This is a genomic window from Tardiphaga sp. 862_B3_N4_1, from assembly GCF_051811085.1.
Taxonomy (GTDB): Bacteria; Pseudomonadota; Alphaproteobacteria; order Rhizobiales; family Xanthobacteraceae; genus Tardiphaga; species Tardiphaga robiniae.
The window spans coordinates 2,704,379-2,760,321 of record NZ_JBPWQB010000002.1 but is presented as its reverse complement, the minus strand read 5'-3'; the positions used below and the strand labels follow the sequence as shown (position 1 = coordinate 2,760,321).

At 61.7% G+C, this 55,943-nt stretch carries 58 protein-coding genes (1 of these 58 cut by a window edge); 32 read left to right on the top strand and 26 right to left on the bottom strand.

The features are described 5' to 3' along the window. Positions 1 to 84: 84 nt before the first annotated feature. Positions 85 to 894 (bottom strand): phosphonate ABC transporter ATP-binding protein, encoded by an 810-nt coding sequence (gene phnC, locus AB8B02_RS30350; protein WP_120288521.1) that lies wholly within the window; start codon positions 892 to 894, stop codon positions 85 to 87. 224 nt (positions 895 to 1,118) lie between these two features. On the opposite strand from phnC, the gene AB8B02_RS30345 reads away from it, so the two are divergent. Genes AB8B02_RS30345 through AB8B02_RS30335 form a run of 3 tightly spaced genes read left to right on the top strand, consistent with a single transcriptional unit; the run spans position 1,119 to position 3,675 of the window. Next, positions 1,119 to 1,769: a chloramphenicol acetyltransferase gene (locus tag AB8B02_RS30345; RefSeq protein WP_120288520.1), complete on the top strand. Its 651-nt coding sequence runs from the start codon at positions 1,119 to 1,121 to the stop codon at positions 1,767 to 1,769. Continuing rightward, positions 1,766 to 2,953, top strand: a complete 1,188-nt coding sequence (locus tag AB8B02_RS30340) for an alpha-D-ribose 1-methylphosphonate 5-triphosphate diphosphatase (protein ID WP_120288519.1) — start codon at positions 1,766 to 1,768, stop codon at positions 2,951 to 2,953. Before AB8B02_RS30345 ends, AB8B02_RS30340 begins: the two co-directional genes overlap by 4 nt. Positions 2,954 to 2,973: 20 nt before the next feature. Beyond that, the gene (locus AB8B02_RS30335; RefSeq protein ID WP_120288518.1) at positions 2,974 to 3,675 is read left to right on the top strand and encodes a DUF1045 domain-containing protein; all 702 of its coding nucleotides are present in this window, start codon (positions 2,974 to 2,976) and stop codon (positions 3,673 to 3,675) included. Between the two features lie 4 nt (positions 3,676 to 3,679). Here AB8B02_RS30335 and zigA read toward each other — a convergent pair whose 3' ends face one another. From zigA to AB8B02_RS30315, 4 genes are all read right to left on the bottom strand, one after another. After that, entirely contained in the window at positions 3,680 to 4,891 is a 1,212-nt protein-coding gene (zigA, locus tag AB8B02_RS30330; RefSeq protein ID WP_120288517.1) for a zinc metallochaperone GTPase ZigA, read from the bottom strand. Positions 4,892 to 5,072: 181 nt separating this feature from the next. After that, the gene (locus tag AB8B02_RS30325; RefSeq protein WP_089262027.1) at positions 5,073 to 6,221 is read right to left on the bottom strand and encodes a GGDEF domain-containing protein; all 1,149 of its coding nucleotides are present in this window, start codon (positions 6,219 to 6,221) and stop codon (positions 5,073 to 5,075) included. 237 nt (positions 6,222 to 6,458) lie between these two features. Continuing rightward, entirely contained in the window at positions 6,459 to 8,036 is a 1,578-nt protein-coding gene (locus tag AB8B02_RS30320; protein WP_120288516.1) for a gamma-glutamyltransferase family protein, read from the bottom strand. Between the two features lie 219 nt (positions 8,037 to 8,255). Then, positions 8,256 to 9,269, bottom strand: a complete 1,014-nt coding sequence (locus AB8B02_RS30315; RefSeq protein ID WP_439065884.1) for an NAD(P)H-dependent flavin oxidoreductase — start codon at positions 9,267 to 9,269, stop codon at positions 8,256 to 8,258. A 312-nt stretch (positions 9,270 to 9,581) separates the two neighbouring features. Here AB8B02_RS30315 and AB8B02_RS30310 point away from each other — a divergent pair, with 312 nt between their 5' ends. After that, a complete protein-coding gene (locus tag AB8B02_RS30310; RefSeq protein ID WP_116661170.1) occupies positions 9,582 to 10,004 on the top strand; it encodes a hypothetical protein in 423 nt (140 codons plus the stop codon). 10 nt (positions 10,005 to 10,014) lie between these two features. Here the strand turns inward: AB8B02_RS30310 and AB8B02_RS30305 are convergent, their stop codons facing one another. After that, a complete protein-coding gene (locus tag AB8B02_RS30305; RefSeq protein ID WP_089262037.1) occupies positions 10,015 to 11,226 on the bottom strand; it encodes a glycosyltransferase in 1,212 nt (403 codons plus the stop codon). A 264-nt stretch (positions 11,227 to 11,490) separates the two neighbouring features. Between AB8B02_RS30305 and AB8B02_RS30300 the strand changes: the two genes are divergently transcribed. From AB8B02_RS30300 to AB8B02_RS30265, 8 genes are all read left to right on the top strand, one after another. After that, positions 11,491 to 12,429 carry a LysR family transcriptional regulator gene (locus tag AB8B02_RS30300; RefSeq protein WP_120288514.1) on the top strand — a complete coding sequence of 313 codons (939 nt, stop codon included), beginning with the start codon at positions 11,491 to 11,493 and terminating at the stop codon, positions 12,427 to 12,429. A 104-nt stretch (positions 12,430 to 12,533) separates the two neighbouring features. Next, positions 12,534 to 13,424 (top strand): shikimate dehydrogenase, encoded by an 891-nt coding sequence (locus AB8B02_RS30295; protein WP_120289122.1) that lies wholly within the window; start codon positions 12,534 to 12,536, stop codon positions 13,422 to 13,424. Positions 13,425 to 13,484: 60 nt separating this feature from the next. Then, positions 13,485 to 14,627, top strand: a complete 1,143-nt coding sequence (locus AB8B02_RS30290) for an ABC transporter substrate-binding protein (protein ID WP_089262041.1) — start codon at positions 13,485 to 13,487, stop codon at positions 14,625 to 14,627. Positions 14,628 to 14,810: 183 nt separating this feature from the next. Further along, positions 14,811 to 15,686 carry a branched-chain amino acid ABC transporter permease gene (locus tag AB8B02_RS30285; protein WP_120288513.1) on the top strand — a complete coding sequence of 292 codons (876 nt, stop codon included), beginning with the start codon at positions 14,811 to 14,813 and terminating at the stop codon, positions 15,684 to 15,686. Beyond that, a complete protein-coding gene (locus AB8B02_RS30280) occupies positions 15,683 to 16,678 on the top strand; it encodes a branched-chain amino acid ABC transporter permease (protein ID WP_439065883.1) in 996 nt (331 codons plus the stop codon). The genes AB8B02_RS30285 and AB8B02_RS30280 overlap by 4 nt, the downstream gene beginning before the upstream one ends. Beyond that, the gene (locus AB8B02_RS30275) at positions 16,675 to 17,418 is read left to right on the top strand and encodes an ABC transporter ATP-binding protein (protein ID WP_089262045.1); all 744 of its coding nucleotides are present in this window, start codon (positions 16,675 to 16,677) and stop codon (positions 17,416 to 17,418) included. Before AB8B02_RS30280 ends, AB8B02_RS30275 begins: the two co-directional genes overlap by 4 nt. A 10-nt stretch (positions 17,419 to 17,428) precedes the next feature. After that, entirely contained in the window at positions 17,429 to 18,169 is a 741-nt protein-coding gene (locus tag AB8B02_RS30270) for an ABC transporter ATP-binding protein (RefSeq protein WP_120288511.1), read from the top strand. Further along, a complete protein-coding gene (locus AB8B02_RS30265; protein WP_120288510.1) occupies positions 18,166 to 20,025 on the top strand; it encodes a bifunctional sugar phosphate isomerase/epimerase/4-hydroxyphenylpyruvate dioxygenase family protein in 1,860 nt (619 codons plus the stop codon). Before AB8B02_RS30270 ends, AB8B02_RS30265 begins: the two co-directional genes overlap by 4 nt. A gap of 15 nt (positions 20,026 to 20,040) precedes the next feature. Here AB8B02_RS30265 and AB8B02_RS30260 read toward each other — a convergent pair whose 3' ends face one another. The 3 genes from AB8B02_RS30260 to mnmA are packed head-to-tail and all read right to left on the bottom strand — an operon-like array spanning position 20,041 to position 22,315. Continuing rightward, positions 20,041 to 20,412, bottom strand: a complete 372-nt coding sequence (locus AB8B02_RS30260) for a hypothetical protein (protein ID WP_120289121.1) — start codon at positions 20,410 to 20,412, stop codon at positions 20,041 to 20,043. A 50-nt stretch (positions 20,413 to 20,462) separates the two neighbouring features. After that, on the bottom strand, positions 20,463 to 21,101 hold the full coding sequence (locus AB8B02_RS30255) for a class I SAM-dependent methyltransferase (RefSeq protein ID WP_089262053.1): 639 nt from the start codon (positions 21,099 to 21,101) through the stop codon (positions 20,463 to 20,465). Positions 21,102 to 21,118: 17 nt separating this feature from the next. Beyond that, a complete protein-coding gene (gene mnmA / locus AB8B02_RS30250; RefSeq protein ID WP_120289120.1) occupies positions 21,119 to 22,315 on the bottom strand; it encodes a tRNA 2-thiouridine(34) synthase MnmA in 1,197 nt (398 codons plus the stop codon). 320 nt (positions 22,316 to 22,635) lie between these two features. Here mnmA and AB8B02_RS30245 point away from each other — a divergent pair, with 320 nt between their 5' ends. The 8 genes from AB8B02_RS30245 (at position 22,636) to flbD (ending at position 30,624) form a co-directional block, all read left to right on the top strand. Then, on the top strand, positions 22,636 to 24,159 hold the full coding sequence (locus tag AB8B02_RS30245) for a flagellar hook-length control protein FliK (RefSeq protein WP_158596756.1): 1,524 nt from the start codon (positions 22,636 to 22,638) through the stop codon (positions 24,157 to 24,159). A 10-nt stretch (positions 24,160 to 24,169) separates the two neighbouring features. Then, the gene (locus AB8B02_RS30240; protein WP_120288508.1) at positions 24,170 to 24,895 is read left to right on the top strand and encodes a flagellar hook capping FlgD N-terminal domain-containing protein; all 726 of its coding nucleotides are present in this window, start codon (positions 24,170 to 24,172) and stop codon (positions 24,893 to 24,895) included. A gap of 146 nt (positions 24,896 to 25,041) precedes the next feature. Then, on the top strand, positions 25,042 to 25,317 hold the full coding sequence (gene sciP / locus AB8B02_RS30235; protein WP_002714638.1) for a CtrA inhibitor SciP: 276 nt from the start codon (positions 25,042 to 25,044) through the stop codon (positions 25,315 to 25,317). 171 nt (positions 25,318 to 25,488) lie between these two features. After that, positions 25,489 to 27,102, top strand: a complete 1,614-nt coding sequence (gene fliF, locus AB8B02_RS30230) for a flagellar basal-body MS-ring/collar protein FliF (RefSeq protein ID WP_120289119.1) — start codon at positions 25,489 to 25,491, stop codon at positions 27,100 to 27,102. 5 nt (positions 27,103 to 27,107) lie between these two features. Then, positions 27,108 to 28,199: a flagellar motor switch protein FliG gene (gene fliG / locus AB8B02_RS30225; RefSeq protein ID WP_089262059.1), complete on the top strand. Its 1,092-nt coding sequence runs from the start codon at positions 27,108 to 27,110 to the stop codon at positions 28,197 to 28,199. Continuing rightward, on the top strand, positions 28,199 to 28,819 hold the full coding sequence (locus tag AB8B02_RS30220) for a FliH/SctL family protein (RefSeq protein ID WP_120288507.1): 621 nt from the start codon (positions 28,199 to 28,201) through the stop codon (positions 28,817 to 28,819). The genes fliG and AB8B02_RS30220 overlap by 1 nt, the downstream gene beginning before the upstream one ends. A 21-nt stretch (positions 28,820 to 28,840) precedes the next feature. Then, complete coding sequence (gene fliN, locus AB8B02_RS30215; protein ID WP_089262063.1) at positions 28,841 to 29,185, top strand: flagellar motor switch protein FliN; 345 nt, start codon at positions 28,841 to 28,843, stop codon at positions 29,183 to 29,185. Between the two features lie 53 nt (positions 29,186 to 29,238). Then, positions 29,239 to 30,624: a sigma-54-dependent transcriptional regulator FlbD gene (gene flbD / locus AB8B02_RS30210; RefSeq protein ID WP_068733445.1), complete on the top strand. Its 1,386-nt coding sequence runs from the start codon at positions 29,239 to 29,241 to the stop codon at positions 30,622 to 30,624. Here flbD and AB8B02_RS30205 read toward each other — a convergent pair whose 3' ends face one another. Both AB8B02_RS30205 and AB8B02_RS30200 read right to left on the bottom strand, forming a co-directional pair. Further along, positions 30,625 to 30,807, bottom strand: coding sequence for a hypothetical protein (locus AB8B02_RS30205; RefSeq protein WP_439065882.1), 183 nt, complete (start codon positions 30,805 to 30,807; stop codon positions 30,625 to 30,627). It lies immediately after the preceding gene. Next, entirely contained in the window at positions 30,804 to 31,190 is a 387-nt protein-coding gene (locus AB8B02_RS30200; protein ID WP_158596755.1) for a DUF4345 domain-containing protein, read from the bottom strand. Before AB8B02_RS30200 ends, AB8B02_RS30205 begins: the two co-directional genes overlap by 4 nt. 174 nt (positions 31,191 to 31,364) lie before the next feature. Between AB8B02_RS30200 and AB8B02_RS30195 the strand changes: the two genes are divergently transcribed. The 6 genes from AB8B02_RS30195 (at position 31,365) to AB8B02_RS30170 (ending at position 35,430) form a co-directional block, all read left to right on the top strand. Further along, positions 31,365 to 32,474: an ATP-dependent DNA helicase gene (locus AB8B02_RS30195; protein WP_068733440.1), complete on the top strand. Its 1,110-nt coding sequence runs from the start codon at positions 31,365 to 31,367 to the stop codon at positions 32,472 to 32,474. Between the two features lie 117 nt (positions 32,475 to 32,591). Next, complete coding sequence (locus AB8B02_RS30190; protein WP_120288506.1) at positions 32,592 to 32,981, top strand: BA14K family protein; 390 nt, start codon at positions 32,592 to 32,594, stop codon at positions 32,979 to 32,981. Positions 32,982 to 33,198: 217 nt separating this feature from the next. After that, positions 33,199 to 33,915 carry a peptide-methionine (S)-S-oxide reductase MsrA gene (gene msrA / locus AB8B02_RS30185; RefSeq protein ID WP_120288505.1) on the top strand — a complete coding sequence of 239 codons (717 nt, stop codon included), beginning with the start codon at positions 33,199 to 33,201 and terminating at the stop codon, positions 33,913 to 33,915. A gap of 41 nt (positions 33,916 to 33,956) precedes the next feature. Next, the gene (msrB, locus tag AB8B02_RS30180) at positions 33,957 to 34,370 is read left to right on the top strand and encodes a peptide-methionine (R)-S-oxide reductase MsrB (protein WP_120288504.1); all 414 of its coding nucleotides are present in this window, start codon (positions 33,957 to 33,959) and stop codon (positions 34,368 to 34,370) included. Positions 34,371 to 34,518: 148 nt separating this feature from the next. Further along, positions 34,519 to 34,899, top strand: coding sequence for a hypothetical protein (locus AB8B02_RS30175; RefSeq protein ID WP_139285870.1), 381 nt, complete (start codon positions 34,519 to 34,521; stop codon positions 34,897 to 34,899). A gap of 246 nt (positions 34,900 to 35,145) precedes the next feature. Beyond that, entirely contained in the window at positions 35,146 to 35,430 is a 285-nt protein-coding gene (locus AB8B02_RS30170; RefSeq protein ID WP_068733430.1) for a hypothetical protein, read from the top strand. Positions 35,431 to 35,468: 38 nt separating this feature from the next. Here AB8B02_RS30170 and AB8B02_RS30165 read toward each other — a convergent pair whose 3' ends face one another. Further along, positions 35,469 to 35,987 (bottom strand): DUF4112 domain-containing protein, encoded by a 519-nt coding sequence (locus AB8B02_RS30165; RefSeq protein WP_439065962.1) that lies wholly within the window; start codon positions 35,985 to 35,987, stop codon positions 35,469 to 35,471. 173 nt (positions 35,988 to 36,160) lie between these two features. Between AB8B02_RS30165 and AB8B02_RS30160 the strand changes: the two genes are divergently transcribed. Beyond that, entirely contained in the window at positions 36,161 to 36,673 is a 513-nt protein-coding gene (locus AB8B02_RS30160; RefSeq protein ID WP_089262075.1) for a PAS domain-containing protein, read from the top strand. 5 nt (positions 36,674 to 36,678) lie between these two features. On the opposite strand, the gene AB8B02_RS30155 is transcribed toward AB8B02_RS30160, so the two are convergent. Then, positions 36,679 to 37,908, bottom strand: a complete 1,230-nt coding sequence (locus AB8B02_RS30155; RefSeq protein WP_120288503.1) for a GGDEF domain-containing protein — start codon at positions 37,906 to 37,908, stop codon at positions 36,679 to 36,681. A 279-nt stretch (positions 37,909 to 38,187) separates the two neighbouring features. Further along, on the bottom strand, positions 38,188 to 39,015 hold the full coding sequence (locus AB8B02_RS30150) for a lytic murein transglycosylase (protein ID WP_199712023.1): 828 nt from the start codon (positions 39,013 to 39,015) through the stop codon (positions 38,188 to 38,190). A 787-nt stretch (positions 39,016 to 39,802) separates the two neighbouring features. Between AB8B02_RS30150 and AB8B02_RS30145 the strand changes: the two genes are divergently transcribed. After that, entirely contained in the window at positions 39,803 to 40,039 is a 237-nt protein-coding gene (locus AB8B02_RS30145) for a hypothetical protein (protein ID WP_068733419.1), read from the top strand. A gap of 274 nt (positions 40,040 to 40,313) precedes the next feature. Here the strand turns inward: AB8B02_RS30145 and AB8B02_RS30140 are convergent, their stop codons facing one another. Further along, positions 40,314 to 41,036, bottom strand: coding sequence for an Abi-alpha family protein (locus AB8B02_RS30140; protein ID WP_120288501.1), 723 nt, complete (start codon positions 41,034 to 41,036; stop codon positions 40,314 to 40,316). 385 nt (positions 41,037 to 41,421) lie between these two features. On the opposite strand from AB8B02_RS30140, the gene AB8B02_RS30135 reads away from it, so the two are divergent. Continuing rightward, the gene (locus tag AB8B02_RS30135) at positions 41,422 to 42,069 is read left to right on the top strand and encodes a hypothetical protein (RefSeq protein ID WP_147421603.1); all 648 of its coding nucleotides are present in this window, start codon (positions 41,422 to 41,424) and stop codon (positions 42,067 to 42,069) included. Between the two features lie 235 nt (positions 42,070 to 42,304). Here AB8B02_RS30135 and AB8B02_RS30130 read toward each other — a convergent pair whose 3' ends face one another. The 7 genes from AB8B02_RS30130 to AB8B02_RS30100 form a co-directional block, all read right to left on the bottom strand. Continuing rightward, entirely contained in the window at positions 42,305 to 43,129 is an 825-nt protein-coding gene (locus tag AB8B02_RS30130; protein ID WP_439065881.1) for a hypothetical protein, read from the bottom strand. 112 nt (positions 43,130 to 43,241) lie between these two features. Continuing rightward, positions 43,242 to 43,406 (bottom strand): hypothetical protein, encoded by a 165-nt coding sequence (locus AB8B02_RS30125; RefSeq protein WP_158596754.1) that lies wholly within the window; start codon positions 43,404 to 43,406, stop codon positions 43,242 to 43,244. A 14-nt stretch (positions 43,407 to 43,420) separates the two neighbouring features. Beyond that, the gene (locus AB8B02_RS30120) at positions 43,421 to 43,996 is read right to left on the bottom strand and encodes a hypothetical protein (protein ID WP_120288498.1); all 576 of its coding nucleotides are present in this window, start codon (positions 43,994 to 43,996) and stop codon (positions 43,421 to 43,423) included. A 121-nt stretch (positions 43,997 to 44,117) separates the two neighbouring features. Then, positions 44,118 to 44,528, bottom strand: coding sequence for a DUF4345 domain-containing protein (locus AB8B02_RS30115; protein WP_120288497.1), 411 nt, complete (start codon positions 44,526 to 44,528; stop codon positions 44,118 to 44,120). 383 nt (positions 44,529 to 44,911) lie between these two features. Continuing rightward, complete coding sequence (locus tag AB8B02_RS30110; protein ID WP_120288496.1) at positions 44,912 to 45,259, bottom strand: hypothetical protein; 348 nt, start codon at positions 45,257 to 45,259, stop codon at positions 44,912 to 44,914. Beyond that, the gene (locus tag AB8B02_RS30105; RefSeq protein ID WP_120288495.1) at positions 45,256 to 46,191 is read right to left on the bottom strand and encodes a non-homologous end joining protein Ku; all 936 of its coding nucleotides are present in this window, start codon (positions 46,189 to 46,191) and stop codon (positions 45,256 to 45,258) included. Before AB8B02_RS30105 ends, AB8B02_RS30110 begins: the two co-directional genes overlap by 4 nt. 192 nt (positions 46,192 to 46,383) lie before the next feature. Further along, on the bottom strand, positions 46,384 to 47,355 hold the full coding sequence (locus AB8B02_RS30100) for a prolyl oligopeptidase family serine peptidase (protein ID WP_120288494.1): 972 nt from the start codon (positions 47,353 to 47,355) through the stop codon (positions 46,384 to 46,386). Positions 47,356 to 47,475: 120 nt separating this feature from the next. Between AB8B02_RS30100 and AB8B02_RS30095 the strand changes: the two genes are divergently transcribed. Further along, the gene (locus AB8B02_RS30095) at positions 47,476 to 48,300 is read left to right on the top strand and encodes a LytTR family transcriptional regulator DNA-binding domain-containing protein (protein WP_120288493.1); all 825 of its coding nucleotides are present in this window, start codon (positions 47,476 to 47,478) and stop codon (positions 48,298 to 48,300) included. 190 nt (positions 48,301 to 48,490) lie between these two features. Here AB8B02_RS30095 and rpoD read toward each other — a convergent pair whose 3' ends face one another. Next, positions 48,491 to 50,620, bottom strand: coding sequence for an RNA polymerase sigma factor RpoD (gene rpoD, locus AB8B02_RS30090; RefSeq protein ID WP_089262093.1), 2,130 nt, complete (start codon positions 50,618 to 50,620; stop codon positions 48,491 to 48,493). Positions 50,621 to 50,900: 280 nt separating this feature from the next. Continuing rightward, the gene (gene dnaG / locus AB8B02_RS30085; RefSeq protein WP_089262095.1) at positions 50,901 to 52,931 is read right to left on the bottom strand and encodes a DNA primase; all 2,031 of its coding nucleotides are present in this window, start codon (positions 52,929 to 52,931) and stop codon (positions 50,901 to 50,903) included. Between the two features lie 309 nt (positions 52,932 to 53,240). Here dnaG and AB8B02_RS30080 point away from each other — a divergent pair, with 309 nt between their 5' ends. Then, positions 53,241 to 53,798, top strand: coding sequence for a chlorite dismutase family protein (locus AB8B02_RS30080; RefSeq protein ID WP_120288492.1), 558 nt, complete (start codon positions 53,241 to 53,243; stop codon positions 53,796 to 53,798). A 241-nt stretch (positions 53,799 to 54,039) separates the two neighbouring features. Next, entirely contained in the window at positions 54,040 to 55,257 is a 1,218-nt protein-coding gene (locus tag AB8B02_RS30075; RefSeq protein WP_120288491.1) for an MFS transporter, read from the top strand. Here the strand turns inward: AB8B02_RS30075 and AB8B02_RS30070 are convergent. Together AB8B02_RS30070 and AB8B02_RS30065 are read right to left on the bottom strand one after the other, a co-directional pair. Beyond that, positions 55,254 to 55,649: a gamma-glutamylcyclotransferase family protein gene (locus tag AB8B02_RS30070; protein ID WP_120288490.1), complete on the bottom strand. Its 396-nt coding sequence runs from the start codon at positions 55,647 to 55,649 to the stop codon at positions 55,254 to 55,256. The two genes, AB8B02_RS30075 and AB8B02_RS30070, sit on opposite strands and share 4 nt — an antisense overlap. Positions 55,650 to 55,657: 8 nt before the next feature. Continuing rightward, positions 55,658 to 55,943, bottom strand: the 3' portion of a protein-coding gene (locus AB8B02_RS30065) for a transglutaminase-like domain-containing protein (protein ID WP_120289116.1). The gene runs 623 nt beyond the window's last position; 286 of the gene's 909 nt are visible here — the last part of the coding sequence; the start codon falls outside the window, past its right edge; its stop codon occupies positions 55,658 to 55,660.

Genomic DNA, 55,943 nt, shown 5'->3' with positions numbered 1-55,943 from the left:
TAGAAGGCGCGTCTATCGCGGCGATGCCATCGTTACGATGACGTCACCGCGATACTTTCAACGCACGGCGATCACGCACTGCAATCACGCGACGGCGGCAACGCCGTATTCGGGAACGCGGGCGGGCGTCGGCATATGCGCCGATCCCATCACCTCGTCGGCTTCGAGATCGTAGAGTTCGCGGGCGATATGTTCGGTGAGCGCGGAAGGCGCGCCATCGAACACGACGCGGCCGGCGGACATCCCGATCAGGCGATCGCAATAGGTGCGCGCCAGATCGAGCGAATGCAGGTTGCACATCACGGTAATGCCGAAGTGCTTGTTGATACGCAGCAATGCATCCATGACGATGCGGGTGTTGCGCGGATCGAGCGAGGCGATCGGCTCATCGGCGAGGATAATGTCGGGCTGCTGCACCAAGGCGCGAGCGATGGCGACGCGTTGTTGCTGACCGCCGGAGAGCTGATCGGCGCGCTGCGAGGCATATTGCGCCATGTCGAACTGTTCCAGCGCCGACATCGCCAGCGCACGGTCGTCCTCAGGCCACATCTGGGTCAGCGAGCGCCACTGCGGCATCTCGGCCAGACGGCCCATCAGCACATTGGTCAGCACGTCGAGACGGCCGACGAGATTGAACTGCTGGAAGATCATCGCCGAGCGCGCGCGCCACTTGCGCAGATCGCGGCCCTTGAGTGCGGTAACATCGGTGCCATCAAATACGATACGGCCTTCGGTCGGCTCGCACAGGCGATTGATCATGCGCAGCATGGTCGACTTGCCGGCACCGGAACGACCGATCACGCCGACGAATGCGCCGGGCTTGATCTCGAACGACGCGTTATCGACGGCAGCCTTGGCGCCGAAACGGCACGTCAGCTTATCCACCACCAGCATGAGCCACTCCAATGACAATAGACATCGCCACCGGTAACGCCCGCGTTTAACAATGATGTGACATGTGCCCTGCGCATACGGGTTATCGTCGTTGCGGGAAAAGGACGCCCGAATTCATGTGAACGTCACGACGCCGTCACGAAACCGACCGAAGAGGTGCCCGCGCGCCAGCGCACACTCTAATATATCACCCACCGATTCCTCTTCCGTCGCACGAGCGTCACATGGCCGGAAAACAACTCTCGCTCACGCCAGCGGTCGATCCCACCGCGAAACTCGTCGATACCAAGCTCGGCGCCTATACCGAAGTCGGCGCGCGCACGATCCTCAATGAAGTGACGATGGGCGACTATTCATATGTCGTGAATGACGGCCAGATCACCTACACGACGATCGGAAAGTTCTGCTCGATTGCGGCGATGACGCGGATCAATCCCGGCAATCACCCGATGCACCGGGCGACGCAGGCCCACTTCACCTATCGCGCCAGTGCCTACTTCCCCGGCGAAAGCGACGACGCCGACTTCTTTGCCTGGCGACGCGAACATCATTGCACTATCGGCCACGATGTGTGGCTCGGCCATGGCGCCATCGTGCTGCCCGGCCGCAATATCGGCACCGGCGCGGTGATCGCCGCCGGGGCCATCGTGACCAAGGACGTCGCCCCCTATACGATCGTCGCCGGCAATCCGGCGCGGCCGGTGCGGCGACGATTTTCGGAAGCCGTGGAAGACGGGCTGATGGACCTCGCCTGGTGGAACTGGGACCACGAGATGCTACGACAGGCGCTACCGGATTTCCGCAAGCTCCCGGTCGAGGATTTCCTGAGCAAGTATAAAGGCGTCAAGGCGCCCAGACAGATGGCAGTGACATGACTGGACTTTTCATCGACGGCGGACGCACTTTGCTCGGCCAGGACATCGCCGAGACTTCGCTGCAGATTGGGGATGGCGTGATTGCGGACATCGGATCGGATGCGCCCCATGGCGTGCTCGGCCTCGATGCCTCCGATCTGCTGGTGCTGCCGGGGATCGTCGATCTGCATGGCGACGCCTTCGAGCGGCAGTTGATGCCGCGCCCCGGCGTCGACTTCCCGGTCGATGTCGCCTTGATCGACAGCGACCGGCAGGCCATCGCCAATGGCATCACCACAGTGTTTCACGGCACCACATGGTCCTGGGAGCCGGGCCTGCGCGGCGCGGAGAACGCCCGCAAGCTGCTGGATGCCATCGAGACGCTGCGGCCGAAGCTCGCCTCCGACACGCGCTTCCATCTGCGGCAGGAAACGTTCAATCTCGACGCCGAAGATGAGATCGTCGGCTGGCTGCAGGCCGGCCGCATCGATCTGCTCGCCTTCAACGATCATATGGACATCGCCGGAATCTCGAAGCCGGCGAAGCGCGAGCGGATGGTCGAACGCACCGGCCTCACGAGCGAGGCCTTCGATCAACTGGTCGAACGCGTGCTGTCGCGCACCGATGATGTGCCTGCCTCGATTGCCCGCCTCGCCAAAGCGGCGAACGCTGCCGGCGTGCCGACGCTCTCGCATGATGACGCAACCCCTGCGATGCGCGACGACTTCCGCAAGCTCGGCGTCAATATCGCCGAATTCCCGATCAACGTGGAAACCGCACAAGCCGCCGCCGATGCTGGCGACTTCATCGTGTTCGGCGCGCCCAATGTGGTGCGCGGCGGCAGCCATACCGGCTGGACCAAGGCGTCCGACATGATCGCCAAGGGCCTCTGCTCGGTGCTGGCGTCGGACTATTACTATCCCGCGCAATTGCTGGCCGCGTTCCGGCTGCTCCATGATGGCATTCTGTCGCTGCCGCAAGCTTGGGCGCTGATCTCGTCCGCACCGGCCAAGGCTGCCGGGCTCACCGACCGCGGCGAGATCGCGGGCGGGCGCCGCGCTGATTTGCTGCTCGTCGATGACAGCATCGCAATGCGTCCCCGCATCGTCGCCGTGATCGCACAGGGCAAGCTCGTGCATCTCACCGATGCCACGCGCCTGCAGCCGGCGCGTGCCATGCAACGCAAAGCTATTGCCGCGGCGTAACGCGGCTTTATGGTGCGGCCATGAGTGAATTCCCGCGTTACGCGATCTATTACGCCCCCGATGCCGACAGCGCCCTCTCCCGCTTCGGCGCTAAAATCCTCGGCTACGATCCCTTCACCGGCAATGACGTGCTGGTTCCCGGCGACCTCATCATGCAGGCGCCGGACTGGCCGGCTGTCATCAAGGATCCGCGCAAATACGGCTTTCACGCCACGCTGAAGGCACCATTTTCGCTGGCGGCGGAAGCCACCGAAGCCGACCTGATCGCAGCCTTCGATGACTTCGCGCGAATGCCCCGCGCCATCTCAGAAATCTCGCCTGTGGTTCGTATCATCAGCGGCTTCACGGCTGTGGTGCCGGATGCCCCCTCTGCTGAACTTTCCACACTGGCTCAGGCCTGCGTTGAGGGATTCGAGGTGTTCCGCGCACCGATGACGCCCAACGATCGCGCGCGCCGCAAACCGGAGAACCTGACGCCGCGGCAGGTCGAGCAGCTGGATCGTTTCGGCTATCCCTATGTGCGCGACGACTTCCGCTTTCACATGACGCTGACCGGACGGCTTGCACCCGAGCGCAGCGCCGCGGTACTGGCGATGCTGCAGCAGCGGTTCGCGACACTTGATCTCACCTCACTGCGGATCGACCGCATCGGCCTGTTCCACCAGACATCTGCGACGTCGCGCTTCCAGGTGCTGCGTCACGCGCCGCTGACGGCGACTTGACGCGTCACGAGGATGCCATCTCGTCGGCCCGTTTCCAGGCCGGAAACGGATCGGCGAGCTTGGCCCAACCGGCGATATCCATGCCGGGCTTGCCAGGCACGAGACAGGCATCGAGCCGACGACGGATATCGCTTTCATCCATGTCGGAACCGATGAAGACGATCTCCTGACGCCGGTCGCCATAGATCTCGTTCCAGTTCTTCTTCAGGGACTGCCGCCAATACGGATCGTCCGGCCAGCGATCAACGGGGACATTGGCCCACCAGAATCCCATGCCTTCGGTACGCACGATGGCGCCCGCCTGGCTGAGTTCGCCGACCCATTGTGGCCGCGTTGCCAGCCAGAAATGCCCCTTGCTACGGATCACGCCGGCCCAGCTCTCGCGCAGAAAGGCCTGAAACTTCTCGGGATCGAACGGCCGCCGCGCGCGATAGACGAAATTCGTCACGCCGTATTCTTCGGTCTCCGGCACGTGATCGGCGAAGCCATAGAGCTCCTTGTGCCAGAGCGGATGCTGCTGCGCCTTTTCAAAATCAAAACGGCCGGTATCGAGCACGCGGTCGAACGGCACGTTGGCAAAATTCGCCTCGATGATATCGGCATCGGGATTGAGCGCGCAGATGATCTTGCGCGCGCTGTTGCATTGCTCAAGCGTGGCGTCATTGACCTTGTTGAGCACGACGACATCCGCGAATTCGATCTGCTCCACCAGCAGATCCACCAGCGTGCGTTTGTCGCCGTCGAGTGCCTCGCCGCGGTCCTGCAGAAAGTCGGTGGAGGAATAGTCCTTCAGCAGGTTCACCGCATCGACGACGGTCACCATGGTATCGAGCTGCGCCACGTCGGAGAGGCTGTCGCCGTTCTCGTCGCGGAAATCGAAGGTCGCGGCCACCGGCAGCGGCTCTGCAATTCCGGTGGATTCGATCAGCAGGTAATCGAACCGCCTGCTCTCGGCGAGCGCACGCACCTCCTTCAGCAGATCGTCGCGCAGCGTGCAGCAGATGCAGCCATTGGTCATCTCGACCAGCTTCTCATCCGTCCGCGACAGGTTGGCACCGCCATCGCGAACCAGGGCCGCATCGATGTTCACCTCGCTCATGTCGTTCACAATCACCGCCACTTTCAGGCCGTGACGGTTGTTCAGCACATGGTTTAGCAAAGTTGTCTTTCCAGCCCCGAGGAAGCCGGACAAGACTGTGACGGGGAGTTTTTGCATCGAGATCGAACAGTCTTTTGAGGGTGCGGGACATTGGGCTCTTCTTATTTGTAATGTTATAACATTACAATCTTCATGCCTGTCAACCCCGCGCCAACCGATCCCGTCGGTGCGTTGTCAGCTTTTCTGATCTGCCGGAAATTCATCTGGCGCGGGTCAGCCCACGCTCAATGCCTCGACGTTAGCCTGCCCGCGCGATTGTCTCGGCATCCACCGGCTTGGCAAAGGTCACGCGGTTTCGGCCGCTGGCTTTCGAGGCGTAAAGTGCCCTGTCGGCAGCAGGTGTGAGATCGCAGGGATCGTCACCCTCGCGGCCGATGGCTATACCGACGCTGGCGCCAACGGTCAGTTCCAAGCCATCGATGATGAACGGCTCCGAGAGCGTCCGAATGATGCGGCGGCCCAGCAACATTGCCTCCTCGCGATTGCCGACGACGGATTGCACCACGACGAATTCGTCACCGCCCATGCGCACCGCGAAGTCGCCGTCGCGCAAAATTCCGCTGAGCCGGCTCGCGACCGCCTGCAGCAACGCATCGCCTACCGGATGGCCATGCACGTCGTTGACCTCCTTGAACCGATCGAGGTCGACGCTGTGAACGGCAATGAGACAGCCCACCGCCCTGGCGCGCGCGGCGATGATCGCGAGGCGTTCCTGAAAGCCAAGCCGATTGGCCAGGCCCGTCAGCGCATCGTGCCGCGCGAGGGTCGAGAATTCGTGCTTGAGCGAGATCTGCTCGATATTCTGCCGATAGATGAAACGCACGGTCTCGAAGCTGCCGAGCAGGAACGCGATCAGGATCACTGCATAGAAAGCCAGATTGCTATCGACGCGGGCGAGCGCCGCGAACGCCGTCGGCAAGGCGACCAGCATCAAGGCAGGCAATGCGATCCCCGGCCGGACGGAAATCCGACAGACGATGCCGGCCGCATAGCCGAACACCAACGCGGTCGCCAGGAGTTGATGCGCAGGATTCTTCGCCCAGAAAGTCGCTGCGCCAAGCAGGCCGATCAATCCTGCAAAGACGTAGCTGCTCCACGCGTAAAGCCGCTCCCATCGCTCGGCCGCGGCGATGGTGAAGCTGCGTTGACCTTTGCTGCGATGATAGACGCCCTCGGTGGCCACGCGGAAGATCGTGACGATCACTCCGGCTGCACTCAACCCGTAGAACCATGGATTTGCAGAACTAATGGCGACGTGACACGAGACGATGGCCAGTGTGAAGCCGGCGATCGAGAGCGGCACACGCGTCTGGAAGAGCATGTCGATGAGTTCGATCCGGACATGGTCCGGAACGCCTACGAAAATTGATCTCCAGAATTTGACCACGTCGCTTCTCCCCGAAGCACCCGATACCGCCAAAGTCTGAAATTTTCATCGGCGAACTCGCTCAAAATCTAACTGAGTTAACCGGCAGTTACCAATCGCACGCTTGTCCGTCAGGCGCGGAGCGTCTTCCTCTGGATGCAGAGAATTCGAGTTTATCCGGGTAGAAGACTGGCGAACTCCGGACCAGTCATGGCGCGACGGGGCCTGAAGCTCGCCATCGCGCCTTGTCCTGATCGATCAGAAACCGAGTGCGAGGCCGTCCTTGCGGTGGTCCGAGGCGCCGAGCAGCACGCCGCGCTCGTAATCGATCTGGATCGCCTGGCAACCGCCGATGCCGGTATCCATCATCTGCAGCGTATGGCCGCGGCCGGCCAGATCGTTGCGCACCGCTTCCGGGATGGTCTTTTCAAGCTGCAGCAGGTTGTTGGTCGCGAACGAGCGCGGCGCCTCGGCAGCGGCCTGGATGTCCATCTTGCGGTCGATCACATCGGATATGAACTGGGCATGGCCGGTGGCCTGATAGTGGCCACCCATTACGCCGAACGGCATGACCGCGCGACCGTTTTTCATCAGCATACCCGGGATGATCGTGTGCATCGGACGCTTGCGCGGGCCGAGTGAATTCACATGGCCGGGCTTAGCGCGGAAACTCCAGCCGCGGTGATGCAGCAGCACGCCGGACTTCTTTGCATAGATGCCGCTGCCGAACGGGCCGAACAGCGAATTGATCAGGGACACGGCGTTGAGATCGCGGTCGACCACGGTCAGATAGACGGTGTCCTTGTGGATGACCGAGTCCCAATGCTCTTCCGGCGAAGCGTGCTTCATGTCGATCTTGGCGCGGAGGTCGCCGATGAACTTGTCCGACAGAAAGCGCTCGACATCGACCTGCCCGTAAGCAGGATCGCAGAAATAGGCATCGCGCGTGCGATAGGCCGCCTTGGTCGCCTCGGCGAGCACATGGATACGGTCGGCCTCGCTTAGATTGGCCATGTCGTAGCCGGCCAGCACGCGCAGGATCATCAGTGCGGCGAGTCCCTGGCCGTTTGGCGGGCATTCGGCGACATCATAGCCGTGATGATTGGCCGAGATCGGCGTCACATAGTCGGAGCGCTGCTCATTGAAATCATCGGCCTCGTGCACGCCGCCAACGGCACGCAACGTGGTGATGATGTCGTCGGCCACCTGGCCTTGGTAGAAGCCGTTACGGCCCTCGCGCGCGACCCGGCGCAGCGTGGCAGCGAGCGCCGGCTGGACACGCTTGTCGCCGATCGCGGGGGCATGGCCGCCCGGCAGGTACTGCGCGGTCGCGTCGGGATGCAGTTCCAGCTTGCGGCGCCATTTGGCCCAATCGGCGGACACGCGCGGCGTGATGAGGAAGCCATTCTCGGCGGCGTCGATGGCGGCGGCAAACACGTCGGCCAGCGGCTTCGAGCCGTGATCCTTGCTCAGCGTGCACCAGGCATCGATGGCGCCGGGCACGGTGACGGTCTCGACGCAGGTCTCGGGAATGTCGCGGACGCCGGACGCCGCATATTTCTCGGAATCGATCTTGGCCGGCGTACGGCCGGAGCCGTTCAGCGCGATCGGCGCGCCGCCCTTCGGCGAATAGAGGGCAAAACAGTCGCCGCCAATGCCGGTCATCGCCGGATCGGCCACGCATTGCACGGCGACTGCCGCCAGCGCCGCATCGATGGCATTGCCGCCCGACTTCAGCATCTCCACAGCAGCCAGCGTCGCCAACGGATGCGAGGTTGCGGCCATCCCGTGCTCGGCAACGGCGACGGAACGGGCAACGGCCATGAAATCACGCATGAGAGTCCTCTATCGGTACGAAGCCGCCTGGCGCAGATCGCGCGACGAGGCGGGAGAGATGCGGTCGAGCGCCGAGCAGATCGGCCCCCAGGCGCGCGGGGATGGCGTGTGGTTTAGCGTGTGAATCGGCAGTGCGGTAGCCGTTATGACAACAATGAGACTGGCAGCCGCTACCGCGAATACGATATCGCGCCGCAACCCAGCCGTGCATCTGACTAGCTAGCTCCCGACTGAACGGCGCGGCGCTGAGCGCGCAGTCTCATATTCATCGCGCGTGCGGGCGACCAGCGTCGCTACGGGCTCGATTGCAGCAACACCAGAGACAGAGTGGCCTGCGCTCCAGACGTCGCGCCATCGCTTGACCCCGGACGTCGCCTGCCGGCCATAGAGCGCATCGGCGCGTTCTTTGGTCATGTCCGTCGGCAGATCTTTCGGATCAAGGCCCGCGGCGACAATCGAGGGAACCAGCGTATTGGTTTCCAGGCCGGTGAAAGCCCGTGACAGCAGGACATCGTCGAGCTCGGACGTGACGAGCATCCGCTTGTACTCGTCCACCGCCATGCTCTCCTTGGTGGCAATGAACTTGGTGCCCATATAGCTGAGATCACAGCCGAGCACCTCGGCGGCAAACACCGCCTGCCCGTCCGACACACCGCCGGCCAGCACGACCGGCCCCTCCCAGAACGAGCGAACCGCACGCACAAACGAAAAACCGTTGACCCAGCCGGTCTGCCCGCCGGCACCCGCCGTTAGCAAGACGAGCCCATCGACTCCCGCTGCAATGGCTTTCTTCGCATGCCGGATCGAAGCTACATCGGCAAACACCATACAGCCTGCCTCATGCAGCGGACCGACGACCGCATCCGGCGGTCCGACGCTGGTGATCACCATCTCGCAGCCATGCCGGATCACCGTCGCCAGATCATCCTGCAAGCTCTCGCGACGAATGATGAGATTCGGACAGAACGGCGCGTCGTCCGGCCCGAGCGCGCCGAGAATGCGCGCTATCCAGCCATCGAGTTCATCATCGGTTCGACAATTGGCCGTCGGAAACGAACCGATCACGCCAGCCCTGCACGCGGCAATGACGAGTTCCGGGCCTGACACGCGAAACATCGGCGCTGCGACCAAAGGCACCGACAGCCGCGGCCGAATTGTTTCCGTAAACCGCGCGGCACTCGCTTTGCCGCTGAGGTCGTCGATCCCGTGGCGGTCGCCCGAAGACAGCAGCATTTGTTCCCATCCCTCTCATTTTTCGGGAGGATAGCCGGAATTCCCTGGCGACCGCTATAAGCCGGACGGAATGTCCGGCATGATGCGGCTACTGCCCGGCATGGTGTTCGCCAATGATCACTTCAGGCTGATGGCGGATAACAGCTATCGCCTCAACCGGCGCATGCTCAACACGCGGATCGAGTTGGCGATCGCGATGTTCTGCAGGCCTGCCTGTTTACGTATCCGATTTCTTAACCGATTGATCACCATAATCGGCCAAGCTGCGCCATTGCGCGGCATACCGCCGCGCGCGCTTGGACCGGATACGGCATGTTCCAGATGTTCCTGCGGGCTCGTGCCCAGAACTATCTTCGCAGCCTTGTCGGTGAGCGTGAGTTCAGGGCGCGTTCGGCTGAGCGCGATGCCGAAACTGATCGCGAGCGGCTGGATTACGTCCTTTCGGCCCTCGATAGCGCACTCAGCAATGCCGAAGCCGAGCAGGCCGGCCTCACCCGTCGCGTTGACGATGTGCTGGCGCGCGCGGCTGTAACCTTCGGCAATGGGGACGATGAGTATCTGACCCGGGAGAAGCTCGACAGCGATCACCTGGACCTGTTCGAGACCGAAATTTCAAACGGCCAGCGCCGGTTGCGTGACCTTGCTGTCAGCATCTCGCACTTCAAGTTCCTGAAGACCGCCATGTTGTCGCGGTTTCCGGATTACAAAGGGCCGGGGTCGCGGGCATCATCGTAACGGCAGACGCCTATTCGCTTCGAGCGGAATCCTTGGCATCGCTCCAGCGCCGCTTGAAGCCTGCCGCATCCGGCGAACTGCCATCGCGATTGCGCCGCCGCTCACCGCTGAATGTCCGCATGTGGTCGTTCACAAATGACATCAGTTCGTTGCGGAAACGCTCAGCCGAGAATTTCTCGGCTTGCATCCGGCAGTCAGCACGCGAAAATGAGCTTTCATTCGCCACGAAGGCACGGACGCATTCCGCAATCGCTTTCGGCTCGTTGGAATCGAAGAACATGCCGGTGCGCAATTCGGGAGAGGCCGAAACCGTCTCGCGCGCGCCGCCGCGGCCGAACGCCAGAACCGGCGCCCCCTCGGATTCCGCTTCGACAACGATGATCCCGAAGTCCTCCTCGGCGGCAAAGACGAAGGCACGCGCCGTTGCCATCAATTCGCGCAGCTTCTCATCACTGACGAAGCCGACAAATGTCACGTTCGGGCCAGCGATTGCCTTCAGCCGTTCCGCATCCGGGCCGTCGCCTGCAACGATCAGCTTCTGATCCGGCAGTTCGGCAAAGGCTTGGATCACGGCCTCGATCTTCTTGTAGGGCACCAGGCGACTTGCCGCGAGGAAGTGGTCCCCGACCGGCAGATCGGGCGGCAGCTTCGACATGGTCACCGGCGGATAGATGACCTTGGCGTCGCGGCCATAGACCTTCTTGATCCGCTTGGCGACGAAATTGGAGTTCGCCAGCATGGCGTCCGGACCGTGGGCCGTGCGCACGTCCCAGATCCGGATGCGGTGCAGCAGTGCCCGCGCCAACGCGCTCTTGATGCCGGCGGTGTAGCCGCTTTCATTCAGATAAGCGTGCTGCAGATCCCACGCATAACGCATCGGCGAATGCACATAGGACACGTGGAGCTGGTTCGGACCGGTAATCACGCCCTTGGCCACCGCATAACTGCTGGAAATAACCAGGTCGTAGCCCGACAGATCGAACTGCTCGATCGCGATCGGCATGAGTGGCAAATATGACCGATGACGTTTGCGGATGAACGGCATCTTCTGCAGGAAGCTGGTACGCGCCTTCTTGAAGCCGATCTTGGCGCGATCTTCCGGCGTCAGCACATCGAACAGCGTGAACACGTCCGCTTCCGGATAGCACTGCAATATCTCGCGCAGCACCTGCTCGGCACCGCCCAGCGTGTAGAGCCAATCGTGGACGACAGCGACGCGCATAGGACCTCAACGGCGGAAACGACGAATGTGGGCTGACCTGAAAATAGACCAATGCGCCCCTTCTACAATCCACTCCTACAACTTGCGTTAATTCGATTGCGAACTGTCGGTAAAAATTGAATCAATTCAGATGTGTTCTGATAATCTCTGGGGAAGATGCTACTCGGTTCGTCGGACGCGGTCGGCACCATATCCATCCAGGGCAGAAGAGCGCGCATTCTGGCGCACCATCCGCGCCGTTCAGCATAACGAGAGTTTTTGCGCATGATGACGTTACGCCAGGTTGAAGTGATCCGCGCCGTCATGGTGACGGGCACCATTGGCGGCGCTGCCAAACTCCTGAATGTGTCCGCGCCCGGCATCAGCCGCCTGGTCAAATACACCGAGAAGTCGCTCGGCATCCGCTTCTTCCAGCGCCAGAACGGACGCTACTTCCCGACGCCTGAAGCGCAGAATATTTTCGAGCAGATCAACGGTGTCTACAAGAAAGTCGACGATCTCACCGAGATCATCTCGAAGATCGGCCACGGAACACTGTCGGAATTGCGCATTGGATCGGTTCCCAGTATCTCGCAGGTGATGGTGCCACGCGCCATCGAGCAGGTGCGGCGGCGTTATCCAGGCCTGCGGATTGACATCAACATTCTCAAGCTTGAGGAGGCGATCGACTATCTGCTGCTCGGTCGCGGCGACTGCGTCGCCATGAGCTATCGGCTCGAACATCCCGGGCTCGACTTTATGCCGCTGGCATCCGGCGAATTGTTCTGCATCGTGCCAGAGGGACACGAACTCGCAGGTCGCAAACAGGTCTCGGCCAAGGAGATCATTCGGTATCCCCTCATCGGCATCGATCCCAACGATCCCTACGGTCGGATCATGGCGGAGATCTTCGCCCGCAATAAACTCAAATACGACATCACCATCCGGGCGAGATTTGGCACCACGGTCTGTGCCCTGGTGAAGGCAGGATTGGGCATCGCGGTCATCGACCAGTTCACGGTGGCCCATGGCGGCTATCCCGGCGTCGAGGTGATCCGCATCGTCGAGCCGACCCGGTTCGATACCTATGTCGCCGTGAAACGCGGCGCGCCGCTGTCACTGCATATCGAGCATTTCATCGACTGCCTGCGCACCGAGATGCGCGCAGTCGGCTCTCACAAAATTGCCGCTGCAAAGCCAGTCTCGCGCGTCCGTAAAAAATAACATCATGTTATGTTTGTTGTATAACAGGGTAATTGTGTTAGATCGCCGCCGCGCTATCTTCTGTCCCGTTTCCGATGATGATTGAAAGTATTGGCCATCCGTTCATGACCTCTTCGACGCCCCATACCCCGGCGACGGGCCAACGTTTCCTCACCGGCCTGCTCGGCGCGCCGATCGCGCATTCAGCGTCACCGGCGATGCATGAGCGGGCCGCCGAGGCCATGGGTGCACGCTGTTACTATCAGCTGATCGAGATCGCCGGTGCGGACCGCAGCGGATTGCACGCCATTCTGGACAGCGTCCGTCGCCTCGGTTTTGCCGGCATAAACGTGACCTTCCCCTATAAGGAAGCCATAGTCGATCTGCTCGACGAGCTCTCGCCCGGGGCCAAGGCCATCGGCGCCGTCAACACCGTCGTGGTCCGCGACGGCGGGCTGACTGGCCACAACACCGACACCACGGGCTTTGCACGGGCCGCCAAGCAACTGGTCGCCAATTCCAACCACGGCCCGGTCGCGGTCATCGGCACCGGCGGCGTCGGCAAGGCCATCGCCTTTGCGCTGGCTGATCTCGGCGTTTCCGAGATCAGGATCTTCGATACGGACGCGGCCAAGGCCCGGCATCTCGTTTCCCTGCTCCACAACAAGCAAAGCATCCGCGTGGCGGACAGCGTCGATGACGCCGTTCGCGGCGCGGTCGGCATCGTCAACGGCACACCCATCGGCATGTTGCCCAACCGCGGCACGCCAGTGCCCGATGCGCTGCTGCATGCGGAAGCGTGGGTTGCGGATGCCGTGTATTCCCCGCTGTGGACGCCGCTGCTCAACGCGGCCAAGGCCAAAGGCGCGCCGGTCATGACCGGCCGCGATCTGGCGATCTACCAGGCCGCCGATGCCTTTGAGTTGTTTACAGGATTTGCGCCTTCACCGACTGAAATGGGAATTGCTTTCGACGCCGTCATGGTCAAAAGGTACCCGACACCAAACGCAGCCTGAATGAAGCGGCCGCTCATAAGGCCGCACCCACAAACACAACAATAGCAACAGGAGGATTCCATGAAGCCAGTTTTTTTGGCGAGCGCCCTGCTCGCGACTGTATTGACCGGTGCTGCCATCGCGCAGTCCGGAGCCCCTATTAAACTCGCCAATGTCGCCGAATTGTCCGGCGGCGGCGCCACCGTCGGCACCAACTGGAAGAACGGCATCGATCTCGCGATCGAAGAAATCAATTCCAAGGGCGGTGTACTCGGCCGCAAGCTGGAAGTGACCCATGCAGACTCGCAGTCCAACCCCGGTGTCGCCCGCGCCCAGGTTCAGAAGGCACTGGACGCCGAGCCTTATGTGCTGCTCGGGCCCGGCTATTCCGGTTCGGTGAAGGTCACCGCGCCGCTCGCCGCCGAAGCCGGCATCGCACAAATCATGGGCGGCGAAGCCGCTGAACTCACGACAACCGGCAACAAGTTTCTGTTCCGGACGTCGTTTGGCCAGCAGTCGTCCATGCCCAAGGTCGCCAAATACATCAATGACGAATTGAAGGCGAAGTCGGTCGCCATCGTTTGGGTTAACAATGACTTCGGCAAAGGCGGGCGCGATTCCATCAGCAAGGAATTCGCCAAGTACAATATCAAAGTCGCGGCCGATCTCTCCACCGAAGCCGGCCAGGCCGATTTCGCGGCCGATGTCAGCAAGATCAAGTCGGCAGCGCCGGATGCAGTCTTTGTTTACGTCAACGAAGAAGAGAGCGCGCGCATACTCAAGGAGTTGAAACGCCAGGGCATCACTGTGCCGCTGGTCGGCGAAACCACGCTGGTCGGACAGAAGGTCGTCGAACTCGCCGGCGACGCGGCCAATGGCGCGCGCGGCCATGTCGGCCTCACCACCGACGCGCCGGTCGAACTGATCAAGGCGTTCCGCGACAAGTTCGTGAAGAAGTACAACTACGTCCCAGACCATAACGGCCTCAAGGGCTGGCTCGCGATCTACATGATCAAGGCCACCACCGAGAAGATGGGCAAGGTCGATTCCAAGGGCTTCGCCGATGCCCTGCACGGCTTCACAATCACCGCCGCCAAGGAGCCGGGCATCCTGATGGACGCGACCTTCGACGCCAATGGCGACATCGATAGACAGGGTTTCCTCGTCGAGATCGTCGAGGGCAAGCAGGTCGTCAAGCAGGTGCTGCCAAAGCTCGGCAACTGAGGCCTCGCGTACTTAACCTCTCCCCGCTTGCGGGGAGAGGTCGGAGCCAAGCGGAAGCGAGGCTTCGGGTGAGGGGGAGCGAGTGTTTTACTTGCAAGAACCCCTCACCCCAGCCCTCTCCCCGCAAGCGGGGCGAGGGAGCGCGCGGCCGGTGCTTTAGCTGCCAGCCATTTGGAGAACCACATGTCCAACCTTCTCGATCTCCTCATCGCAGGTCTTGCCACCGGGGCGATCTACGCGATCGTCGCCGTCGGCTTCACACTGCTGTGGCAGACCTCACAGACCATCAATTTCGCGCAGGGCGAATTCGTCATGCTGCCGGCCTTCCTGATGCTGGCGGTGATGCATGCCGGCGCACCGTTCTGGCTGGCGATCCTGATTGGCATCGCGCTGTCGCTGCTGCTGCTGGGCCTCGGCTTCAAAATGTTGCTGGTCGATCCAATGCTGCGCCATGGCGTGCTGCCGCTGGCGATTGCGACCATGGCCCTGGCCATCGGCATCAAGGAAGCCGCCAAGCAATTCTGGAGTGCCGAAGCCTCACCGTTTCCATCGATCATCCCGGGCGGTGACGTCACGATTTTCGGCCGCGTCGTCGCCCTGCAGAGCATTGGCGTGCTGGTGCTAGCGATTCTCGCCGTGCTCGGCCTGACAACGCTGCTGAACCGCACCTCCATCGGTCACCAGATGCAGGCTGCCGCGCAAAACCCGACCGTCGCGCGCATCATTGGCGTGCCCGTTGAACGCATGATCCTGCTGACCTTCCTGATCAACGCGTTTCTGGTCGCGCTGGCCTCACTCCTCATCACGCCGATCTATCTCGCTAAATTCTCCAACGGAGAAGTGCTCGGCCAGGCCGCGTTCATCGCCGCCATTGTCGGCGGCTTCAACCAGGTCCGCGGCGCCATTGCCGGCGGCCTGCTGATCGGCGTCGTCGACAATCTGTCAGCCGCCTATGTCTCCACCCAGTATCGCGCCGCCGTGCCATTGGTTCTGCTGATCGCGATCATTCTGTTTCGGCCGCAAGGCATGTTTGGCCGGCCTGAGGAGCGCACCGTATGACCGCGGCGAAGACCCTCAAGATCGGCTTCGGCATCGTTGTCATTGCCGCGCTGATCATCGTCCCGATGAATTTCAACCGCTACGGTCTGTTCATCCTGAGCCAGTGGGCTGTGATGACCATCGCCGCCATGGGGCTCAATCTGACGCTGGGCTATGCCGGGCAGGTCTCGCTGGCGCAGGGCGCCTTTGTCGGCATCGGCGCTTATATGGCTGCGATCATGACATCGAACGGCCTGCCGCTCATCGGCGCGCTCGGCGTCGCCATCGTGCTGTGTTTCGCTATCGGCTGGATCCTCGGCTATCCCGCCCTGCGCGTACAGCACCACTATCTGGCTTTTGTCACCCTCGCCTTTTCGACGCTCGCTTTTCTCGTGTTTCGGAACGAGGATTGGCTGACCAAGGGCATCTACGGCATCAGCAACATTCCTCGCCCGGAAATCTTCGGCTATCCGACGCGGCGGCCGTTGCCGTTCTATTATGTCTGTCTGGGATCGCTCGGCATCGTCTCACTGGCTGTCTGGTGGCTGATCCGCTCGCCCTGGGGCCGCGCTTTCATTGCGCTGCGCGAAAATCCCGTTCGTGCGCTCTCGCTCGGCATCGACACAAGGCGCTATACGCTGATGGCCTTTGCAATTGGTTCCGCACTCGGCGGTGTCGCGGGCACGCTCTATGCGCCGCTGACCCAATATGTCGATCCCGTGCCGTTCCACCTGTCGCTGTCGCTCGATCTCTTGATGATGGTGATCGTCGGCGGCTCCGGTTTCTTCTTCGGGCCGTTCCTTGGCGCGATGATCGCCGTGCTGTTGCCTGAATGGCTGCGCTTCACGCAGGGTTACTATCTGATGCTCTATGCCATCGCAGTGATCCTGCTGCTGATCTACTCACCCACCGGTATTCTCGGCATTCTCGATCGTTACATCTCCGAACGCCGCACCAAGGCAGCGTCCGCATTACGTGCGGTCGCCAAAGCGAAACTGGAAACGGCCCCATGACCGCGGTTCTCGAAGTCAGCAATATCCGCAAGAGCTTTGGCGGCATCACCGCTGTCAACGGCGTCTCGTTCGATGTGCAGGAAGGGGAAATCCTCGGCCTGATCGGTCCGAACGGCTGCGGCAAGTCCACTTTGTTCAACTGCATCCTCGGCCAGCTCACGCCAAGCGCCGGCGAAGTGAAGGTCGACGGCAAGGTGGTCACCGGCATGCGGCCTTCGGAGCTGAACGGCCTCGGTGTCAGCCGCACGTTTCAATTGCTGCAGGTATTCCCGAAGCTGTCGGTGCGCGAAAACCTGATCCTTGCCGGTCAGGAACACCAAGGTAACATGCTGTCGCGCCTACTCGGCCCATCCGATGCCGGACTGACCGAGGCGGCCAACCAGATGATCGGCTTCTTCAAGCTCGACCATCTCGCCGATGAGCCCGCCGGCGGCCTCTCTTATGGCCAGCAGAAACTGCTCGATGCCGCGATGGCCTTCATGGGCGGACCGCGCCTCGTGCTGCTCGACGAGCCTGCCGGCGGCGTCAACCTGACCATGCTCGCGGATCTCAAGGACCGCCTCGCGGCGATCAACCGGGAGAAGCGCGCCACTTTCGTTGTCATCGAGCACAACATGGAATTCGTGATGTCGCTCTGCACACGCGTGATGGTGATGGCCGAAGGCAAGGTTCTTGCGGTGGGGCGACCGGACGAAATCCGCGCCAATCCTGCCGTGATCGAAGCCTATCTGGGACATTGAGGATAGTGCCATGAGCGATGCAATCCTGGACGTTCAGAACCTTGTCGGCGGCTACGGCAAGATGACGATCTTGAATGGCACCACCTTCACGGTGCCGGCTGGGTCGATCACCACCGTCATCGGGCCAAACGGCGCCGGCAAGTCCACGGTGTTCAAGGCGATCTTCGGTCTGCTAAAGTTGCGCGAAGGCAAAGTCACATTCAAAGGCAAGGACGTCACCGGTCTCAGCCAGCGTGCACTGCTGACGGCAGGCATCTGCTACGTCCCGCAGGGCCGCAATATCTTCCCGGAACTCACGGTCCGTCACAATATCGAACTCGGTGCGGTCGCCGCCGGCCGCGACATCACCGATCTGCCGGCTCGGATCGAAGCTGCGCTCGATAAATTCCCCGTGCTGCGCACCAAGGCGAAGCAACAGGCCTCGACGCTATCCGGCGGCGAGCAGAAGCAGCTCGAAATCGCCCGCGGCCTGCTGCTCAATCCGCAGCTGGTGCTGATCGATGAACCTTCCATTGGGCTGTCGCCGCTGATGGTGCTGCAGACCTTCAACATCCTGAAGGAGCTGCGTGACCGCGGTGTCTCGATCCTGATGATCGAGCAGAACGCACGCTCGGCACTGGAGATTTCCGATTTCGGCATCGTGCTCGAACTCGGCCAGACCCGCTTGATGGACAAGGCCGACCGTGTGCTTAACGATCCGCGCATCGGACAGTTGTTCCTCGGCGGCGCCATGACGGAGACCGCGGCATGAACAAGCTCTCGATCGCTACCGTCTCGCTATCAGGCGCACTGGATGAGAAACTCCGCGCCATCGCTGCTGCCGGCTTTGACGAGGTCGAGATCTTTGAAGCGGACCTTCTATCCTTCAATGGAAGCCCGCGGGACGTCGGCCAGATGTGCCGCGACCTCGGCCTGACCATCTGCGCTTTCCAGCCCTTCCGCGACTTCGAGGGCATGCCGGAGCCGCAGCGCAGCCGCAACTTCGCGCGCGCGGCGCGCAAGTTCGACCTGATGAAAGAGTTGCAGACGGACTTGATGCTGATCTGCAGCAACATCTCGCCGGCCTCGCTTGGCGGTATCGACCGAGCCGCAGCGGATTTTCGCGAGCTTGGGGACCTCGCCGCGCAGCATGGCATGCGTGTCGGCTTCGAGGCCCTGGCCTGGGGCGCCCATGTCAATGACTATCGCGATGCCTGGGAGATCGTCCGCCGCGCCAATCACCCGTCGATCGGCGTCATCCTCGACAGCTTCCATGCGCTGGCCCCGGCATTTCCCGTCAGCGCCATCGCATCCATCCCGGCGGACAAGATCTTTCTGGTGCAGCTCGCCGACGCGCCGAAGTTGGGCCTTGATGTCTTGTCCTGGAGCCGGCATTTTCGCTGCTTTCCCGGTCAGGGCGACCTGCCCGTGGCTGAGTTCATGGAAGCGGTGCAAGCCACCGGCTATAGCGGCGCGTGGTCCCTCGAGATTTTCAACGACCAGTTCCGCGCAGGCTCCGCCGTTCGCACAGCCACTGACGGATTGCGCTCACTGATCCTGTTGCAGGATCAACTGGCAAAGACACCGGCCGACGCCCTGCAGCCAAAGACATCCACCCGCGGCGTCGGCTTCATCGAATTCGCCGTCAACGAGACCAAGGCGACTGACCTTGCGACGCTGGTCAGCCAACTTGGCTTTCACAAGACTGGCGCTCATCGCAGCAAGGACGTCGAACGCTGGTCGCAGGGCGCCATCGAACTCGTGATCAATTCTGAGCCGGACGGTTTCGCACATTCGCATTACGTGACGCATGGCCCTGGCGTGTGCGCCATCGCACTGGACGTCGGCAATACCAAGCAGGCCATGGCGCGCGCGGAAGCCTTGCAGGCGCGGACGTTCTATCAGCCAGTCGGACCGGGCGAACTGGAAATCCCGGCGATCCACGGCGTCGGCGGAAGTCTTCTCTATTTCCTGGAAGCGGCCGGCAAGAACTGGGACGTAGATTTCGAGCCGCTGCAGAGCAATGCCGGTACAGACCATCTCTCCGTCGTCGATCACATCTCGCAATCGATGCCCTATGACGAGATGCTGTCGTGGCTTCTGTTTTACACCGGCATTCTCGACCTGCAGCGCCTGCCGCAGATGGAAATTCCGGATCCGGTCGGCCTCGTGCAAAGCCAGGCGCTGATATCAGCCAATCAGTCGCTGCGCATCATTTTGAACGGATCATCCGCAACGCGCACGCTGTCGAACCGCTTCATCTCGGAGTTCTTCGGTTCCGGCGTGCAACATATCGCGTTCTTGTGCGACAATATCTTTTCTGCTGTGGCCGATATGCGCAAACGCGGCGCCAAATTCCTACGTATTCCCGACAATTACTACGATGACGTGGAAGCCAAGTATGGGCTCGATGCCGAGCTGATGGCTGCGCTGCGCGACAACCAGATCCTGTATGATCGCGAAGGCGACGGTGAATTCTTCCAGATCTACACGCCGAGCTTCGATGAGCGCTTCTTCTTCGAGATTGTCGAGCGCCGCAACTATCAGGGATTTGGTGCGGCTAACGCCGGTATCCGTCTCGCAGCTCAAACGCGTGACGCGCGGCCTGTGTCCGTGCCGCGCGCCTGACGAACTCGTTAAGGCTTACTTCGGCCGAACGCTTTGATCGCCGCCGGGACTGCCGGGCGGGGGAATCACCGGCGTATTGCTACTATCTGAATTCGGCGCGCGTGCCCGCATCGCGGGATCGACATTGCTCGGCGGGCAAAGGACACCATCTGATTTCGCGAGTTTATCGCCCAGCGGCTCCGGGCTCTGGCCCGTTGTCGTCCCGCTGGGAGCAATCGTCCCCTGCGGGGTCGTTTGTGTGGGTGCACAATTGGCATTTGCGCGCTCGGCCGATGGCGGCGCGGTCTGTGCGGGAGGCGTGGCAGGCGTCGGCGGCGCCTGCGCGAAGGCGGCGCTGGAACCGGCGATGACTAGACCTGCGATGACGAGCGACTGTTTGATCTGCATCCGGAGCCAACCGCGGGCGCGAACGGAGGTTCCGGTCCCGCGCTCCACAGTCAGGATTTAATGTAGCGGATCAGCGAAAAATGCCCCATCGGCGGCATCGGCCGGCGCTCGGCCAGCGTGATCCCGCCGTGGACCGTTGCCCAGTCCACCAGCCGCTTCCACGGAAATTCCGGTCGCCAGCCGAGCCGGCGGGCCAGCGGCGCAAAGGCCAGTTCGAAAATCTTGCGCGGACCGCTTTCGGCGCCGATGTGATTGACGAGAATGAGCTCGCCGCCTGGTTTCAACACGCGGATGAAATCGTCCAGCGTCGCTTCCGGATCGGGTACGGCTGTGATGACATATTGCGCCACGACGGCATCGAAATGATTGTCGGGGAATGCGAGATTCTTCGCATCCATAACCGCCAGCGTTTCGACATTGGTGAGGTTGTGGGTGCGGACGCGCTCATGCGCCTTGCGCAGCATCGGCTCGGAAATATCGACGCCGCAAATCTTCGTGGTGCGGGCGTAATCGACCAGCGACAGACCCGTGCCGACGCCGACATCCAGGATGCGGCCGCCGATGCGATCGGCCTCGATAATCGTCGATTGCCGACCGCTATCGAACACTTTGCCAAAAACGAGATCGTAAATCGGCGCCCAGCGCCCGTAAGCCTTCGCGACCCCCGCGCGGTCGATATCGCCAGCCATGCCCCTACCCTGAACTCTTACACACGCATTGCTGCGACGGCAGGGACACTAGCATCGCGGGGGGAGATGCTGACAGGGCTTTTCGCCGCAGCGCTCTTGATGAAGCCGCCGCCGAGCACGCGGGCCTGACCGTCCGGCGCGTCGTAGAACACACAGGCCTGACCGGGCGACACGCCCTCCTCGCCGCCGACCAGTTCGATCTCGTAGCCGCCATTCATAGCACGCAACCAGGCTGGCTGTGGTCCACGGGTCGAGCGCACCTTGACGAACAGCTCGAGGCCATTGCCAACAGCGCTATCGAGCGTCCCGCCGCCGATCCAGTTGACGTCGCGCAGCACAATGCGGTGCATCCGCAAGGCCTCGCGCGGGCCGACCACCACGCGCCGGGTGACGGCGTCGAGTTTGATCACATAGAGCGGCGCGCTCGCTGCAATACCGAGGCCGCGGCGCTGACCGATAGTGAAATGGATAATGCCGTCGTGGCGGCCGATGACATGGCCATCCATATCGACGATCTCGCCGGGTTCAAGCGCATTCGGCTTCAGACGCTCGATCACGTCGGTGTAGCGGCCGGACGGCACGAAGCAAATGTCCTGGCTGTCCTGCTTGTCGGCGACCGACAGATCGAACTGCCGGGCCAATTCGCGGGTCTGCGGCTTGCTCATGTCACCGAGCGGAAAGCGGAGATAATCGAGCTGTTCCTGCGTGGTGGCGAACAGGAAATAGCTCTGGTCGCGATCCGCATCGGCAGCACAGACCATGGCGCGCGAGCCGTTAGCAAGGCGGCGCGAGGCCACATAATGACCGGTCGCCAGCGCCTGCGCGCCGAGATCGCGCGCGGTCGCCAGCAGATCGCGGAACTTGACCGAACGATTGCATTCGATGCACGGCACCGGCGTTTCGCCGGAAGCATAGCTCGCGGCAAAATTGTCGATGACGGACTCGCGGAACCTGCTTTCGTAATCCAGCACGTAATGCGGGATCCCGATCCGCTCGGCCACGTCGCGGGCATCATGGATGTCACGGCCGGCGCAGCAGGCGCCCTTGCGATGGGTGGCGGCGCCGTGATCGTAGAGTTGCAGCGTAATACCGACGACGTCGTAGCCCTGCGACTTCAACAGCGCAGCCGTCGCCGAGGAGTCGACGCCGCCGGACATGGCGACCACGACCCTGGTGTCCTGCGGACGGCCTTCGAGATCGAGACTGTTGAGCATGGTTTCGGTCACTGATGCGACCGCGCTGGCTGCAAACCGTCGCGATCAGGAAAACGGAGCCAAATCCCGGAACTTAAGGTCGGTCCGACAATGGGTTAGGATATGGCACTTTAATATAGGCCGCCTTGCGCTCAATCAATCACGGCGCCTCGCCGGAAACGGCAATTCTTGCCGCCGGGCAGAAAAGATAATGCCGCGACGGTCCTCACGGAGGTTCCACCCGAATTACAACATACTGATTTGTATAGATATTTTTATAAAACGAGAGGTGGCCCGGTCCTTGCTGAAAGGAGGATAGAACTCTTCTGGAAAGGCCGCCCGTGGTTAGCGTCACGTCCGATATCGTCTCAAACGTCTCGTTTCAGAACGCACGATCGAATTCGTCCCGCGACGATCAGCGGTCGGACGCCGACAGCTTCGGCTCGCTGGTCGACGGCAACACCGTTGCCAGCACCAATAGCGACCGCGCCGCGGCCGCCCAGCCTGATCTGCCAGCACCCGCACGGCGCGACGACACGCGCTCCTCGAGCAATGACCGCACGCGGCAGTCCGATGATCGCACCGACAACGCGGCCGCCAATGCACGTGACCGCGACACCCAGGCAGCCGATGCCGCGCAGGACTCCCGCAAGGCGAAGAAGAGCGATCCGAGCGACACGAAGGCCGATTCCAAGGCCGACGCGAAGACGGGCGACAAGACCGACACCAAGGACGCCTCGTCCAAGGATGCCGACAAGACCGCAACGACTGACGCGGACGCAACGGCCCCAACCGAGAAGCCCGTCGCGGTCGCCGCCGTCGCCGTCGCGATCCCCGTGCCTGCGGCCACGACCGATGTTACGGTAGCTCCGACAGCGCCCGAAACCACCGGCGTTGCACAGCCTCTCGCCATCGCTGCAGCCGTTTTGAAAGCCCAGACGGCAGTGACCGAAGCCGCAACGGTTGACGCCGAAGCGGCGCCTGCATCGACGGCCCCGGAAGCCGAAGCGAATTTCGCGGCACTTATCGCATCCGCGACACCCGCGGGCGGCAAAGCCGGCGCGAAGAAGACCAGCGCAGCCGATGCCACAACGGCATCAACGGCTGAGGTCAAATCAGAAGACAAGACCAAAACCACCGAGATCGCGTCCGCGCAGCCAGCCGACGCGGCCGCAGCGTCGACCGTCGGCAAGGATGCCAAGCCGGGCGACAAACTCGTCGATGGCGTAGCAACTGACGCGACCGCCGTTGCACCGGAAGCTACAAAGCCTGCGGCTAGCGCTGGCCATGAGCGTCGCGCCGAACATACCGCTCAGGCTGCAGTACCGGATGTGACTGCGCCGACCACCAATAGCTTGCAGCAGCAGCCGTTGCAGACCGCACCGACGCCGATTGCAGCTGCGACCCCGCAATTGACCGCCACGGTCGCAACCAACGCGCCAGTGCCTCTGGACGGCGTCGCCGTCGAGATCGTGCAGAACGCCAAATCGGGCAAGAGCAGCTTCGACATCCGGCTCGACCCTGCCGAGCTTGGCCGTATCGATGTCCGGCTCGAAGTCGACAAGCATGGCAATGTCACCTCGCATCTCACCGTCGAGAAGCCGGAAACCCTGACCATGTTGCGCCAGGATGCACCGCAACTGCAGCGCGCACTCGAACAGGCCGGCCTCAAGACCAACGACAGCGGACTACAATTCAGCCTGCGCGATCAGTCGCAAGGCCAGCAACAGAACAGTGGCGAGAATTCGGGCCGCAACGCCCAGCGCCTTGTGATCCATGAAGACGAGTCCGTGCCCGCGATTGCTGCGGGCCGCGGTTATGGCCGCATGCTGGGATCCAGCAGCGGCGTCGACATCAGTATCTGAGGAGTGAACCATGGCAGTTGACGCAACGACTCCAAGCCCTGTCGTATCCGGCACTACGCCGGTATCGAACTCAAGCAGCAGCTCCGGCTCGACGACCACCGGCATTGCCGATAATTTCCAGACGTTCCTGACGCTGCTGACGACGCAGCTGCAGAACCAGAACCCGCTCGATCCGCTCGATACCAACCAGTTCACGCAGCAGCTCGTGCAGTTCGCGGGTGTCGAACAGCAGCTCAAGTCGAACGATCAGTTGAAAGCCCTGGTCGATCTCGGCAAAGCTACAGAAGCGACGCAGGCGCTCATCTATGTCGGCAACAACGTCGCTGTCGATGGCAGCACGGCGCAATTCAAGACGTCGGCGACATGGAATCTACTCGCCGACAAGGACTCGACAGCCACCGTCAACATTACAAATTCCGCTGGTAACGTTGTCTACACCGGCAAGTATACGTTGAAGTCCGGCAACGGCACTTTTGTATGGGATGGCAAAGGCAATGACGGCGTTCAGTATCCCGAAGGAGCCTATACGCTGACGGCAACGGGCAAGGACGACAACGGTCGCGACGTCGCCATCTCCACGGAAGTCCAGGGCGTTGTCGATTCCGTCGATCTGTCAGCGAGCCCCGCCCTGCTCTCGATCAACGGCGCCAACTATACCGTCGACAAAATCAAGCGCGTGGTGCGTCCGACGACGGCGCCAACGACTCCCTCGACGCCAACCACACAGACAACCTGACGCTGCGCCGCATCATCTCCTCGGGACGATTATTTCGAACCAAATCCAGTTCTATTCGCATTGGAGTTGTAGGCTTAGGCAAATTTTAAGTCGCTGGGCGTAGGTTGTTGAAGTGAGTTCAGTGGTTGAGAGTTTGTGAGTACGCCATGACAGAACCCCATCGCCCGAGGGTCAAATACGTCATCGGGCCTGACGGCAGTCCGTTAACAATTGCGGATCTGCCCGCGCCCGGAACCAAACGGTGGGTCATCCGCCGCAAAGCCGAAGTTGTCGCCGCCGTCCGCGGTGGCCTTCTGTCTCTTGAGGAAGCCTGCAGCCGCTATACGCTGACAGTCGACGAATTCCTCTCCTGGCAGTTCTCGATCGACCAGCACGGTCTGGCAGGACTGCGGACCACCCGCATCCAGCAGTATCGTCAGTAAACGAATCGTTAATATCTCCAATTCGATGAAAACCGGCTCCCTCACGGGAAGCCGGTTTTCGTCATTTGGCCATATTTTTGCCACCCGTTAACCGCCGTTAACCATATCGAAACCATACCCCGGCAAAATTTGCCCAGTCGGTCTTTGAGGCCGAATCTCAGGGGCTGGTTCGTGCAGAGTCTTCTAAGTTTCCTTAAAGGTCTCGGCGCGGCGCGCCTGATGGCGATGGTTGCGGTCACGGCCGCGCTCATCGGCTTCTTTGCTTTCGTCATCATGCGGGTCACTACGCCGCAGATGACCACCCTGTTCACGGACCTGAGCGTCGAGGACTCCTCGGCGATCATCAAGGACCTGGAACGCCAGGCTATCCCCTATGAGCTGAAGAACGACGGTGCCGCCATCATGGTGCCGAAGGACAAGGTGACTCGCCTGCGCATGAAGCTGGCCGAAGGCGGCCTGCCCAAGGGTGGCGGCGTCGGCTACGAGATCTTCGACAAGTCCGACGCTCTCGGCACAACAAGTTTTGTTCAGAATATCAACCACTTGCGTGCTCTCGAAGGCGAATTGGCGCGAACCATCCGGGCGATCGACCGGGTACAGTTCGCCCGCGTTCACCTCGTCCTGCCGGAACGCCCCCTGTTCTCCCGCGAAGCTCCCGAGCCTTCGGCCTCGATCGTCGTCCGCGTCCGCGGCGCCCTCGACCCGCAGCAGGTCCGGGCGATCCGCCATGTCGTCGCCTCGGCCGTCAACGGCCTGAAGCCGGCCCGGGTTTCGATCGTCGACGAAGCGGGACAACTGCTCGCCGACGGCGCCGCCGACGCGACCATGGAGGGCGCCACCGGCGACGAGCGCCGCGCCGGCTTCGAGAAGCGGATGCGCAGCCAGGTCGAAGCGATCGTTTCCTCGGTGGTGGGCGCAGGCCGGGCCCGGGTCCAGCTCACAGCCGACTTCGACTACAACAAGGTCACGCAGACCTCCGACAAATTCGACCCGGAAGGCCGGGTCTTGCGCTCCAGCCAGAGCCGCGAAGAATCCTCCGCCGTCGGCGAGCGGGATGGCCAAGTCACCGTCAACAACGAACTGCCAGGCAATCAGGCGGCCGGCAACACGGGGACGGCGAAGGATCAAAGCAAGAAGTCGGAAGAAACCAACAACTACGAAATCTCCCGCATCACCAAGACCGAAGTGACCGAAGCAGGCCGTGTCAATCGCATCTCGGTCGCGGTACTGGTCGACGGCAGCTACAGCAAGAACGAGAAGGGCGAGCAGGTCTACGCCCAACGCCCCAAGGAAGAACTCGATCGCATCGCAGCGCTGGTCCGTTCGGCCATTGGCTTCGACCAGAAGCGCGGCGATCAGGTCGAGGTCGTCAACCTGAAATTCGCCGAGGGCCCAACTGTCGTTCCGACGCCGGAGCCGACCGGTCTGCTCGGCATGATGCAATTCACCAAGGATGACGTGATGCACGTCATCGAACTCGCGGTCATGATGCTGCTCGGTCTGGTCGTGATGTTCATGGTCATCCGCCCGCTGGTCCGCCGCGTCCTCGCCTCTGAGCCCGTGCCGGCGCTCCCTGCAGCCAACGCTCTCGTTCTTCCCGACGGTGTCGCCCTCAGCGCTGACGGACAGACCGTCATTCCCGCCAGCGGCCCCAACATGATCGACGTCGCCACCATCCAGGGTCAGGTCCACGCGCAATCCGTGCATCGCGTGGGCGAACTGGCCGATCGTAACCCTAACGAAACCGCAGCCATTGTTCGCGCATGGCTGCAGGAACCGGCGTGATCTGAATGGCATCCGTTCCGCAAACCACCGGCGATAACAGCAGCGACATCGCCAGCGTCGTAGCATCGCTCGCACAGCGCCAAGGCGGCCGTGCGCCAGCAAAGCCACTGAGCGGCCCGAAGCGCGCAGCCATCCTGATGCTGGCGCTGGGTGAACAATATGGTGGGAAGGTCTGGGCGCAGCTCGACGACGACGAAGTGCGCGAGCTTTCACTCCACATGTCATCGCTCGGCACCATCGAGCCGGAGACGGTCGAAGATCTGCTGCTCGAATTCGTATCGCGGATGTCCGCCTCCGGCGCCCTGATGGGCACTTTCGATGCCACCGAGCGTCTGCTGACCCAGTATCTGCCGTCCGAGCGCGTCAGCGGTATCATGGAAGAAATCCGCGGCCCTGCAGGCCGCAACATGTGGGAAAAACTCTCGAACGTGCAGGAAGAGGTTCTCGCGAACTACCTGAAGAACGAATATCCGCAGACCGTTGCCGTGGTGCTGTCGAAGCTGAAGCCGGAGCATGCAGCGCGCGTCCTCGGCATCCTGCCCGAGGATCTCGCGCTCGACGTCATCAACCGCATGCTCAAGATGGAAGCGGTGCAGAAAGAAGTCATCGAGCGCGTCGAACAGACGCTGCGCGTCGAATTCATGTCGAACCTCTCGCAGACCCGTCGTCGCGACGCGCACGAAGTCATGGCGGAAATCTTCAATAACTTCGATCGCCAAACCGAAACACGCTTCATCACCTCGCTGGAAGAAGACAATCGCGAGGCGGCCGAGCGCATCAAGGCGCTGATGTTTACCTTCGACGACCTCATCAAGCTCGATGCCGGCTCGGCACAGACCCTGATGCGCAGCATCGACAAGGACAAACTGGGTATCGCACTGAAGAGCGCCAACGAGGAAGTGCGCGCCTTCTTCATGGGCAACATGTCGTCCCGCGCCGCCAAGATGCTGACCGACGATATGGCCGCGCTCGGCCCGGTCCGTCTGCGCGATGTCGACGAGGCACAGGCACTGCTGGTGAATTTGGCCAAGGATCTCGCCGCCAAGGGCGAAATCGTGCTGACCAAGAACCGCGCCGACGACGAGCTGGTGTATTGATGGCCGCCCCCGCAAAATTTCTGTTCGATATGGACTTCGCAGCGCCCGACAAGACGCGGGCGCCCGCGATCACGCCTGCCGAGATCGCGGAGAAAATCGCCAACGCCGAAGCCCATGCCTATCGCGCCGGCTTCGATGCGGCCCAGCGCGAGGCGAAGGCCGAAAGCGACCGTCGCGCCGCATTGGCGCTGGAACAGATCGGTGTTGCGATCTCCTCGATCTCGTCGCGCTTCGGGGCCATCGAAGAAAAGATGGAAACCGAAGCTGTCGATGTCGCGGTGTCGGTGGCACGCAAACTCTGCAGTGAATTGATCGCCGTTGAGCCGCTCACCGAAGTCATGGCCCTGGTCCACGACTGTTTCAAGAATCTGGTGTCGACGCCGCATCTCGTGGTGCGCATCAACGACCAGCTCTATGACGAAGCACGCGAACGCATCGAGAAACAGGCCAAACAAAGCGGCTTCGCCGGTCGCCTCGTTATCCTCGCCGAGCCGGATATCGAGAACGGCGACTGCAAAATCGAATGGGCGGATGGCGGCGTCGTGCTCGAACGCGCAACCATCGACGCCAAGATCAACGAACTCGTCGGACGCTACATGGCGTCGCGCAATCAGGCCTGACAGGGCTGTGAGGACTAGAATATGAGCGATCCACAGGTGCCGCTTCCCGATCTCAATGCCACCGATCCCGGCGCAATGGGGGACGTGGGCTATGCTGACGAAGAACAGGTCACGCGTATTGCCGCCGATCTCGAAGCGGTTTTCGACGTTCCAGTCCAGGTCTCGGCCGTGCTCGGCCGCTCCAAGATGGGTGTGGGCGAATTGCTGAAGCTCGGGCCCGGCACCGTGCTCGAACTCGACCGCCGCGTTGGCGAAGCGATCGACATCTACGTGAACAACCGCCTGGTGGCGCGCGGCGAAGTCGTTCTCGTCGAAGAAAAGCTCGGCGTCACCATGACTGAAATCATCAAGGCTGAACGCAGCTAATTCGAGATAAACGGCGCCTCAAGGGCGCGACCAGGATATAACAGGAGATCACCATGCGGCTTCTCATCGTTGGTACCCTCAAGGGCCAACTCACCACCGCCACCAAGATCGCCATGGATAACGGCGCCTCCGTGGTTCATGCCGAAGGCCACGATCAGGCGATGGGCGTGTTGCGCGGCGGCAAGGGCGCAGACCTCCTGCTGGTGGATGTCGCCCTCGACATCCGCGACCTCGTGATGCGGTTGGAAGCCGAACACATCCATGTGCCGATCGTCGCCTGCGGCATCACCACCGATGCCCGCGCCGCGGTCGCCGCGATCCATGCCGGCGCCAAAGAATACATCCCGCTGCCGCCGGATCCGGAACTGATCGCCGCCGTTCTCGCCGCCGTTGCCAATGACAGCCGCGACCTGATCTATCGCGACGAAATGATGGGCAAGGTGGTCAAGCTGGCGCAGCAGATCGCCGGCTCCGATGCGTCGGTGATGATCACGGGCGAATCCGGCACCGGCAAGGAAGTGCTGGCGCGCTATGTCCATACCCGCTCGAACCGCGCCAAGAAGCCGTTCATATCAATCAACTGCGCTGCAATCCCCGAACATCTCCTGGAGTCCGAACTGTTCGGCCACGAGAAGGGTGCCTTCACTGGCGCGATCGCACGCCGCATCGGCAAGTTCGAGGAAGCCACCGGCGGCACGCTCTTGCTCGACGAAATCTCGGAAATGGACGTGCGGCTGCAGTCGAAGCTGCTGCGCGCCATTCAGGAGCGCGTCATCGACCGCGTCGGCGGCACCAAGCCGGTGCCGGTGGACATCCGCATCATCGCGACGTCGAACCGCAACCTGTCCGACGCCGTACGCGAAGGTACGTTCCGCGAAGATCTGCTGTTCCGTCTCAACGTCGTGAACCTGAAGATCCCGCCGCTGCGCGATCGCCCGGCCGACATTCTCGAGCTGGCGCAACATTTTGCCAAGAAATATGCCGACGCCAATGGCGTGCCGGTGCGTCCGATCTCCGCCGAGGCGCGGCGCGTACTCACCGCCAATCGCTGGCAGGGCAACGTCCGTGAACTCGAAAACACGATCCACCGTTCGGTGCTGATGGCCAACGGCGACGAGATCGGCGCGGATGCCATCCTGACCCCGGATGGCGATCGTCTCGATCTCGCCAAGACCCCGCCGGCCGTGGCGCATGCAACCATGGCGGCAGAAACCGTCACCCGCGCACTGGTCGGCCGTACCGTAGCCGATGTCGAGCGCGATCTGATCCTGGAGACGCTGAAGCACTGCCTCGGCAACCGCACCCATGCGGCCAACATTCTTGGCATCTCGATCCGCACGCTGCGCAACAAGCTCAACGAATATGCCGATGGCGGGTTGCCGATCACACCGGCGGGAGCAGGCGCCGGCGACTATCGTGCTGCCATGGGCGCGATGTAATTACGCGAAGAACGACAACGACGCGCCCTGCGAATAGCTCGGCGCGTCCTGCTTGCGAAAAATCTTGATCGGATCGCCCGGCGTCAGCTCTTGCCGGGTGAACATCGCATAGGCGTAGAGCGCGAGATAACCGATCGAAATCGCGCCGATCACATAGAAGATCCCGATGCCGATCCGCTTCATGCGACCGCACCCCGCCGCACGAGATGTCGGAGCCACAGCCAGATCATCGGGACGACCACGAGTTCGCCGATCAGACTGATCAGGAGTCCCACGGTCGGAAAGCCATGACTGAGCACCGCTAGCAAACGCGCAGCCGCACCAAACACGAGAATGAAGGTTACGATCGAAATCCGCTCAAAGCGTTTTTCGATCTGCGGGATCGCCGACCAGTAGATCAGCCCGACCGCCACCAGCACGCCTTTGATGAAGCGCACATAGCCTTCCATCGTCACGCCGAGCCTGACGCCTGAGAGGCTGGTGCCGAACAGCACGCCGGTCAGGCCGAACAGGATGGCCACGAGGCCGACAATCGCCAGTGCGATCTGAAGCAGTCTGCGTTCCAAAATGGGCTCCCTGGGCTCAAGCAGCCTAATAACTGCGTCATGGAACGACAATGAGCAACCGGCCACGTTGGCGCACACAACTTGGGGGTCTCCGGCTTGCGTCAGACGCCTGAATGGTTAGCTTTCCCCGCTGAGTCGCGGCAAAATGGCTGCGCACCGCTTTCCAGAGACGCAATGCCGACCTTTACCCCGCATCAGGATGCCGCGCTGAAAGCCGTCGACGACTGGCTGAAGGCGAAGCCAGGCCGCAACGGCACACCGCAGGTGTTCCGGCTGTTCGGCTTTGCCGGTACCGGCAAGACGACATTGGCGCGGCACGTCGCCGACAATGTGGACGGCGAGGTGAAATTCGCAGCCTTTACCGGTAAGGCGGCGCTGGTGATGCGCAACAAGGGCTGCGACGGCGCCTCCACGATTCACTCACTGATCTATCGCGCCCGTGAGAGCGGCGAGGAGCAGCCGAATTTCGAACTGTGGGACGACGCGCCAGCCTCCAAGGCCAAGCTGATCGTGATCGACGAATGTTCGATGGTCGACGCCGAGCTTGGCCGCGACCTGCTGTCATTCGATTGCCCTCTGCTGGTGCTCGGCGATCCCGCGCAGTTGCCGCCGATCCAGGGTGGCGGCTTCTTCACCGAGACCGAGCCCGACGTGATGCTGACCGAAGTGCATCGCCAGGCCGAGCACGATCCGATCGTGCGCATGTCGATGGATGTCCGCGAGGGGCGGTCGCTGCAGCCCGGGCAATATGGCCTGAGCGAAATCGTGTCGCGCAAGGCACTCGATCCGGATCGCGTGATGTCCGCCGATCAGGTACTGGTTGGCCGCAACAACACGCGCCGCGCCTACAATATGCGTGTCCGGCAGAAACTTGGCATCGAGGACCTGCTGCCGGTGGCCAATGACAAGCTGGTCTGCCTGCGCAACAACCGCAAGAAGGTGCTGTTCAACGGCGGTCTGTGGCGCGTGAAGGCGCGCGCTGCCTCGAAGTCGCAGATCATCACCATGCGAATTTCGCCGGATGAGGATTTTGGCGGCAAGGTCACCAAGGTATCTGTGCGCGCGGACTGTTTCTCGGGCGGTGTTGAGACGCTGCCGTGGGAGCAACGCAAGCCTTACGACGAATTCGACTATGGCTACGTGCTGACCGTGCACAAAAGCCAGGGCTCGCAATGGGACGACGTCGTTCTGTTCGACGAGAGCTTTGCATTTCAGGAGAGCCGCGCCCGCTGGCTCTACACCGGCATCACCCGCGCCGCGAAGCGCTTGAGCATCGTGGTTTAACGCGCGTATTTTGCAATCAATCGCATGCGCTGATCTGACGCGTCTGGCTCCTAGGCATCGTGGAACAAGATGCCCGCCCGAACGTTTCGGCCACTTACGCTTAATAAGGAGCTCGATATGCATCCCGCGAAAATCTTGACGATGGCTACGATGATCGGCGCAAGCGCGCTGGCGTTTTCGGCGCCGGCAACATCTGCGCCCCTGCTTAGTCAGCCCGGCCTCGCCAGTGCCGTACCGTCGGCCACCGAGAACGTGCAGTATTATCGCCGCTACGGTTATGGCCCACGCTACGGCTACGGTCCCGGCTACTATCGCCGCGGACCCAGCGCTGGCGCCGTCGTCGGCGGCCTCGCAGCGGGCGCCATCATCGGCGGCGCGATTGCGGCCAGCCAGGCCAACGCGGCAGCCCAGCAGAACGCAGCCTATTGCTCGCAGCGCTATCGTTCCTACGATCCGGCGTCAGGCACTTATCTGAACAACGACGGCAATCGTTATCCCTGCCCATAAGCGGACAGCGCCGTCTCCAAACAAAAGCCGCGAGACTCACGTCCCGCGGCTTTTTCGTGCCTTCGTCAGATCCTCACGAATTCGTGTGCGGCATCGCGTAACAACCGGCACCCTCTTCCGTATCTCGGATGTGCCCACCGGAAATGCCGATTGCGAACCACGGGCTCCGGTCTAGACTGCCGGTCATCCGGCCATCGATCATCCAAGAGGACCTGCTATGCGCCGCTCCCTGTTCAGCCGCCTCTCGCTCTGCGCCTTTGCCGGCGCATTGGCGATTTCGACCGCCCTCGTGGCTCCTACTTTCGCCGCCGAAGAGGCTGTCATCATTCCCGCACCCGCAGCGGACACGCCGGCCGCGACCGGCATTCAGACTGCGGTGATTGCGGGTGGGTGCTTCTGGGGCGTCCAGGGCGTATTCCAGCACACGGCAGGCGTCGTTAACGCTGTGTCCGGCTATGCCGGCGGCTCCAAGAGCTCGGCCAATTACACCGCGGTCAGCACCGGCTCGACCGGGCACGCCGAAGCGGTCGAGATCAAATACGACCCGCAAAAGATCAGCTACGGCAAGATCCTGCAGATCTATTTCTCGGTGGCACACGACCCGACCCAGCTGAATCGCCAGGGCCCGGATTCGGGTACGCAATATCGGTCGGAAATTTTCGCGACGACGCCGGAGCAGAAGAAAGTAGCGGAAGCCTATATCGCCCAGCTCAACGCTGCGAAGGTCTACAAGAAGCCGATCGTCACCAAGCTCGGAATGCTCGAAGCCTTCTATCCGGCGGAAGCTTATCATCAGGACTACCTGACGCTGCACCCGAACCAGCCCTATATTGCCTATAACGATATTCCGAAGGTCGAGAACCTGAAGAAGATCTTTGCCCAGAACTATATCGAGAAGCCGACGCTGGTGAGCGCGTCGAAGGTCACAAACTGACCTGAGCGCTCGCAGCCACGGCCAATCGGGAAGGAGAAAGAATGACCGATACCAAGACGACACCCGGCAAGGTCGAAAAGAGCGAAGCCGAATGGCGCCGCGAACTGACCCCGATGCAGTATGCGGTACTGCGCGAAAAGGCGACGGAGCGTCCGTTCACCGGCGAGTACGAACATGACCACACGCCGGGCACCTTCGTCTGCGCCGGCTGCGGCCAGACGCTATTCGAGTCCGACGCCAAGTTCGATTCCGGCTGCGGCTGGCCGAGCTTCACGCAGCCCTCACGAGAAAGTCATATCGACGAAGAACGCGATGTGACCCACGGCATGATCCGCACGGAAGTGCTGTGCTCCAAGTGCAATGGTCATCTCGGACATGTGTTTGACGACGGCCCCGGACCCACGGGATTGCGCTACTGCATCAACTCGGCGGCCTTGAAACTTCAGCCTAAATAAATACGTATCCGGTATCGAACTGTTTCCATGCCCCGTGCGACTCATCGAAGTCTCGCGGGGCATTTCTGTCCCGACCTTTACATTGCCTGTTACTTGAACATGCCTCAGCGGCATGCACGTTAACGAAGAAGAATAAGAAAGTACCAAGATGTCTACCCGTTCAAACCGTTTGTTGCTCGGCATTGCCCTTGCGGGTCTCATTCTCGAAAGCTTGGTGTCCCACCCCGCACTGGCGACCGACAAGGTGTCGCTGTTCAAGGTGATCACGGCCAAGGACGAGATCATCATCGGCATTAACGATGACCAGCTCTCCACTTTCGAAGCCAAAAACGCCGGCGGCGTCGCCAAGCATCTGGTCCAGAAGGGTACGCTGACGGCCTGGCAGTACGCGGTGCGCAAGGCTGAGGCCGGGGCGCTGGAGCAGGCGCCTTTGCGGCAAGTGGGGCTTATGTCGACTGAGGCACTGCGGGTCGAGCCCTATACCACCCCCCTGAAAATCGTGCCGCTGCCGGATGTGACCGGACAATAGGCAAATATTGCGCCGCGCGCGCCGCTGCCCATGCCTTAAGCGCGCGCTAAGCTCTTTAAATCACAAAGCTATTACGGCAATACCGTCCGCGGCCGGCGATTCATCATGCTGTATCGCAGGTGTCGCAATCGGCCAAAACGTGCTTATATTGGGGTCTGTCCTGAAATGATGTTCCGCGCGCCGCCGGATCGGCTGCATTGCGAATGAAGCGTCGTTTCGTTGCGTATTCAGATGAGGTCCCCGACCATGGCAGCTTTCAGCTACAACACCGCAGCCGAACTCTTCCCCGCCGCGATCCGCAAGAAAAAGCGCGCCGGTTTCGCCTATCGTCGTTTCGATACGGCCGCCGCCGCCGTCCAGTTCGCGATCGAGGAGCTGCCGGCTGACTCGCTGAACGGCGCCTATCTCCAGGTCGAGGAAGCGCGTTTCGACCAGAGCGGCATTCGCTCGCTCTATGAGAGCCAGGACTTCCCGCTGGAGCGCCGCGTGCGCGCCGAAGAGCCTGCGACCGACGACGCCGACGCAGCTTGAGCTTTACGAATTGAGACGACCGCAGCCCGGACTCTGAACTAGAGTCTGGGCTGTTTTTCGAGCCACTTGCGCAGCATTCTGACGTTGCGGACATTGGCCCGGAACATCACGTCGAACGCATCGCCGATCAACGGCACGATGCCGACAGCACCGTCCACCGCAACATTGCCCAGCATCCGCGCCGTCAGATGCCACGGCGCACCGAGCGCCCGTGCCTCGCGCACCACCCATAGCGAGATCGCCGTGGTGATGATGTCGCCCACGATCGGAATCAAGCCGATCAGGCCATCGATGCCGTAGCGGATCTTGGTGCCCGGTACGATGAAGGCGACGTCGAGCAGTTTCGCCAGCGCATCCAGCCGCGCCAGCCGTTGCTCGCGCGTGAGATTGGCAAACGGATTGGCGCCCGCTCCGAAGTCGAACCGAAAGCCCTGCAGATCCGGCCGAAGTTGCTCGGGCCGAACCTCAAAACCATCCTGATCGATGATCGGACCATGCGCGGACGCCGGTTTGCGCGGGCGGCCGGCGTCGTAAGTGGTTGATTGACCTGTGCTCATCATGGCCATGACATGGGGGACAGGCGCCAACTCTGCAAGCGGCATCGCGTCACGCCTCATCGGGCGCTTCACCGCGATCCCCATATTTGCTGCGCAGAAATTCTCCAACCACCGGTTGAATTGCAAGGAGCCCGCTATATTCTGCCCCCGCCGGGAACGGGTGGGGATGAGCGATGCGACGACCCTTGGGTGACGTGTGCCTCGATATTGCAAGCTTCGCCCGGGAGCGGAAGCACGAATTTCTCTCCTACATCCTGCGGCTCGCGGCAGCAGAGGCCTACCAGACCACGGCCGAAGACGACGCGTTCGAGATGCCGATGCCGCGCCGGCTCGCCGCCCGTGAACTGATCGCCGGTTTCTGGGACTGGGACATCAGCAACGACCGCAACTATCTTGATGCCGGGGCTGCCCGCTTCTTCAATGTCGATCCCGAAACGGCCGCGCGCGGTCTGCCGAACATGGCCTATCTCGCGGCGGTCCATCCCGATGACGTTGATCGGGTGCACGCGGCGGTCGCGGCCGCGATGCGATCGGGCGGCATCTTTGAGTGCGAGTGTCGGTTGATCAAGAACGACCGGATCAGCTGGGTTCTCGCGCGCGGCAGTTGCACGCTGGACGGACATGGCCGCCCCGTCCGCCTGCCCGGCGCGATCATCGACATCACCCACGACAAGACGATGAACTGAGGCGATCAGGCCAGCTTGCGGGCGCGGTCGATGGCTTCGTCCATGTTGAGAGCCGGCACCATCGACGGCGCTTCGAGATCGCATAGGGCGAAGCGGTTCTTGCCGTCGTTCTTGGCGGCATAGAGCGCCTGGTCGGCAGCCGCGATCAGTCGCTCCGGATACTGCCCGACCTGCGGGTGCCACTGCGCCACGCCGATGGACGCCGCAATCGGAATCTCGCCGGGCGCACAGCCCGCGGCGTCGATGCGGCACACATCGAGAATGCGGCGCGCGATGTTTGCCGCTTCATGCAGCGTCGTCGCCGGCAGGATGATGCTGAACTCGTCGCCGCCGGAACGCGCGAGGAGATCGCCGGGGCGGAGTTTGCTCTGGGTCATCAGCGTGAAGTGACGCAGGCAATCGTCGCCGGCCGCATGGCCGTGGCCGTCATTGATTTCCTTGAAGCCGTCGAGATCGATCGCCAGCAACGCGAACGGCTTTTGCGTGCGGCGCGCCAGCGCGCATTCCTCGGTGAGGCGCTGCACGAGATGACGACGATTGGCGACGCCGGTGAGATCGTCGACCAGTGCGAGTTCGGCGACCTCGCCGCGCAGGCGGTCGATGGCCATCAGGAGGAATCCGAAATTCCACGACATCGCCAGGAACACCAGCACCAGCACCATCATGGCCTGGAGATTGTTGAAATCGGCAAAGGTCATATTGCCGCCGATATTCGCCAGCGCCGCGGCCGAGCGCACGGCATGCGCAGCAACGAGCGTGATGGCGAGCCAGCCGGCGAGACGGGCGCCGGCATTGCCGCCGCCATCCTTGCGCGACAACAACAGCGGCACGGTCATGACAACGGTGACCGACTGTCCGGCGGAATAGATCAGCACCCGGATCGTCATGTTGTCGTGCCACAGCGTAAACAGCAGCAGGCCGGCCAGGCTGGCGGCGATGATGACGGATTGCGCGCGCCAGCCCGCCGGGCGGCCGTAAAACTGATTCATGCCGATGGCGGCGAGGCTGGTGGCCAGCAGCAGCAGGCCGTTGCCCAGCACGATGGCGATCAGCGGATCGACGCCGACGCCGCGCAGCACTGAGATGCTGTTGCCGAGCGCCGCGGCGAACGCGGCGGCTGTCCAGTAACGCGCGGCGTGCAGATTGGGATAGCTGGTGGCCACATAGGCCCAGACCACGCCGAGGGCCAAAAAGTTGACGGTGAACACCGTGAACAGCGTGCCGACGTTCAACATCGGCGATACCCGCCACGTTGTGCGTCGCGCTTCTGCGCGCTGCTGTCGATCCCCGCCATCACTCTCACCACTCGTTCCCAGCAGGTGGTAAAATGCGTCGGCGACGCTTAACGGAATCTGACTCGCGGCGGATAATCCCCAGTGTGGTTTTGAAAGAGTGAAAGGGAATGAGTTAATCCGACTTTCACCATCGGGGTTCCCAAAGTTCGCCCGGCGGCCGCGCGGCTTAACAAAAGTTTAAAACCGCGCGCGCCCTCGCCTTGCCCATCGCCCCGTGGCCTATCGGCCTGCCGCGAGACGATCGGCGAAATAGCCGATGGTCTTGCGATAGATCGTGGCCCTGTTCCACTCGCGCATCGCCTCGAAATTCGCCGTGCCCTCGCCGTAAGGCTGGCCGCCCTTGAAGCCTGCGGTCTTGAGCAGATTCGCGGTCGAGGCCAGCACGTCCGGCACCGAATGCCTGAGATCGACATGGCCGTTGCCGTCGAAATCGACGCCGTATTTGATGTAGCTCGACGGCAGGAATTGCGTCTGGCCGAGTTCGCCGGCATAGGCGCCGATCAGGTCGCGCTGCGGCAGGTCGCCGCGCTGCAGGATCTTCAGCGCCGCGATCAGCTCGCCCTGAAACAGCTCGGTGCGGCGGCAGTCATGCGCCATGGTGGAGAGCGTGCGGATCACCGGCATCTTGCCGATATCGCCCTTGCCGAAATCCGACTCCAGGCCCCAGATCGCCACCACGATTTCAGGCGGCACGCCGAAGCGCTGCTCGATGCGCGACAGCAGCGAGGCGTGACGCTGCATCATCTGCAGGCCCATGGAGATGCGGCCCTGGCCGACGCGGGTCGAGACATATTGCTCGAAACTCTTGTTGAAGGTGCCGCGCTGGCGGCGATCGAACGACAGCACCGCGGGGTCCTGCGTCACGCCGGCAAAGGCCTGCGAGATCACGCCCTGCGACACGCCGGCGGCGGCCGCCTCCTGCGACATGGCCGCGATGAAACCCTGGAAGTCGCCGCCGCATTTGGCGGCCTGCGCGGACGTGGCCGTCAGCGCAACCGAGACGAAGGACACAGCGGCAATGGCAATGGCGGTGATACGATTGGTCATGAAAAACCTGTTGGGTTGGCGATACCGGAGTGTGGCATGACCGGTGTGTCCGAACAACGGCACCCCTCTGCTGCGCCGGACATCCGCAGCGGACATATCGCCGGACATGCGTCATCACCCCCATTGTTTACGGCGCGGGGGCGCCGTCGTCCTTTGCATTCCCACCCTCCTGTGAGAGGGCGTGCGGAACGCCGGGTGCCCGTTGCACCCTTGGGCCTGATGCGAATGCGGTCTTCCGCAATTGAGAGTGCATCAGGACTTTCGGAGGCGCCGAGCGATTGCCCGGCGTTCCGCCTGCGGTGTTTTTTCGGTTGCTTGCACATCTGCCATGGCGAACGGTCCCATCACCAAAATTAATGTCCCAGGGCGGAGGGACAGGGTAGCCGCAAAGCACTTGGCCGAACGCGTTTCGACTTGGTCGTCCGTCACGCTGTCCAGGGCGCTTTCCATCCCAAGGTCGGCCGTCTCCTTGCCAGTGGCAGTGCTGGCGCAGATCCGTCCTGCCCGAAGACAGACGTTCCCCCATGAACCGCGTGACGCCGCATCTCCGGCGTCCACCGCACCCTGCCCCGCGAACGTGACGATCGCGATCGCCCCTCTCGGTGGGGCAGGACGGAAGGGATAATAATCCTTATTCCTGAAACGTCAAGAACAAACCATGAACTTTCCGTCGCGGGCCGGGCGGCGCGTCCCGCCGGTAACCACTGCCTGCTTTTGCCCACAGATGCATGCACGCTTTGCGCGCTAAGGCTTTGACTTCGCCTGCGCCATCCCCCACTTAACCGCCATGGCCAAGAAACCCGGTACCAATCCCAAAGGCGAATTCGCCTTCTTCAACGTCTTCTATGAAGACGGCTCGCAGCGCTCCAACCGCCGCGTGCCCTCCGAATTGTTGGGAGGACTCGACGGCGATGAGCCGGCCAAGGCCGCCATCGCCGAGCAGGACCGCGAGATCGCCGAGAAGTCCGGCCGTCCGGCGCTGGAGATCAAGAGCGTCGAACGCGTGGGCGCGAAGAAGAAGTGAAGAAGAAGTAAGGACATCGCTAGTGAGGTGCCGCGTCAAGGCGGCATATTGATCGAACCATCGAGTAGATCAACAAAGCTCAGATTATCTAGCGATAAATCACCTGCCGAAGGACGCCGATTTCTCACGTTCCAACGCACTCACACGTCTATCAATATCTTCAAGCGCTCTAATCAGAAGATCAGCAAAATCCTTCCCGCTAATTTTGTCCATTCTTTCTACATGACTGCGAAGAGTTAGAATTGTGGGCCGAAGGTCTGCCATAGACTCCCCCTTAAGACATTTTCTTTGAAACGCAGGCTTCAACAAAGACAATTCCCAACTCGGTCAATCTATAGTCATAAGCGATGCGCTCACCACTTTGTCGACCGTCCCCGTAACGCGTCGGTTCGCGATGCACTTCAAAAATGCCTGCCAGACCCAAGTGATAGAGGCGCTGCATGTACGAGTGAACGTTTTTGCCGAAGAGGAGATCATCGCGCGGAAGCTCATCAGCTTCTATTTCGCTTGGGTAGAACCGATTCTCTTTCAAGGAAAACGTTCGAACCAGCCTGTATATCCTTGACTGATCAGCGAGAAGCACAAGAATTTTTGCCTCATCGGACGACAATTGTTTGATTAGGTAGGGATATGACGGGTGAGCAAGGTGAGTTCGCTGACGGTCCATCGCACTGCTAAGCAACTGAGAAAACATCTCGTCAATCGGCGTCCCAGCAGCCTCGTACCGTATCCCCTCAATGACAGGACCAAGAATTTGCGGCGCGGGAGCCACTTGATCGTCTGATCGCACACGACGAACAGACCGATCTAAGAATTCACGATAGCGATCCTGCAGGGCACCGAGCATCTGAACCGGCGCCAACGCAAGCATAAGAGTTTTGACCAAGTCGCCCGCCAAATTTCCGATCTGCTTAGCTCCAGGGGAAAGAGCATCGTCGTAGATTGCCCGCACGGGCAACTGCTTGGCCAACTCTTTCGCGAATGCGCCGGTCTCCATCGTATAGTTTCCTTTGTTCACTTCTGATAGAACGCTGGTGTATTGATCTCTAAGTTATCTTACCCTTCCACCATCTCTTTTATTGAGTCAGACTGCCATCATGGTAGGCGTTCTAGCTCCACTTGAAATCACCACTCCCAGCAAGCGCTACACCCCTGTTGGAGCGTGCATATACTGCAGTACATCAATCCGACCTCTTACCGACGAGCACATAATCGCTCACGGACTGGCTGGAAATTCTTTGATACTTCCAAAATCCAGTTGCAAGTTATGTGCGACGAAAACAAGGGATGCGGAAAACGCTTGCCTTCGTCACCTCTGGTGGCCTTTTCGAACACGGATTGGAACGCCGAACTCCGGAAAACAGAAACCAAAAGATTTTCTATTGCGCCAGATGAAGGTCAAGGAAATCGCACGAGATGGAAGTATATTATCTTACGAAAAAATCGCCGAACTGTCCGTCAAACCAGCGGAATTTCCCTTGGTATTCTTGGCTTACAAGTTCGATTTTCCCGGCCTTATTGTGGGTCGACACCCGGAAGCTCAAACAAGAATTGAGGTGATGGCGCGAATTGACCACGAGGAGTTCAAGAAATATGCGCCAGGAGACAAAGATGGTTTTCGCATCGCGCCGATGGATATCGATGCATATTGCAGGATGCTCTGCAAAATCGCCCATGCCTATGCAACAGCAGAACTAGGACATGGCTCATTCCGCCCAGTGCTATCGCGTTTTGTTCGAGGCCGAACACTACGGCAAGCTTGGCATTGGATTGGCAGCGACACAGCAGTCTCTTCTCCGGCCGAACATTTGCATGACATTCAATGGTCCACGCCAACAATAAATGGAAACATCTACGTTATGATTAGTTTGCGACTCTTCGCATTCATGGGAAGCCCTCGCTACCATATAATTGTTGGCCATTTGCTTCGTCCGGTAGAAGAGCTCCCATTCTTGCAGCAGCCGCTTTACACCATTGATCTAAAAGCAGCTCCCGAAGTCGGTCAATTGACATCTCTGACCGGCTCCTAGGCGTAAGCGCAGGAAATGCCGCCATCAGATGAGCGCGGGTCAGCTTCGCTAACCCACCCTACGGCCCTCAAGCCCTCACCTCGCCCCACCCGCCATCTGCTATTCGTCATCACCTACCCGCGATGATGATCCACGGGATCGGCAGCTCCGGCACGAGATTAGGTGATCCAAAATGCATGCGATTCGGGCAGGTCCACGTTCGAGATCAGCAGCACGCGGCCGTGACGCTATTCAATCAGCAATTCGGAGTCACAGGGACAAAGTCCCGTACTTCGTTTGGGATGTTGATCCCGATGCCGCCATCAGGAGCAATGCCAAGTTTTATCTTCTCAGCATTGATCTGCCTCCATAGTTTAGCAAACCTCTGGTCGTTGGGCGTTCGGCCGTTTGAAGCCTGACGCTGACCAATGTAAGCTACCAGATCGGCAACTTGCAGCAGTGCAGGCTTGCTGCCTCGGCTGTACATGACGGGGATTTTACCAGCCGGATTTGTGGCAGGATCGCCATGATCAACATAGCAGTTGACCATTGAACTAAACTTTCGACGACCTCCCGCCATCTCGATCATGCTGTTATCTGGGTCTGGCCAGAATGTCGTTTTCTCAAAACCAGGCCATTTTGACAGAGGGATTCCAACAGCCTGCGCACCCATACTCGCAATGTTCTTCGGGCTAAATTCAAATCCGTCGCTCCACGGCATGGGACCGACAAAATTGGGATCAATATGCCTCCATTGATCGCCCGATATCGACGTCGGAAAATCTGAAATTCTACCCAGTGAGACGATGGTTCGTGATATTGTCGGAGCAAGCCTAGAGAGCAATTTCGAGTATATGTCGAAGACTTCGGCCATAGACTTGCTGTGCCAGGCAGTTTTTTGTCTCTGCTGACCAGAGAACAATTGCCTACAGTGTAACACGTCCTCCGCCGTCGCCCCGGTTTCTTCTTTCAATGCGGTAAGAACAGCTACTGCATCGGCAGTGCGGTTTTCCGGAACAACAATCGCTGCATAGGCAACATACTCTGGTCCAATGCTTTCATCACCGTAGACGTTGAACATGTAGCATCCTTGTTCTCCAGCACCCGCTGATAACCGTCGATTACACATCAGCAGGTAGCAATCGTAAGACGGATCAGCAGTAGATTAAACTTCGCTAACCCACCCTGCCCCCTCACCCGGCCCCACCCGCCATCTGCCTGTTCATCATCACCTGCGCCGCGATGATGATCCACGGGATCACCAGCTCCGGCACGAGATAGGTGATCCACACTGCATGCGGTTCGGGCAGGCCGACCTTGGTGATCGACAGCACACGGCCGAGACTAGAGAGCCGCACATCGGCGATGCTGGTTATTTCAAAATTCCCGTTGCTTTCAATTTCTCGAACCAGCTGAGCTCGTCCAGCCCGAGGTGCCTACGCCCTTCCGCCACGAGAGGCGTGTGAGTTGCGCGCAGCTCGGCAGACAGATCGATAATTTTATCGATGGCTTCACCTTGCAAATCTTCATCGTCGATGGCTTGCGGATCGAATGCCTCGCTCTGTTCGGCAACGCCCTCGACCGCCAGCCTGATCTTGTCCATCAGTGCGGCAGCGGATACAGACCCGAAAAAGCCTGCTTCGAACGCGAGGCTCTCAAGCTCGATATGTCCGCGCTGAACGTCGCGCCAGACCTCTTCGAGATGCTCCGGGTCGACGTCATCCTCGGCCTGGGCGGTAGCGGCCACCTCGATATCCTGCGCGAGGCTCTGTAGCGATCTGGCCGCTCGCTCATACCAATCCAGTTTCTTGTCGAAAGCGCGCTGCTGCTTGAAGTTCGACAGCGCGACCTGCGCGCCTATCCACGATCCGACGAAGCCGAGTATCCCCGGAATGATGGTGACCAGTACCTTCAACTGAACCGAATCGGGCGTCGCTGGATCGCTCATGGATTTCCCCCAACACAGAGAACGCGAAACGCACGGACGGAGACATCCCCCGTCGGTGAATCCGTCCATTTCGTCAACCGAGACTTATACTTCACTGACTCACCTCACGCTCGCGCACCCCTCACCCCGCCCCACCCGCCATCTGCCTGTTCGTCATCACCTGCGCCGCGATGATGATCCACGGGAGCACCAGCTCCGGCACGAGATAGGTGATCCACAGGGCATGCGGTTCGGGCAGGCCGACTTTTGATATCGACAGCACGCGGCCGAGGCCGCCGACGAACACCGTCGCCGCCATCAGGAAGACCAGCGTGTTGTGCTCGCGAATGGTCGATGCCGCCCACAGGCCCATGACGCCCGACATCAGATAAATGCCGCCCATGAAGCGATGCACGTTGTCCAGCCGCGGCGCGGTCTCGGGCTGGCCGAGAACCATCTGCAGCGAGCCACCGAAGATGGCGATGGCGCCGACCAGAAACAGGCAGACCTGGGCAATGCGCTGGCTGAGCAGCATCGGCGCGAGCGACGTCATGGCAATGTCCTCGGATGAAATGTGCTTCAAGACAATTGATCGGGCAATGCGTGACGCTAGCGCGGGACGCGGCACAATCAAAGGGTGTGGCGGAGTTATCAACGTGGGCCGCGTCGTATGCGGTGCCCCTCTCCCGCTCCCGCGCACAGCGAGCTGTGCCAGGCGGCATGCGGACATTCTCCCCAGTTCGAGACAGTGCGACCCGAAAGGTCGTGATCGAGGCTGCGTTGGTGACGGCCCCTCACCCGACCGGCTCCGCCGGTCGACCTCTCCCCGCATTGCGGGGAGAGGTTAAGAGCGCGCACGATAAAAAGGCGGACCTTGCGGTCCGCCTTTTTTATTCGGTCACCCCCTCGTCGCGGAGAAGTATCTCAGGCCCCTTGTCACGCCAGCCTGAGCGTGAGCTGCCGCTCGCGGCCGGCGTGGCGCTGGACGAAGTCGTCGAGCGACGAGGTGACGTCCTCGTAATTGCGGTCGGCGCGGCGGCGGATCTCGCGGGCGACGTCTTCCGACACGTCGTCGGCCCAGCGCTCGGCCGTGTTGAAGGCGATCACGCGCTGCGGATCGTTGTACTGGCCGGACATCAGGTCGGCGATGACGGTTTCGAGATCGGTCGCCGCGACATCGGCCTCGCGCCAGGCGCAGCCGGCGCGGTCGAAACAATCCAGCACGAGATAGACGGTCTGCTCGCCGGCATCCGGCACCAGCGACGGGGTCCAGGCGCGCGTCATCCCGCCCTCCTGCCCTTGGTCACCCCTTTGGCCACCGGCCGCACCGCCTTCTTCGCCGGCGCGGGCTCCTTCTTGCCGGTGATCGGCAGCAGCATTTCCTTCTGGCCGGTGGCGCGTTTCGGGGGCTTCTTCGCCTTTGGCTTCGGCGCGGCGCCGCCGCCCTTGAGGCTCTGCTGCAGGGCGGTCATCAGATCGACCACATTGGTGCCGGGCCGCGCCTTGCCATGCGGCTTGAGGGCGACGCCGCTGCGCTTCTGGTTGACGAGATCGACCAGCGCGGACTCGTAGCGATCCTCGAATTTGCCGGGCTCGAATTCCGCGGCCTTCTGCTCCACGATATGCCGCGCCAGATCGAGCATGTCCTTGGTGACCTTGACGTCCTGGATGTCGTCGAAATACTCAGCCTCGTCGCGCACCTCATAGGGATAGCGCAGCAGCGTGCCCATCAGCCCGTTCTTCAGCGGCTCCAGCGCGATGATGTGCTCGCGATTGGTGAGCACGAGCCGGCCGATGGCCACCTTGCCCATGTCGCGAATGGTCTCGCGGATCACCGCATAGGCGTCGTGGCCGATCTTGCCGTCGGGCACGAGGTAATAGGGACGGATGGCGTAGCGCGGGTCGATATCGGCCTTCGGCACGAATTCGTCGATCTCGATGGTGCGGGTGGAGTCCAGCGCGATGTTGTCGAGTTCGTCTTTCGACACCTCGACATAGGTATCGGTATCGACCTTGAAGCCCTTCATGATGTCGTCCGCCGCCACCTCCTCGCCGGTATCCGCATCGACCTTCAGATATTTGATGCGATGGCCGGTGTTGCGGTTGATCTGGTTGAAGCTGATCTTCTCGGAATCCGACGTGGCGGGAAACAGCGCGACCGGACAGCTCACGAGGGACAGGCGCAAAAAGCCCTTCCAATTGGCACGCGGGGCCATGGCAATACTCCAACTCACACGACGCGACACAATCCCGACTCAAGCGGGACCCGCCCGATTTGTTCCCGGCGCCGGAACCAGTTCGGCAGACCGACCTTCGAACAGCACGCGGCCGAGGCCGCCGACGCGCACCGCAGGTGCGCGCGCCCATCTCGATGAAGAGAGCTGTCACTCACCAAATCCAGGCCGCGACTACAGCGCCCGTGTAAAGAACGCGACGATGTCGCGATCGAAGCGCTCATGAAATGCAGCGCGGTCGAACCCCGGTCTGCTGGTGCAGATCGCCGGCACGCGTGTTGCCAGTTGCGCGGAGCATGGCGTCAAAAAATCGTAGTGCCCGGCATTCGCCACGACATGCGCCTCGGGCGACGTCGGCAAAGCGAGGCGGACGGCCTCCGCATAATAGGGATGTGGCAGGACCTGGTCGTCCTCGGCCCGCCAAAGCTGGACCGGCTGACGGACCGCCGCCAGGCCCTTGCGACCGAAGGCAAACCCAAGGGCGGGCGCCGCGGAGACGACCGCCTTGATGCGCGGATCGTGGGCCCAGACGATAGCGGCATCCAGCGGAAGCGGGTGCCGTTCGACGATCTGGCAATCTTCGAAAGCGGGATGCGCCCTGCAGTGATCCCCGAGAGTCCGCAGGTCCGGCTCGCCACCGGCCACCGCGAGCACCGTAAATCCGCCGGCCGAGAAGCCGAACGCGCCGACGCGCGTCGCATCGATACGCCCATGGTCACCCCATGCGTCCAGCATATAATCAGTGACCAGCTTGAATTGGCGCGGCCGTTCCCAGATCGCGGTGGGGTTGCCCGGGTCGCGCCAGCTATCGCCGTTATGCGTGAGGGCGGCGACGACGAAACCTGCATTGGCCAAGGCCATAGCGGTGTCGAGATGCCCGGCATAGGAGCCGCCGTGACCATGGGATATCACCACCAGCGGCAGGCGGTCGCCCGCGAGTGCCGCATCGCGGGCAACCATCTGTTGATCGGACTCAAGCGCCTGCAGCTTCGGCGCAGCGCCGGTGGGATACCAAACGCCGACCTCGATGGGTGGCCCTTGTGGATCACTGATGCTGAAATGCTGGAAGCCGACCGCGGCGTCGGCCTGGCTGGCGGCGGCGATAGCGATGAATGCGACGAAAACCTGTGCGATGATGCTGCGCATGGAACCTCCTGCGGATTGGGATGACACGCGAGTTCTGCAAAGGGCGCCGCCCTGCGCCAGCCGTTGTTCGCCAATGGGCGAACGGGTTCGCCGGTGGGCGGACCGCTGCGATGAGGCGTCATGAGCAAGGCTTGGCAACGTCATTTTCTGCGGGATTGGGCCATCGACCTGGCGATCGCGACCGTCTGCGCCATCTTCCTCGGCCTGATCGGACCATTCGGCAGCTATCTGAATGGACCGGCATGGCAGCGCGTGGCGTTTCAGCTTGCCTGCTTCTGGCCGGGAGTCCTGCTGTATGGCTCCCTGATCCGCGTGGTGCTGCGATTCCAGTTGAGGCCGTGGATGACGTGGACGGCGATCGTCCTCGGCGCCGCCATCCTGACCGTCCCATTTCAGATCTGGACCGCGTGGATCGGCGTATCGATATGGCCATTCCTGAGAAGGCTGGGCCCGCTCGACTGGTATGTGCAAGGACTGATCACCACCCTGCCTGTCGTGCTCGGCTTCACCCTGTTGCTTCAGGCGCGACGACACAAGCGGCACCAAGCCAAGGAAGCCGACGACGCTCCGCCAACGGCTTTCGGCCTGCTCGGTGCGCCGCCCTTCGCGGTGCTTTGCCTGCAGATGGAAGATCACTATGTCCGCGTCCACCATATTGCCGGCCACTCCCGGTTGGTGCTGGCAACGTTCAATCAGGCCATGACGGCTCTCGGCGCCGCTGACGGCCTGCAGGTGCACCGGTCATGGTGGGTCGCGCGGAAGGCCGTTGTGCGCGCCGTGACCGAGGGCCGCAATCTGCGCCTGCAACTCGTCAACGGGATCACCGCCCCTGTCTCCCGCTCGGCCGTGGCCATGGTGCGCGAGGCCGGCTGGCTCACGACAGAGACCGCGCCGGACAACCGCGGCGTCGAACCAGCGCGCGCAGGACCGATTGGCGACACGTAATCCGCCATCCGCTCCGCGGCGGGTGACGGACACGCGCGACACAAAGCCTCTTGACGAAAAGAACAAAGCATGAACATACTTGCGACCACGTACCCTGGCAACGAGCGCGTGAAAGCGCGGCACGCACACACGAAAATGCCCGGCGCGAGGCCGGGCATCATCAGAAGGATCGAGTGATCGACAGCGACCGTTAGTTATCCAGGAACGACCGCAGCTTGCGGCTGCGCGACGGGTGCTTCAGCTTGCGCAGCGCCTTGGCTTCGATCTGGCGGATACGTTCGCGCGTCACCGAGAACTGCTGGCCGACTTCTTCCAGCGTGTGGTCGGTGTTCATGCCGATGCCGAAGCGCATGCGCAGCACGCGCTCTTCGCGCGGGGTGAGCGAGGCCAGCACGCGCGTGGTGGTTTCGCGCAGGTTGGACTGGATCGCCGCGTCGATCGGCAGGATCGCGTTCTTGTCCTCGATGAAATCGCCGAGATGCGAGTCTTCCTCGTCACCCACCGGGGTTTCGAGCGACAGCGGCTCCTTGGCGATCTTCAGAACCTTGCGGACCTTCTCCAGCGGCATGCCGAGCTTTTCGGCGAGCTCTTCCGGGGTCGGTTCGCGGCCGATCTCGTTGAGCATCTGACGCGAGGTGCGCACGATCTTGTTGATCGTCTCGATCATGTGCACGGGAATGCGGATGGTGCGGGCCTGGTCGGCGATCGAACGCGTGATCGCCTGCCGGATCCACCAGGTCGCATAGGTCGAGAACTTGTAGCCGCGGCGATATTCGAACTTATCGACGGCCTTCATCAGGCCGATATTGCCTTCCTGGATCAGATCCAGGAACTGCAGGCCGCGGTTCGTATACTTCTTGGCGATCGAGATCACGAGACGGAGGTTGGCTTCCACCATCTCCTTCTTCGCCTGGCGGGCTTCGCGCTCGCCCTTCTGCACGCCGTGCACGATCTTGCGGAATTCACCGATCTCAAGACCCGTGAGGGCTGCGAGCTGCTGGATTTCGCCGCGCAGTTCCTTGATGCGGTCCTTCTCGATGGCGACGAAGTTCTTCCAGCCCTTGGCCGAGAGTTTCGAGACGCGGTTGAGCCAGCGCGGATCGAGCTCCGAGCCCTGATAGTTGCGCAGGAAGTCCTCGCGCGCGACGCCGTGGCTGTCGCCGAGACGCAGCAGGCGGCCTTCGAACGAGACGAGGCGCTTGTTGATGTCGTAGAGCTGCTCGACGAGTGAATCGATACGCGCCTGGTTGAGGCGCAGCGACTTCACCTCGACGATGATCTCGTCTTTGAGCTTCTTGTACTTGCGCTCCTGCGACGGCGACAGCGAGGGGCCCTGCGAGGCGCTCTCGAGCTGGTTCGCGATGTCCTGTTCCTGCAGCTTGCGCAGCTTCTTGTAGCTGTCGGCGATCTTGTCGAAGGTCTCGACCACCTTCGGCTTCAGCTCGGCCTCGATGGCGGCGAGCGACATCTGGTTCTCGAACTCGTCGTCGTCCATGTCGCCGTCGGCAGCGCCTTCCGACGTGCTTTCGCCGGCGGGGGCCGCAGCAGGCGCCGAACGCGGCGGCGCCGGACGGAACGGGGTGGCGGACGGCGGCGCCGCAGGCGGAGCCGCAACAGCTTCGGCGCCTTCGGCCACAGCTTCGCCATCGCCCGTGGGCGGAGCGATCAGCGCCGGGTTCATGTTGTTCTTGGCGTCGGGGCCAGCGTAAGTCGCTTCGAGATCGATGATGTCGCGAAGGAAGATCTTTCCTTCGTTGAGTTCATCGCGCCAGATGATGATGGCCTGGAAGGTCAGCGGGCTTTCGCAGAGGCCTGCGATCATCGCCTCGCGGCCGGCCTCGATGCGCTTCGCAATGGCGATTTCGCCTTCGCGCGACAGCAGCTCGACGGTGCCCATCTCGCGCAGATACATCCGGACGGGATCGTCGGTGCGCTCGCCGGGCTCCGACTTCTTGACTTCGGTGACGGCCTTCTGCGTGACTTCGACGAGTTCGTTGTCGGTATCGTCGTCCTCGTCCTTGCTCTCTTCCTCGCCGTCGGAGTCTTCGTTTTCGGAAACGTTGATGCCCATGTCGGAGAGCATCGACATGATGTCTTCGATCTGTTCAGGAGAGGTGGTATCGGACGGCAAGACGTCGTTGAGCTGATCGAAGGTCACGAAGCCGCGCTTCTTGGCCTGCTTGATCATCTTCTTGACGGCAGCGTCGGACAGGTCGAGCAAAGGTGACGGCGCGTCTGCGGAGTCCTTCTCCGGCGTGTCAGCTGCCTTGTCGTCTTTTTCCTTGTCCTTGGTCTGCAGCGTCTTTGCCTTGGTGGCCATTCAATGCTCCTGAAACGCGCTCACGCCGGGGGCGTCACCGCCCCACTATCAATCCAGGGGGCGCAAGCGCCCCGATCCAATCATCGTCACCGCTTGACGCACAAAGGGCGGCGCATATCCATCGCCACCCCCGACGTCGTCTTCGCGGTTTTCACTACTTAAGCCCAGACCCTTAACGTGGAGAGCCTTAAGCCCGGATTAACCCTGTTTTTGCAGCCAAACCATGGGTTTGGCGAGTCTTTTCGCGGTTTGCCCGGGCACCATCCGCAGCAAAGTTGCTTCACGAACTGCGCTGGAACCGCCCCGAGGATTCTCCGAACCCCTCGATCAGCGCCTCGATCCCGTCGACCTCAGCCAACCGGGCCTTCACATCGCGCAACCAGCCGTAGTTCGTTTCGCTCGCTTCTGCGCCCAGAGCAAGCTCCGCGTCTTTAAGCTCCCTAAGTAATGAGTGCCACTGGCGATGCAAGGCAACGAGCTGCGTCCAGGTGGAAAGAACATCCTCGCGGGCCGCACCAGGCCGCGCCGCCCACACTGCCTGAGTGGTAACCGCCTGCTCAACGTGTTGTAATTGCTCGGAATATCCAGCTTTAACCAGATCTGAACGCATTTGTTCACTTTGCTCGGCCTCATCGCCGTGATGATGCTCATGGGCAAAGGCCGCGATGATCCCGGCACGCAGCCGGTGCATCTCGGGATGGGCGAGTTCCAGTGCCGCCACCTCCTCCAGCCGGTCATGCAGCAGCCAGGGATGGTTGATCAGCGACTGCACGATCAGCGCCTCGCGCCTGGAAATGGCGCTGCGCTGGCCGCGCATGATCGACGACGTCGCAAGCTGTGGACTGACCACCTGATAGGGCCCGCGCTGGATGGTCTGGGGCCCGGCATTGGCCCCGCCCCGCCCGCCGCCACTGATTCGCCCGGCCGGACCGGGGGTAAACGGGCGCGGAGAACGGGCAAAACCGCCGCCTCCGCCGCCCTGCTGGAAGCCGCCGCGGCCACCGTTGTTACCGCCGTAGTTACCGCCGTAGTTTTTTGGGCCGGTGCCGAAGGCGCGCTGCAGCCGCTCGGTCATGTCCTGGCGGTAGTATTTCTTCACGACGTCGTCGCGGATGCCGTTCGACAATTCGTTGATCCGCGCCTCCAGCGCCGCACGGCGCTCCGGCGTCGCGAAGGTGCCGCCGGCGATCTCGCGCGCCCAGATCAGATCCGATAACGTGCCCGCCGCAGCCATTACGTCCTCGATCGCGGCGCGGCCACCGGAGCGCGCGAGGTCGTCGGGGTCCTGCCCTTCGGGCAGCAGCGCAAAGCGCAAACTCTTGCCGGGCTTGAGATGCGGCAGCGCCAGCTCCGCCGCGCGCCATGCCGCCTTCTGCCCGGCCTTGTCGCCGTCGAAACACAGGATCGGCTCGTCGGCCATCTTCCAGAGCAGCTGCAACTGGTTCTCGGTCAGCGCCGTGCCGAGCGGCGCGACCGCACCGGGAAAGCCGACGCCGACCATGGCGATGACGTCGACATAGCCTTCGACCACCACCAAAGGCGCGCCGTCGTGGGCAGCCTTTCGCGCCATCGGCAGGTTGTAGAGATTGTCGCCCTTGTGAAACAGCGGCGTTTCCGGCGAGTTCAGATATTTCGCCGGCGCATCCTTCTTCAGCGCGCGGCCGCCAAAGGCGATAATGCGCCCGCGCACGTCGGAAATCGGAAACATCACGCGATCACGAAAGCGATCATAGGGCACCGGAATGTCCTCGCCGCCGATCAGCAGACCCGCTTCGACCATGTCGGGCACCGGCACGCCGGCGGCGCCGAGATATTCCTTCAGCGCGAAACGATCTTCGGATGCAAAGCCCATGCGGAACTGGAGCTGCACCGCGGGCGTGATACCTCGATCGGCGAGATAGCCGCGCGCACGGGCGCCCTCGCGCCCCACCAGCGTGTCCGCGAAGAATTTTGCGGCGAGATCCATCACATCATACAGCGTCTTGCGACGCTGCTCGTGGCGCGCGGCATCCGGCGTCGCCGCCGGCAGCGCGACGCCTGCCATTTGCGCCAGCCGCTCGACCGCCTCAACGAAGCTGGCGCCGTCGGTCTCCATCACGAAATTGATGATGTCGCCGTGCTTGCCTGACGAGAAGTCGTGGTAAAATCCCTTCTCGTCATTGACGAAAAACGACGGCGACTTCTCCTGCTGGAACGGCGACAGCCCCTTCCACTCCCGCCCCGCCTTCTTCAGCTTGACGCGCTTGCTCACGACTTCCGAAACCGGAAGCCGGGCGCGCAGATCGTCGAGGAATTGGGGCGTGAAGCGCATGGGGTGTACTGCATATAGGGCGCGCGGCGGCAAAGGCCAGAAATCGCAGCCCGCTGCCGGGTTTCGCCCCATTATACACAGGACGGCCGGGACTTAGAGCCAATCACTGTCATTCCGGGATGCGCGAGGCCGGCAAAGCCGGTCGGAGCGCAGACCCGGAATCCCGACATGTTCATCATGTCTATCCACCGGGAGGTGATGAACATGACGAGATTCCGGATTCGCTCACAGCTGGCGCTGCGCGACGCCGGAATGACGAGTTTGTGTCAATTTGCTTGAACTCACCCCGGTTCCACGCTCTCATATTCCATGTTCACGACATTCCGCGGCGGAAATACCGGTGCATGGCAGGTGATCTCGATCTCGTCCGTCAGGGGCGAGACGCTGAAACCCGTCACCGCGCTTTCCATCACCCATGCCGACGCCATCTCGCTGCCGCTCTTACCCTCCCAGACATCCTGGCGCCTCGCCGGCGTCGCCAGCCACGTCCGCTATGTCGAGCGCAACGAGAAGATCGCGCTGGTTGCGGCACAGGCCGGCCTCGGCCGACCAGAGGCAACCCATGGTGCGCTGATCCCGATCCGGAAGAACGCGGCGTGGTGGGACATGACCCAGAACGAGCGCCGCCGGATTTTCGAGGACAAATCCCGCCACATCGCCGACAGCCTGAAATACCTGCCCGCCATCGCCCGCCAGCTCTATCATTCGCGCGATCTCGGCGAGCCCTTCGATTTCCTCACCTGGTTCGAATATGCGCCGGAGCACGCGCAGGAATTCGAGGATCTCGTCGGCGGCCTGCGCGAGACGGAAGAGTGGAGCTATGTGGAACGCGAGATAGATGTGCGGGTGGTGAAGGCGGTGGTGTAAACGCGCCCCACTCGTCATTCCGGGATGAACGTCGGTCGGCGAAGCCGGCCAAAGTTCAGACCCGGAATCCCGACATGTTCTGAACATTTCGGGATTCCGGGTTCGCGCAAGAGCGCGCCCCGGAATGACGAGGCTAGACCGGAACGGCACGCTGCATGGCTCCCATTCAAGACGCCGCACTTCTGGCACGGCATCACATGCGCCATATCTCTCCCACCGCCCCGCCCGCCTGAAAGCCTCCATGTCCTCATCGTCCGAACATCTCGCCCGCGACTCCGGTCCCGGCGGCTGGCTGATTTTTTCCTTTGCCGTCGCCTGCGGCGTCACTGTCGCCAATATCTATTACGCGCAGCCGCTGGTGGGGCCGATCAGCGAGAGCTTCGGGCTCGACCTGTCATCGGCCGGCATCATGCTCACCATGGTGATGTTCGGCTATGTGCTGGGCCTGCTGTTCCTGGTGCCGCTCGGCGATCTCGTCGAGAACAAACGGCTGATCCTGATCACACTGGGCAGCCTGATCGTGAGCCTGCTGATCGCCGCAGCCGCACCCACTGCAGCGATCTTCATCGCCTCGACCTTGCTGCTCGGTATCGCCGCCGTGGGCACGCAGATGATCTTGCCGGTGGTCGCGCATCTGGCGCCGGAGCAACGGCGCGGGCAGATCGTCGGCACCGTGATGAGCGGGTTGCTGTTCGGCATCCTGCTGTCGCGGCCGCTGGCCACCATGGTGGCCGGCTCGTTCGGCTGGCGCGCCGTGTTCGTGATGTCCGCGGTGCTGATGTGCGGCGTATTCGCACTGATGGTGATCGCGCTGCCACGCCGGCAACCGAAGCATGAGTTGACCTATGCGACGCTGATCCACTCGCTGTGGGACCTGATGCTGACCACGCGGGTGCTGCAACAGCGCTCGGCCTATCAATGCCTGCTCTACGGCTCGTTCAGCCTGTTCTGGACGGCGATGCCGCTGGTGCTGGACCAGCCGCCATTTTCGTTCGGCCATATCGCCATGTCGGCCTTCCTACTGTCCGGCGCGGGCGGCGCACTGGTGGCGCCGCTTGCGGGACGCCTCGCCGATCGCGGCCGCGGCGATCTTGTCACCGTCACCGCGATGCTGCTGGTGCTGGTGAGCTTTGTGCTGACCTGGATCGGCGGCCACACCGGCGGCGCGACTGCCGTGACGCTGTTCGTGATCGCGGGCATCCTGATCGATGCCGGCACGCAGGGCAATGTCGTGGCCGGACAGCGCGCGATCTATGCCCTCGCCGGCAACATCCGCAGCCGGCTCAACGCACTGTTTCTTGCCTGCGCCTTCTTCGGCGGCGCGATCGGTTCGGGCTTCAGTGGATTTGCCGTGGCATCAGGCGGCACGTCGATGATCGCGCTGATCGGCATCGGTGCATCGCTGATTGCGCTGGCTTTGTTCGGGCTGGAAGTGGCGAGCCGGAAGAAGGTTGCCTAAGGCGCCAGGAAGCGGCCCGACATGATGCGCTTCGTTTCATCGACCGGCTTGTTGTAGATATAGGTCCAGGCTTCGCTCACGCTGCCATCGGCGAGCGTCACAGCAATCCGCTCACGCAGATACAGATTCGGCTGCGGATGGCCCGGGCCGACGCTCTCATAGTCGTCGAGCGCGGCCATCAGTTCATCCACATTCCGCAGCCGGAACAGCTCTCCAAACACGACATCATTGGCCTCGTCGGAATGCAGCAGGCCGGGATAATGCGCGACCATGTACAGCCTGCCGCGGCAGGAGGCTTCACCAAGGAAATCGGCACCGGACGAGAGCAGCTTCGACATCGGGTGATCGAAGCCGCGCATCAGCGTGCCATAGACGAAAACGCGATCGGGCATGATCTAAGTCAGACTTTCTCGGCCAGCGCCGCGGCGACATCGTCGCCCGCGGACACCACATTGATACTCACATCCATGCCGAGAAATGCATCGGCCGAGCCCATATAGGTGCCGTGCAGCGGCACCGCCTGGCGCGGATCGCGCGCCACCGCGACGCGAATGAGATCCTTGCTGCCGATGATGCCATTGGTCGGGTCGAATTCGATCCAGCCTGCGGCCGGCAGATAGACCTGCACCCAGGCATGGGTCGAGCCGCCGCCGACATAATTGTGCTCGCGGTCGCCATGGATGAAC

Coding starts and splice junctions, on each gene's coding strand:
- phnC (WP_120288521.1), bottom strand. CDS start 894: ATGCTGGTGGTGGATAAGCTGACGTGCCGTTTCGGCGCCAAGGCTGCC.
- AB8B02_RS30345 (WP_120288520.1), top strand. CDS start 1,119: ATGGCCGGAAAACAACTCTCGCTCACGCCAGCGGTCGATCCCACCGCG.
- AB8B02_RS30340 (WP_120288519.1), top strand. CDS start 1,766: ATGACTGGACTTTTCATCGACGGCGGACGCACTTTGCTCGGCCAGGAC.
- AB8B02_RS30335 (WP_120288518.1), top strand. CDS start 2,974: ATGAGTGAATTCCCGCGTTACGCGATCTATTACGCCCCCGATGCCGAC.
- zigA (WP_120288517.1), bottom strand. CDS start 4,891: ATGCAAAAACTCCCCGTCACAGTCTTGTCCGGCTTCCTCGGGGCTGGA.
- AB8B02_RS30320 (WP_120288516.1), bottom strand. CDS start 8,036: ATGCGTGATTTCATGGCCGTTGCCCGTTCCGTCGCCGTTGCCGAGCAC.
- AB8B02_RS30315 (WP_439065884.1), bottom strand. CDS start 9,269: ATGCTGCTGTCTTCGGGCGACCGCCACGGGATCGACGACCTCAGCGGC.
- AB8B02_RS30310 (WP_116661170.1), top strand. CDS start 9,582: ATGTTCCAGATGTTCCTGCGGGCTCGTGCCCAGAACTATCTTCGCAGC.
- AB8B02_RS30305 (WP_089262037.1), bottom strand. CDS start 11,226: ATGCGCGTCGCTGTCGTCCACGATTGGCTCTACACGCTGGGCGGTGCC.
- AB8B02_RS30300 (WP_120288514.1), top strand. CDS start 11,491: ATGATGACGTTACGCCAGGTTGAAGTGATCCGCGCCGTCATGGTGACG.
- AB8B02_RS30295 (WP_120289122.1), top strand. CDS start 12,534: ATGACCTCTTCGACGCCCCATACCCCGGCGACGGGCCAACGTTTCCTC.
- AB8B02_RS30290 (WP_089262041.1), top strand. CDS start 13,485: ATGAAGCCAGTTTTTTTGGCGAGCGCCCTGCTCGCGACTGTATTGACC.
- AB8B02_RS30285 (WP_120288513.1), top strand. CDS start 14,811: ATGTCCAACCTTCTCGATCTCCTCATCGCAGGTCTTGCCACCGGGGCG.
- AB8B02_RS30280 (WP_439065883.1), top strand. CDS start 15,683: ATGACCGCGGCGAAGACCCTCAAGATCGGCTTCGGCATCGTTGTCATT.
- AB8B02_RS30275 (WP_089262045.1), top strand. CDS start 16,675: ATGACCGCGGTTCTCGAAGTCAGCAATATCCGCAAGAGCTTTGGCGGC.
- AB8B02_RS30270 (WP_120288511.1), top strand. CDS start 17,429: ATGAGCGATGCAATCCTGGACGTTCAGAACCTTGTCGGCGGCTACGGC.
- AB8B02_RS30265 (WP_120288510.1), top strand. CDS start 18,166: ATGAACAAGCTCTCGATCGCTACCGTCTCGCTATCAGGCGCACTGGAT.
- AB8B02_RS30260 (WP_120289121.1), bottom strand. CDS start 20,412: ATGCAGATCAAACAGTCGCTCGTCATCGCAGGTCTAGTCATCGCCGGT.
- AB8B02_RS30255 (WP_089262053.1), bottom strand. CDS start 21,101: ATGGCTGGCGATATCGACCGCGCGGGGGTCGCGAAGGCTTACGGGCGC.
- mnmA (WP_120289120.1), bottom strand. CDS start 22,315: ATGCTCAACAGTCTCGATCTCGAAGGCCGTCCGCAGGACACCAGGGTC.
- AB8B02_RS30240 (WP_120288508.1), top strand. CDS start 24,170: ATGGCAGTTGACGCAACGACTCCAAGCCCTGTCGTATCCGGCACTACG.
- sciP (WP_002714638.1), top strand. CDS start 25,042: ATGACAGAACCCCATCGCCCGAGGGTCAAATACGTCATCGGGCCTGAC.
- fliG (WP_089262059.1), top strand. CDS start 27,108: ATGGCATCCGTTCCGCAAACCACCGGCGATAACAGCAGCGACATCGCC.
- AB8B02_RS30220 (WP_120288507.1), top strand. CDS start 28,199: ATGGCCGCCCCCGCAAAATTTCTGTTCGATATGGACTTCGCAGCGCCC.
- fliN (WP_089262063.1), top strand. CDS start 28,841: ATGAGCGATCCACAGGTGCCGCTTCCCGATCTCAATGCCACCGATCCC.
- flbD (WP_068733445.1), top strand. CDS start 29,239: ATGCGGCTTCTCATCGTTGGTACCCTCAAGGGCCAACTCACCACCGCC.
- AB8B02_RS30205 (WP_439065882.1), bottom strand. CDS start 30,807: ATGAAGCGGATCGGCATCGGGATCTTCTATGTGATCGGCGCGATTTCG.
- AB8B02_RS30195 (WP_068733440.1), top strand. CDS start 31,365: ATGCCGACCTTTACCCCGCATCAGGATGCCGCGCTGAAAGCCGTCGAC.
- AB8B02_RS30190 (WP_120288506.1), top strand. CDS start 32,592: ATGCATCCCGCGAAAATCTTGACGATGGCTACGATGATCGGCGCAAGC.
- msrA (WP_120288505.1), top strand. CDS start 33,199: ATGCGCCGCTCCCTGTTCAGCCGCCTCTCGCTCTGCGCCTTTGCCGGC.
- msrB (WP_120288504.1), top strand. CDS start 33,957: ATGACCGATACCAAGACGACACCCGGCAAGGTCGAAAAGAGCGAAGCC.
- AB8B02_RS30175 (WP_139285870.1), top strand. CDS start 34,519: ATGTCTACCCGTTCAAACCGTTTGTTGCTCGGCATTGCCCTTGCGGGT.
- AB8B02_RS30170 (WP_068733430.1), top strand. CDS start 35,146: ATGGCAGCTTTCAGCTACAACACCGCAGCCGAACTCTTCCCCGCCGCG.
- AB8B02_RS30165 (WP_439065962.1), bottom strand. CDS start 35,987: ATGAGCACAGGTCAATCAACCACTTACGACGCCGGCCGCCCGCGCAAA.
- AB8B02_RS30160 (WP_089262075.1), top strand. CDS start 36,161: ATGCGACGACCCTTGGGTGACGTGTGCCTCGATATTGCAAGCTTCGCC.
- AB8B02_RS30155 (WP_120288503.1), bottom strand. CDS start 37,908: ATGTTGAACGTCGGCACGCTGTTCACGGTGTTCACCGTCAACTTTTTG.
- AB8B02_RS30150 (WP_199712023.1), bottom strand. CDS start 39,015: ATGACCAATCGTATCACCGCCATTGCCATTGCCGCTGTGTCCTTCGTC.
- AB8B02_RS30145 (WP_068733419.1), top strand. CDS start 39,803: ATGGCCAAGAAACCCGGTACCAATCCCAAAGGCGAATTCGCCTTCTTC.
- AB8B02_RS30140 (WP_120288501.1), bottom strand. CDS start 41,036: ATGGAGACCGGCGCATTCGCGAAAGAGTTGGCCAAGCAGTTGCCCGTG.
- AB8B02_RS30130 (WP_439065881.1), bottom strand. CDS start 43,129: ATGTTCAACGTCTACGGTGATGAAAGCATTGGACCAGAGTATGTTGCC.
- AB8B02_RS30120 (WP_120288498.1), bottom strand. CDS start 43,996: ATGAGCGATCCAGCGACGCCCGATTCGGTTCAGTTGAAGGTACTGGTC.
- AB8B02_RS30115 (WP_120288497.1), bottom strand. CDS start 44,528: ATGACGTCGCTCGCGCCGATGCTGCTCAGCCAGCGCATTGCCCAGGTC.
- AB8B02_RS30110 (WP_120288496.1), bottom strand. CDS start 45,259: ATGACGCGCGCCTGGACCCCGTCGCTGGTGCCGGATGCCGGCGAGCAG.
- AB8B02_RS30105 (WP_120288495.1), bottom strand. CDS start 46,191: ATGGCCCCGCGTGCCAATTGGAAGGGCTTTTTGCGCCTGTCCCTCGTG.
- AB8B02_RS30100 (WP_120288494.1), bottom strand. CDS start 47,355: ATGCGCAGCATCATCGCACAGGTTTTCGTCGCATTCATCGCTATCGCC.
- AB8B02_RS30095 (WP_120288493.1), top strand. CDS start 47,476: ATGAGCAAGGCTTGGCAACGTCATTTTCTGCGGGATTGGGCCATCGAC.
- rpoD (WP_089262093.1), bottom strand. CDS start 50,620: ATGGCCACCAAGGCAAAGACGCTGCAGACCAAGGACAAGGAAAAAGAC.
- dnaG (WP_089262095.1), bottom strand. CDS start 52,931: ATGCGCTTCACGCCCCAATTCCTCGACGATCTGCGCGCCCGGCTTCCG.
- AB8B02_RS30080 (WP_120288492.1), top strand. CDS start 53,241: ATGTTCACGACATTCCGCGGCGGAAATACCGGTGCATGGCAGGTGATC.
- AB8B02_RS30075 (WP_120288491.1), top strand. CDS start 54,040: ATGTCCTCATCGTCCGAACATCTCGCCCGCGACTCCGGTCCCGGCGGC.
- AB8B02_RS30070 (WP_120288490.1), bottom strand. CDS start 55,649: ATGCCCGATCGCGTTTTCGTCTATGGCACGCTGATGCGCGGCTTCGAT.